This is a genomic window from Streptomyces sp. NPDC015131 (genome assembly GCF_043079975.1).
Lineage (GTDB): Bacteria > Actinomycetota > Actinomycetes > Streptomycetales > Streptomycetaceae > Streptomyces.
The window spans coordinates 453,008-510,107 of record NZ_JBIBVB010000005.1 but is presented as its reverse complement, the minus strand read 5'-3'; the positions used below and the strand labels follow the sequence as shown (position 1 = coordinate 510,107).

50 protein-coding genes and 2 tRNA genes (2 of these 52 cut by a window edge) are annotated in these 57,100 nt (G+C 70.8%); 30 read left to right on the top strand and 22 right to left on the bottom strand.

What is annotated here, in order from left to right; genetic code table 11:
- Positions 1–974, bottom strand: partial view of an MFS transporter gene (locus tag ACF08D_RS22485; RefSeq protein WP_392224519.1) — the 5' portion only. It extends 241 nt beyond the left edge of the window; 974 of the gene's 1,215 nt are visible here — the first part of the coding sequence; it begins with the start codon at positions 972–974; its stop codon lies off the left edge, out of view.
- Positions 975–1,113: 139 nt separating this feature from the next.
- Between ACF08D_RS22485 and ACF08D_RS22480 the strand changes: the two genes are divergently transcribed.
- The gene (locus ACF08D_RS22480) at positions 1,114–1,575 is read left to right on the top strand and encodes a MarR family winged helix-turn-helix transcriptional regulator (RefSeq protein ID WP_392224518.1); all 462 of its coding nucleotides are present in this window, start codon (positions 1,114–1,116) and stop codon (positions 1,573–1,575) included.
- A 43-nt stretch (positions 1,576–1,618) separates the two neighbouring features.
- Positions 1,619–2,071, top strand: a complete 453-nt coding sequence (locus ACF08D_RS22475) for a GNAT family N-acetyltransferase (protein ID WP_392224517.1) — start codon at positions 1,619–1,621, stop codon at positions 2,069–2,071.
- 67 nt (positions 2,072–2,138) lie between these two features.
- On the opposite strand, the gene ACF08D_RS22470 is transcribed toward ACF08D_RS22475, so the two are convergent.
- Positions 2,139–3,515, bottom strand: a complete 1,377-nt coding sequence (locus tag ACF08D_RS22470; protein WP_392224516.1) for a serine hydrolase domain-containing protein — start codon at positions 3,513–3,515, stop codon at positions 2,139–2,141.
- A gap of 84 nt (positions 3,516–3,599) precedes the next feature.
- Positions 3,600–5,090: a replicative DNA helicase gene (dnaB, locus tag ACF08D_RS22465; protein WP_392224515.1), complete on the bottom strand. Its 1,491-nt coding sequence runs from the start codon at positions 5,088–5,090 to the stop codon at positions 3,600–3,602.
- Between the two features lie 423 nt (positions 5,091–5,513).
- Here dnaB and ACF08D_RS22460 point away from each other — a divergent pair, with 423 nt between their 5' ends.
- Complete coding sequence (locus ACF08D_RS22460) at positions 5,514–6,863, top strand: MATE family efflux transporter (protein ID WP_392224514.1); 1,350 nt, start codon at positions 5,514–5,516, stop codon at positions 6,861–6,863.
- 144 nt (positions 6,864–7,007) lie between these two features.
- Here ACF08D_RS22460 and rplI read toward each other — a convergent pair whose 3' ends face one another.
- From rplI to rpsF, 4 genes are all read right to left on the bottom strand, one after another.
- Positions 7,008–7,454 (bottom strand): 50S ribosomal protein L9, encoded by a 447-nt coding sequence (gene rplI, locus ACF08D_RS22455; protein WP_073756469.1) that lies wholly within the window; start codon positions 7,452–7,454, stop codon positions 7,008–7,010.
- A gap of 17 nt (positions 7,455–7,471) precedes the next feature.
- On the bottom strand, positions 7,472–7,708 hold the full coding sequence (gene rpsR / locus ACF08D_RS22450) for a 30S ribosomal protein S18 (RefSeq protein WP_005315025.1): 237 nt from the start codon (positions 7,706–7,708) through the stop codon (positions 7,472–7,474).
- A 60-nt stretch (positions 7,709–7,768) separates the two neighbouring features.
- Positions 7,769–8,350, bottom strand: a complete 582-nt coding sequence (locus ACF08D_RS22445; RefSeq protein WP_392224513.1) for a single-stranded DNA-binding protein — start codon at positions 8,348–8,350, stop codon at positions 7,769–7,771.
- 75 nt (positions 8,351–8,425) lie between these two features.
- Entirely contained in the window at positions 8,426–8,716 is a 291-nt protein-coding gene (gene rpsF / locus ACF08D_RS22440; RefSeq protein ID WP_004950685.1) for a 30S ribosomal protein S6, read from the bottom strand.
- A 272-nt stretch (positions 8,717–8,988) separates the two neighbouring features.
- Between rpsF and ACF08D_RS22435 the strand changes: the two genes are divergently transcribed.
- The 3 genes from ACF08D_RS22435 to ACF08D_RS22425 all read left to right on the top strand — a co-directional run bounded on the left by ACF08D_RS22435 (position 8,989) and on the right by ACF08D_RS22425 (position 11,670).
- The gene (locus ACF08D_RS22435) at positions 8,989–9,303 is read left to right on the top strand and encodes a hypothetical protein (RefSeq protein WP_392224512.1); all 315 of its coding nucleotides are present in this window, start codon (positions 8,989–8,991) and stop codon (positions 9,301–9,303) included.
- Positions 9,304–9,411: 108 nt separating this feature from the next.
- Positions 9,412–10,530, top strand: a complete 1,119-nt coding sequence (locus tag ACF08D_RS22430) for a lipid II:glycine glycyltransferase FemX (RefSeq protein WP_392224511.1) — start codon at positions 9,412–9,414, stop codon at positions 10,528–10,530.
- Positions 10,531–10,638: 108 nt separating this feature from the next.
- Positions 10,639–11,670: an alanine racemase gene (locus ACF08D_RS22425; protein ID WP_392224510.1), complete on the top strand. Its 1,032-nt coding sequence runs from the start codon at positions 10,639–10,641 to the stop codon at positions 11,668–11,670.
- A gap of 91 nt (positions 11,671–11,761) precedes the next feature.
- Here the strand turns inward: ACF08D_RS22425 and ACF08D_RS22420 are convergent, their stop codons facing one another.
- Entirely contained in the window at positions 11,762–13,255 is a 1,494-nt protein-coding gene (locus tag ACF08D_RS22420; protein WP_392224509.1) for a glycosyltransferase family 87 protein, read from the bottom strand.
- A gap of 183 nt (positions 13,256–13,438) precedes the next feature.
- The gene (locus ACF08D_RS22415; protein WP_392224508.1) at positions 13,439–16,174 is read right to left on the bottom strand and encodes a transglycosylase domain-containing protein; all 2,736 of its coding nucleotides are present in this window, start codon (positions 16,172–16,174) and stop codon (positions 13,439–13,441) included.
- 373 nt (positions 16,175–16,547) lie between these two features.
- Between ACF08D_RS22415 and ACF08D_RS22410 the strand changes: the two genes are divergently transcribed.
- The 3 genes from ACF08D_RS22410 (at position 16,548) to ACF08D_RS22400 (ending at position 19,743) form a co-directional block, all read left to right on the top strand.
- On the top strand, positions 16,548–17,261 hold the full coding sequence (locus ACF08D_RS22410) for a helix-turn-helix transcriptional regulator (protein WP_392224507.1): 714 nt from the start codon (positions 16,548–16,550) through the stop codon (positions 17,259–17,261).
- A gap of 49 nt (positions 17,262–17,310) precedes the next feature.
- A complete protein-coding gene (locus tag ACF08D_RS22405; RefSeq protein ID WP_392224506.1) occupies positions 17,311–18,393 on the top strand; it encodes an inositol-3-phosphate synthase in 1,083 nt (360 codons plus the stop codon).
- Positions 18,394–18,474: 81 nt separating this feature from the next.
- Complete coding sequence (locus ACF08D_RS22400; RefSeq protein ID WP_392224505.1) at positions 18,475–19,743, top strand: MFS transporter; 1,269 nt, start codon at positions 18,475–18,477, stop codon at positions 19,741–19,743.
- A gap of 120 nt (positions 19,744–19,863) precedes the next feature.
- Here ACF08D_RS22400 and ACF08D_RS22395 read toward each other — a convergent pair whose 3' ends face one another.
- Positions 19,864–21,330, bottom strand: coding sequence for a CCA tRNA nucleotidyltransferase (locus ACF08D_RS22395; protein ID WP_392224504.1), 1,467 nt, complete (start codon positions 21,328–21,330; stop codon positions 19,864–19,866).
- A gap of 204 nt (positions 21,331–21,534) precedes the next feature.
- Between ACF08D_RS22395 and ACF08D_RS22390 the strand changes: the two genes are divergently transcribed.
- The 7 genes from ACF08D_RS22390 (at position 21,535) to trxA (ending at position 31,322) form a co-directional block, all read left to right on the top strand.
- On the top strand, positions 21,535–23,955 hold the full coding sequence (locus ACF08D_RS22390) for a DUF6049 family protein (protein WP_392224503.1): 2,421 nt from the start codon (positions 21,535–21,537) through the stop codon (positions 23,953–23,955).
- A gap of 46 nt (positions 23,956–24,001) precedes the next feature.
- A complete protein-coding gene (gene murJ, locus ACF08D_RS22385; protein ID WP_392224502.1) occupies positions 24,002–26,182 on the top strand; it encodes a murein biosynthesis integral membrane protein MurJ in 2,181 nt (726 codons plus the stop codon).
- 118 nt (positions 26,183–26,300) lie between these two features.
- Positions 26,301–28,031 carry a serine/threonine protein kinase gene (locus tag ACF08D_RS22380; RefSeq protein ID WP_392224501.1) on the top strand — a complete coding sequence of 577 codons (1,731 nt, stop codon included), beginning with the start codon at positions 26,301–26,303 and terminating at the stop codon, positions 28,029–28,031.
- Positions 28,032–28,106: 75 nt separating this feature from the next.
- Positions 28,107–28,811: an RNA polymerase sigma factor SigM gene (sigM, locus tag ACF08D_RS22375; protein WP_392224500.1), complete on the top strand. Its 705-nt coding sequence runs from the start codon at positions 28,107–28,109 to the stop codon at positions 28,809–28,811.
- Positions 28,808–29,791: a hypothetical protein gene (locus ACF08D_RS22370; protein WP_392224499.1), complete on the top strand. Its 984-nt coding sequence runs from the start codon at positions 28,808–28,810 to the stop codon at positions 29,789–29,791. The genes sigM and ACF08D_RS22370 overlap by 4 nt, the downstream gene beginning before the upstream one ends.
- 165 nt (positions 29,792–29,956) lie before the next feature.
- Positions 29,957–30,931 carry a thioredoxin-disulfide reductase gene (trxB, locus tag ACF08D_RS22365; RefSeq protein WP_392224498.1) on the top strand — a complete coding sequence of 325 codons (975 nt, stop codon included), beginning with the start codon at positions 29,957–29,959 and terminating at the stop codon, positions 30,929–30,931.
- A 43-nt stretch (positions 30,932–30,974) separates the two neighbouring features.
- Positions 30,975–31,322, top strand: coding sequence for a thioredoxin (gene trxA, locus ACF08D_RS22360; protein ID WP_392224497.1), 348 nt, complete (start codon positions 30,975–30,977; stop codon positions 31,320–31,322).
- Positions 31,323–31,410: 88 nt separating this feature from the next.
- On the opposite strand, the gene ACF08D_RS22355 is transcribed toward trxA, so the two are convergent.
- From ACF08D_RS22355 to rpmH, 9 genes are all read right to left on the bottom strand, one after another.
- Positions 31,411–32,028 carry a GNAT family N-acetyltransferase gene (locus ACF08D_RS22355; RefSeq protein ID WP_392224496.1) on the bottom strand — a complete coding sequence of 206 codons (618 nt, stop codon included), beginning with the start codon at positions 32,026–32,028 and terminating at the stop codon, positions 31,411–31,413.
- A gap of 310 nt (positions 32,029–32,338) precedes the next feature.
- Positions 32,339–33,469 carry a ParB/RepB/Spo0J family partition protein gene (locus tag ACF08D_RS22350; RefSeq protein ID WP_392224495.1) on the bottom strand — a complete coding sequence of 377 codons (1,131 nt, stop codon included), beginning with the start codon at positions 33,467–33,469 and terminating at the stop codon, positions 32,339–32,341.
- Entirely contained in the window at positions 33,466–34,542 is a 1,077-nt protein-coding gene (locus ACF08D_RS22345; protein WP_392224494.1) for a ParA family protein, read from the bottom strand. Before ACF08D_RS22345 ends, ACF08D_RS22350 begins: the two co-directional genes overlap by 4 nt.
- Before the next feature lie 235 nt (positions 34,543–34,777).
- Complete coding sequence (gene rsmG, locus ACF08D_RS22340) at positions 34,778–35,488, bottom strand: 16S rRNA (guanine(527)-N(7))-methyltransferase RsmG (protein ID WP_392224493.1); 711 nt, start codon at positions 35,486–35,488, stop codon at positions 34,778–34,780.
- A 123-nt stretch (positions 35,489–35,611) separates the two neighbouring features.
- Positions 35,612–36,121, bottom strand: a complete 510-nt coding sequence (locus tag ACF08D_RS22335; RefSeq protein WP_392224492.1) for a protein jag — start codon at positions 36,119–36,121, stop codon at positions 35,612–35,614.
- Positions 36,122–36,135: 14 nt separating this feature from the next.
- On the bottom strand, positions 36,136–37,371 hold the full coding sequence (yidC, locus tag ACF08D_RS22330) for a membrane protein insertase YidC (RefSeq protein ID WP_392224491.1): 1,236 nt from the start codon (positions 37,369–37,371) through the stop codon (positions 36,136–36,138).
- A gap of 3 nt (positions 37,372–37,374) precedes the next feature.
- On the bottom strand, positions 37,375–37,701 hold the full coding sequence (gene yidD / locus ACF08D_RS22325; RefSeq protein WP_392224490.1) for a membrane protein insertion efficiency factor YidD: 327 nt from the start codon (positions 37,699–37,701) through the stop codon (positions 37,375–37,377).
- Entirely contained in the window at positions 37,698–38,069 is a 372-nt protein-coding gene (gene rnpA, locus ACF08D_RS22320; protein WP_392224489.1) for a ribonuclease P protein component, read from the bottom strand. Before rnpA ends, yidD begins: the two co-directional genes overlap by 4 nt.
- A 20-nt stretch (positions 38,070–38,089) precedes the next feature.
- Positions 38,090–38,227 carry a 50S ribosomal protein L34 gene (rpmH, locus tag ACF08D_RS22315; protein WP_018846094.1) on the bottom strand — a complete coding sequence of 46 codons (138 nt, stop codon included), beginning with the start codon at positions 38,225–38,227 and terminating at the stop codon, positions 38,090–38,092.
- A gap of 358 nt (positions 38,228–38,585) precedes the next feature.
- Here rpmH and dnaA point away from each other — a divergent pair, with 358 nt between their 5' ends.
- The 9 genes from dnaA (at position 38,586) to ACF08D_RS22270 (ending at position 51,228) form a co-directional block, all read left to right on the top strand.
- Positions 38,586–40,379 carry a chromosomal replication initiator protein DnaA gene (gene dnaA / locus ACF08D_RS22310; RefSeq protein ID WP_392224488.1) on the top strand — a complete coding sequence of 598 codons (1,794 nt, stop codon included), beginning with the start codon at positions 38,586–38,588 and terminating at the stop codon, positions 40,377–40,379.
- A 933-nt stretch (positions 40,380–41,312) separates the two neighbouring features.
- Complete coding sequence (gene dnaN, locus ACF08D_RS22305; RefSeq protein WP_392224487.1) at positions 41,313–42,443, top strand: DNA polymerase III subunit beta; 1,131 nt, start codon at positions 41,313–41,315, stop codon at positions 42,441–42,443.
- Positions 42,444–42,581: 138 nt separating this feature from the next.
- Positions 42,582–43,472 carry a phosphogluconate dehydrogenase (NAD(+)-dependent, decarboxylating) gene (gene gnd, locus ACF08D_RS22300; protein WP_392224486.1) on the top strand — a complete coding sequence of 297 codons (891 nt, stop codon included), beginning with the start codon at positions 42,582–42,584 and terminating at the stop codon, positions 43,470–43,472.
- Positions 43,473–43,530: 58 nt separating this feature from the next.
- Positions 43,531–44,649, top strand: a complete 1,119-nt coding sequence (gene recF / locus ACF08D_RS22295) for a DNA replication/repair protein RecF (RefSeq protein WP_392224485.1) — start codon at positions 43,531–43,533, stop codon at positions 44,647–44,649.
- The gene (locus ACF08D_RS22290; protein WP_392224484.1) at positions 44,646–45,176 is read left to right on the top strand and encodes a DUF721 domain-containing protein; all 531 of its coding nucleotides are present in this window, start codon (positions 44,646–44,648) and stop codon (positions 45,174–45,176) included. Before recF ends, ACF08D_RS22290 begins: the two co-directional genes overlap by 4 nt.
- A gap of 439 nt (positions 45,177–45,615) precedes the next feature.
- A complete protein-coding gene (gene gyrB / locus ACF08D_RS22285; protein WP_392224483.1) occupies positions 45,616–47,688 on the top strand; it encodes a DNA topoisomerase (ATP-hydrolyzing) subunit B in 2,073 nt (690 codons plus the stop codon).
- A 41-nt stretch (positions 47,689–47,729) separates the two neighbouring features.
- The gene (gene gyrA / locus ACF08D_RS22280; protein WP_392224482.1) at positions 47,730–50,462 is read left to right on the top strand and encodes a DNA gyrase subunit A; all 2,733 of its coding nucleotides are present in this window, start codon (positions 47,730–47,732) and stop codon (positions 50,460–50,462) included.
- A 3-nt stretch (positions 50,463–50,465) separates the two neighbouring features.
- The gene (locus tag ACF08D_RS22275) at positions 50,466–51,080 is read left to right on the top strand and encodes a DUF3566 domain-containing protein (protein WP_392224481.1); all 615 of its coding nucleotides are present in this window, start codon (positions 50,466–50,468) and stop codon (positions 51,078–51,080) included.
- A gap of 71 nt (positions 51,081–51,151) precedes the next feature.
- Positions 51,152–51,228 (top strand) — tRNA-Ile (locus ACF08D_RS22270).
- Between the two features lie 43 nt (positions 51,229–51,271).
- On the opposite strand, the gene ACF08D_RS22265 is transcribed toward ACF08D_RS22270, so the two are convergent.
- A complete protein-coding gene (locus ACF08D_RS22265) occupies positions 51,272–51,661 on the bottom strand; it encodes a hypothetical protein (protein WP_392224480.1) in 390 nt (129 codons plus the stop codon).
- Between the two features lie 185 nt (positions 51,662–51,846).
- On the opposite strand from ACF08D_RS22265, the gene ACF08D_RS22260 reads away from it, so the two are divergent.
- Together ACF08D_RS22260 and ACF08D_RS22255 are read left to right on the top strand one after the other, a co-directional pair.
- Complete coding sequence (locus ACF08D_RS22260) at positions 51,847–51,981, top strand: DLW-39 family protein (RefSeq protein WP_003958712.1); 135 nt, start codon at positions 51,847–51,849, stop codon at positions 51,979–51,981.
- Between the two features lie 229 nt (positions 51,982–52,210).
- Positions 52,211–53,614 (top strand): hypothetical protein, encoded by a 1,404-nt coding sequence (locus ACF08D_RS22255; RefSeq protein WP_392224479.1) that lies wholly within the window; start codon positions 52,211–52,213, stop codon positions 53,612–53,614.
- A gap of 105 nt (positions 53,615–53,719) precedes the next feature.
- Here ACF08D_RS22255 and ACF08D_RS22250 read toward each other — a convergent pair whose 3' ends face one another.
- Both ACF08D_RS22250 and ACF08D_RS22245 read right to left on the bottom strand, forming a co-directional pair.
- Entirely contained in the window at positions 53,720–55,078 is a 1,359-nt protein-coding gene (locus tag ACF08D_RS22250) for a serine/threonine-protein kinase (RefSeq protein WP_392224478.1), read from the bottom strand.
- Between the two features lie 39 nt (positions 55,079–55,117).
- On the bottom strand, positions 55,118–55,666 hold the full coding sequence (locus ACF08D_RS22245; protein WP_392224477.1) for a helix-turn-helix domain-containing protein: 549 nt from the start codon (positions 55,664–55,666) through the stop codon (positions 55,118–55,120).
- Positions 55,667–55,816: 150 nt separating this feature from the next.
- On the opposite strand from ACF08D_RS22245, the gene ACF08D_RS22240 reads away from it, so the two are divergent.
- From ACF08D_RS22240 to ACF08D_RS22230, 3 genes are all read left to right on the top strand, one after another.
- Positions 55,817–55,889 (top strand) — tRNA-Ala (locus ACF08D_RS22240).
- Positions 55,890–56,081: 192 nt separating this feature from the next.
- The gene (locus ACF08D_RS22235) at positions 56,082–57,041 is read left to right on the top strand and encodes an ATP-binding cassette domain-containing protein (RefSeq protein ID WP_392224476.1); all 960 of its coding nucleotides are present in this window, start codon (positions 56,082–56,084) and stop codon (positions 57,039–57,041) included.
- Positions 57,038–57,100: the start of an ABC transporter permease gene (locus ACF08D_RS22230; protein WP_392224475.1), read on the top strand. It continues 732 nt past the right edge of the window; 63 of the gene's 795 nt are visible here — the first part of the coding sequence; its start codon is at positions 57,038–57,040; the stop codon falls past the right edge of the window. Before ACF08D_RS22235 ends, ACF08D_RS22230 begins: the two co-directional genes overlap by 4 nt.

Below are 57,100 nucleotides of genomic sequence, written 5' to 3'. Positions count from 1 at the left end.
GAGGCGAGCGTGGGGGCGCCGGACGCCTGGTCCAGGACGCGCTTCTGGAGCGGGGGGACGGTCGCGAAGCCCAGGGCGCCGATCAGCGTGATGGTGACCGCGGCCGCGATCTGGTGGTGGGCGGTGAGGGTGAACAGCGCCAGCACGAGGGCGAGGGCGCCCAGCGACACGTACAGCAGGGGCATCAGCCTGCGGTCGGCGAACTTGCCGCCGATCAGGTTGCCGCCCACCATGCCGAGGCCGAACAGGACCAGCAGCCAGGTGACGGAGGACTCGGCGAATCCGGCCGCCTCGGTCATCATCGGCGTGATGTACGTGATCGCCGCAAAGACACCGCCGAAGCCGAGCACGGTCATGGCCATGGCCAGCAGGACCTGCACATTGCGGAACGCGGCGAGTTCATGGCGCAGGCGCACCCCTTCGGGCTTGGGCTGCTCGGGGACGAGCTTGGCCACTCCCAGGAGGCCGAGCACACCGAGGGCGGCGACGATGACGAAGGTCGCGCGCCAGCCGGCCGTCTGGCCGATGAAGGTGCCGGCCGGGACGCCGACGACATTGGCCACGGTGAGGCCGGTGAACATCATGGCGATCGCGCCGGCCTTCTTCTCGGGTGCGACCAGGTCGGCGGCGACGACCGAGCCGATGCCGAAGAAGGCGCCGTGGGCGAGCGAGGCGACGACCCGGCCCGTGAGCATGAGGCCGAAGGTGGGCGCCACGGCGGAGAGGACGTTGCCCGCGATGAACAGGCCCATGAGCAGCATGAGCATCCGCTTGCGGGACACCTTGGTGCCCAGGACCGTCATGAGCGGGGCGCCGAGGACGACGCCGAGGGCGTAGCCCGTGACGAGGTGTCCCGCCGTGGGGATGGACACCTGGTAGTCGGCCGCGACCTGGGGGAGCAGCCCCATGATCACGAATTCCGTGGTTCCGATACCGAAGGCCCCGATAGCGAGGGCCAGGAGCGCGAGCGGCATGGATGCCACCTTCCAAAGATTGCGTCTGCGCCTTACGAGCGTCGACAATAATTGCAAGCGCGGGCTAAATGCAAGCGCGGGCTATTGCAGGCGTCGTCTATCCTGGTGACACGCCGCTCCGGACGGAGGAGACCACCCCATGACAGCCACAGACCCCGCCCTCACCGCCCTCTCGCAGGGCTGGTGCGCTCTCTCGCTGCTCCACGGGAAGATCGAGGCGCATATCGAGCGCAGGCTGGAGGCCGAGCACGGGCTCAGCGTCCGCGAGTTCTCGCTGCTCGACGTCCTCAGCAGGCAGCACAACGGGCCCGGCGGGCACCTCCAGATGAAGCAGGTCGCCGACGCCGTCGTCCTCAGCCAGAGCGCCACGACCCGTCTGGTCTCCCGCCTGGAGGACCGGGGCCTGCTGACCCGCTACCTCTGCGACACCGACCGCCGTGGCATCTACACCGATGTGACCGAGGCCGGCCTGACCCTGCTCGCCCAGGCACGGCCCACCAATGACACCGCCCTGCGCGAGGCACTCGACGAGGCGGCGAGGAACCCGGAGCTGGCCCCGCTGGTCAGGGCCGTGGAGGAGCTGAACGTCCCGGTGGGCTGAGGGGCTCCGGCCCGGTGGCCGGGCCGCGCGTTAGCCTGCCCGCATGACCGACCTGGAGATCCGCCCCGCCACCCACGCCGACATACCCGCGATCGTGCAGATGCTCGCCGACGACCCGCTGGGGGCGCAGCGCGAGTCGCTCGACGACCTCACCCCGTACACCGCGGCCTTTGAGCGGCTGGCGAGCGATCCGCACAACCACATCGTGGTCGCCGTACGGGAGGGACGGGTCGTCGGCACGCTCCAGCTCACGATCATCCCGGGCCTGTCCCGCCGGGGCGCCACCCGGTCGATCATCGAGGGCGTCCGCGTCCACGCCGACGAGCGCGGAAGCGGCCTGGGAACCCAGCTCATCGAGTGGGCCATCGAGGAATCCCGCCGTCTGCAGTGCCGGCTGGTGCAGCTGACCTCGGACGCCTCCCGGACGGACGCTCGCCGCTTCTACGAGCGGCTGGGGTTCGAGGCCTCGCATGTGGGCTTCAAGATGGCGCTCTGAGAAGAGCAGGAGAAGAGGAAACGGCGCGCGGGGCTCCGCGCGCCGTTTCACGTGAAACATCGCCGCCTCAGAGGCCGCGCCAACCCTCCGGGTCGACTCCGCCCGGCACCGCGTCCCCCGGCTCATAGGGCTCGCGCGTGAAGGCGAAGGACCCGCAGTCGAGGTGGCTCACGGAGCCGTCCGTGCGCCGCACCACTCGGAGCGTCTCGCCGGCGTAGTAGTCGTCCAGCCCGGTCCAGGTCCCGTCGCTCTCCGCTCGGAATCGCGCGGCGCGGCCCTCTCCCCGCAGGGGGCTGAGTTCGACACCGCCGTCCGCGACCACCCGCAGCCCATAGGCGTAGGTGCCCCAGTACCAGGGTCCGGTCAGCTCCAGCAGCTGTGGATCGATGGCGGGCAGGGGCCGCCAAGGTTCCGGGATGCGGGGCTCGGCCTCGGCGACGATCCGGATGAGGTCGGCGGCAACACCGCTGGGCATCGGCCCCGAGGTGGCGTTGGCCAGCACGACCGCCGCCACACCGTCCTCCACGCACACCCAGAGCCCGGCGACAAAGCCCGGCAGGGAGCCTCCGTGGCCCACCAGGACCCGTCCCCCCGCACGCACCAGCCGCAGACCGAGACCGTAGCCGCCGTCCCAGTCCCCCGCCTCCAAGGGCGCCAGGGGCGTACGCATCTCCCGCAGGGTCTCCGCGCTCAGGACCCGGTCGTCCCCCTCGGCCAGGAAACAGGCGAAGCGGCACAAGTCCTCGACGGTCGACCACAGTTGCCCGGCCGGTGCCATCACCCCGAGGTCCTCGGCCGGTTCCGGCAGCAGCACATCCGCCCAGGGGTGCACCGCCCAGCCACCGGCGTGCGGGGCAACAGGCCGGACGCTGGTCCGCTCCAACCCCAGGGGCACCAGGATCTCCGCCGTCAGCGCCTCCTCCCAGCTCACCCCGCGCACGGCCTCGACCAGCGAACCCAGCAGCGTGTAACCCGTGTTGGAGTAGTGATAGCGCCGCCCGGCCGGGTGCACCACCGGGCGCTCCCCCAGCACATCGGCGAGTTCCGGGCGGAGCGTCCCCGGCGTCCGCTCCCACCAGGGCGCGGGCGTCTCGGCGGCCAGCCCGGCACTGTGGCTGAGCAGCTGAGCGATCGTCACCTCCCCCACGCCCGTCCCGGGCAGGTGCTTCTCCAGCGGATCGGCGAGGTCGATCAGCCCCTCGTCCCGCAGCCGCATCACCAGAACCGCCGTGAACGGCTTGGTGATGGAACCGATCCGGTACTGCGTCCGGGCATCGGGCACATGACCCTCGACGCAGCTGCGCCCGCCCTCCCACACCAGCCGGCCGTCCCGCGCCACGCCCCCGACCAGCGACGGCGCCCGCCCCTCGGCCTGCGCGGTGGCCACCCGGTGCAGCAGGGCACGCTCGGTACTGGGAAGCAGGGCTTCGAATGATGACGTCATGCCCCAGGTCTATCCGCCCGGCAGCACCACCGTCGACCACATTCCCCCGCGCCCCCACGCCGCCGCCCCCGAGGGGGCACCGGATCAGGTCTGCGCCATGTCCACGAAGCGCGAGTAGTGGCCCTGGAAGGCGACCGTGATGGTGGCCGTGGGGCCGTTACGGTGCTTGGCGACGATCAGGTCCGCCTCGCCCGCGCGGGGCGACTCCTTCTCGTAGGCGTCCTCGCGGTGCAGCAGGATGACCATGTCCGCGTCCTGCTCGATGGAGCCGGATTCACGGAGGTCCGAGACCATCGGCTTCTTGTCCGTCCGCTGCTCGGGGCCACGGTTCAGCTGGGAGAGCGCGATCACGGGAAGCTCCAGCTCCTTGGCCAGAAGCTTGAGGTTTCGTGACATGTCGGAGACCTCCTGCTGCCGGCTCTCGGCCCGCTTGGAGCCGCCGGACTGCATCAGCTGGAGGTAGTCGATGACGACCAGCTTGAGGTTGTTGCGCTGCTTGAGCCGGCGGCACTTGGCGCGGATCTCCATCATCGACAGGTTGGGGGAGTCGTCGATGTAGAGGGGGGCCTGCGACACGTCCGGCATCCGGCGGGCGAGCCGCGTCCAGTCCTCGTCGGTCATCGTGCCGGAGCGCATATGGTGCAGCGCCACCCGCGCCTCGGCCGACAGCAGGCGCATGGCGATCTCGTTGCGGCCCATCTCCAGGGAAAAGATGACGCTCGGCAGGTTGTTTTTGATCGAGCACGCACGGGCGAAGTCCAGCGCGAGCGTCGACTTGCCCATGGCGGGACGGGCGGCGATGACGATCATCTGGCCGGGGTGCAGACCGTTCGTCAGGGAGTCGAAGTCGGTGAAGCCCGTCGGCACACCGGTCATCTCGCCGCTGCGCGAGCCGATCGCCTCGATCTCGTCGAGCGCGCCCTCCATGATGTCGCCGAGCGGCAGATAGTCCTCGCTCGTGCGCTGCTCGGTGACCGCGTAGATCTCCGCCTGCGCCGAGTTGACGATCTCGTCCACGTCGCCGTCGGCGGCGTATCCCATCTGCGTGATCTTCGTGCCGGCCTGGACGAGGCGGCGCAGCACCGCCCGCTCGTGCACGATCTCGGCGTAGTACGAGGCGTTCGCCGCGGTGGGGACCGACTGGACCAGGGTGTGCAGGTACGACGCCCCGCCGACCCGGTTGATCTCCCCGCGCTTGGTCAGCTCGGCGCCGACGGTGATCGGGTCGGCGGGCTCGCCCTTGGCGTAGAGGTCGAGGATCGCGGTGTAGATGGTCTCGTGGGCCGGCTTGTAGAAGTCGTGGCCCTTGATGATCTCCACGACGTCCGCGATGGCGTCCTTGGAGAGCAGCATGCCGCCGAGCACCGACTGCTCCGCGTCGAGGTCCTGCGGCGGCACCCGCTCGAAGCCGCCCGCCCCGCTGTCCCAGGGACCGGTGTCGCTGCCGCGCTCGTGCTGCTCGTCGCGGGCCATGCCCCGGCCCCGGCTGTCACTGCCGCGCTGGCGGGTGACGGGCAGACGATCACCCGGACCGGTGTCGGCCCAGGGGTCGTCCAAGGGCTCGGGAATGCTCACCGGCCCACCTCCTCCCGTCCGCTCCGCGGACCTCGCCGTGCCACTCTTTCTACGGCACGACACTGACAAAGCGAGGTGCTCCACTCCGCTTCTGGCGCGTCGAGCGCCGGACCACGGTAGGCCCGCGGGCACCGTCAGCCAATCTGGTTATCCACAGGGCCTGTGGGTGAAGACCCAGATGCTGTGGAGAACCCCGCAGAACCTGTGCACGGACCGGGGGACAGCCGTGTGGACAAACTCATAGCGACCCCAGCCCCCACCCTCTGACCTGCGGCTTTTCCATCCACGGCCTGTGGGGGAGAAAAACTTTCCCCACGGGACCAAGATCAGAACAAACGGCGCACACCCCCAGCACCCACCGGAGCGGTTGTAAGGATCCAAGGACCCTTGCATCTCTTACCTGTGGAAGATTAGATTGCCCCCATGACCCAGGCCCCCGAGCGCCCCTCCAGCGGGCGCACGAGCGAACGACGCCGGCACGACCGCGAGATCATCTCCCTCGCCGTGCCGGCCTTCGGAGCGCTCGTCGCCGAACCGCTCTTCGTGATGGTCGACAGCGCCATCATCGGGCACCTCGGCACCTCCCAGCTCGCCGGTCTGGGTATCGCCGCCGCCCTGCTGTCCACCGCCGTCAGTGTGTTCGTCTTCCTCGCCTATGCCACCACCGCGGCCGTCGCCCGCCGCGTGGGCGCCGGCGACCTGCCCTCGGCCATCCGCCAGGGCATGGACGGCATCTGGCTGGCCCTCCTGCTCGGCCTGGCCGTCATCGCCGTCACCCTGCCCGCGGCCCCTTGGCTGGTGGAGCTCTTCGGCGCCTCCGGCACCGCCGCGCCGTACGCCACCACCTATCTCCGCATCTCCAGCCTGGGCATCCCGGCGATGCTCATCGTGCTCGCCGCCACCGGCGTGCTCCGGGGTCTCCAGGACACCAGGACCCCCCTGTACGTCGCCATCGCCGGCTTCGCGGCCAATGGGCTCCTGAACGTGCTCCTCGTCTATGGCGCCGGGCTCGGCATCGCCGGCTCCGCCTGGGGCACCGTCATCGCCCAGTGCGGCATGGCGGCGGCCTACCTCGTCGTCGTCGTACGCGGCGCACGGCGGCACGGGGCGTCCCTGCGCCCGGATGCCGCCGGGATACGCGCCAGCGCCCAGGCGGGCGTACCGCTGCTGATCCGTACGCTTTCCCTGCGGGCGGTCATGCTGATCGCCACCGCGGTCGCCGCCCGGATGGGCGACGTGGACGTGGCCGCCCACCAGATCATCCTGTCCCTGTGGACCCTGATGTCCTTCGCCCTGGACGCCATCGCCATCGCCGGCCAGGCGATCATCGGCCGCTACCTGGGGGCGGGGGACGCCGAAGGGGCCCGGCGGGTCTGCCGCCGCATGGTGCAGTGGGGCATCGCCTCCGGAGTGGTGCTCGGCGCCCTCATCGTCCTGGCCCGCCCGCTCTTCATCCCGCTGTTCACCGGCGACCCCACCGTCCGGGACGTGCTGCTGCCGGCCCTCCTGGTGGTGGCCCTGGCACAGCCGATCGCCGGAGTGGTCTTCGTCCTCGACGGCGTCCTGATGGGCGCGGGCGACGGCCCCTACCTGGCCGGGGCCATGGTGGTGACCCTCGCCGTCTTCGCCCCCGTGGCCCTGCTGGTGCCCGTCCTGGGCGGGGGCCTCACCGCCCTGTGGTGGGCGATGGGACTGATGATGGCGGTCCGTATGGTCACCCTCTGGCTCCGGATGCGATCCGGCCGCTGGGTCGTCACCGGCGCCGCGCGCTGACTGAGGCCCGCCCAGCGCCTCGCACGCCATGTTTCACGTGAAACACCGCAGAAGGGCCGCACCCGGAGGTGCGGCCCTTCTGGGCATTCGACGATCAGCGATCTGCGATCAGCGATCGTCAGAGATCAACTCCGTGCCTGAACTTCAGGCAGCGACGATCTCGACGCCGAGCTTCGCGACGACCTCGGCGTGCAGACGCACGGACACCTGGTGCGAGCCCAGGGTCTTGATCGGCGAACCGAGCTCCACACGGCGCTTGTCGACCTCGGGACCACCCGCGGACTTGATCGCCGAAGCGATGTCCGCCGGGGTCACGGAGCCGAAGAGACGGCCGGCGTCGCCGGAGCGAACGGCCAGGCGCACCTTCGTGCCCTCGAGCTGGGCCTTGATCTCGTTGGCCTGCTCGATGGTCGCGATCTCGTGGATCTTGCGGGCGCGGCGGATCTGCGCCACGTCCTTCTCGCCACCCTTGGTCCAGCGGATCGCGAAACCGCGCGGGACCAGGTAGTTGCGAGCGTAACCGTCCTTGACGTCGACGACGTCACCGGCGGTGCCGAGGCCGGAGACCTCGTGCTTGAGGATGATCTTCATGATTCGGTCACCCTCCCTTATCGCGCGGTGGACGTGTAGGGCAGCAGCGCCATCTCACGGCTGTTCTTGACGGCCGTGGCGACGTCACGCTGGTGCTGCGTGCAGTTGCCGGTCACGCGGCGGGCACGGATCTTGCCGCGGTCGGAAATGAACTTCCGCAGCATGTTCGTGTCCTTGTAGTCCACGTACGCGGTCTTGTCCTTGCAGAATGCGCAGACCTTCTTCTTCGGCTTGCGCACAGGCGGCTTCGCCATGGTGTATCTCCTGTGTGATCAAGAAGTGGGGTACGAGCCCGGTCCCCGGTCCCGGAGGACCTAGAAGGGGGGCTCGTCCGAGTAGCCGCCGCCGGAGCCGCCGGAGCTTCCGCCCCAGCCGCCCCCGCCGCCCTGCTGCTGGCCACCGGCCGGCGCGCTGGTCGCCCACGGGTCGTCGGCGGGAGCGCCGCCACCCTGCTGGCCACCACCCGGGGCTCCGCCCCAGTTGCCGCCGCCCTGCTGCTGGCCACCGCCGTAGCCGCCCTGGCCGCCGCGACCGGTGGTCTTGGTGACCTTGGCCGTGGCGTTCTTGAGGCTGGGGCCGACTTCCTCGACGTCCAGCTCGAAGACCGTGCGCTTGACGCCCTCGCGGTCCTCGTAGGACCGCTGCTTCAGCCGGCCCTGCACGACGACGCGCATGCCTCGCTGAAGCGACTCGGCGACGTTCTCCGCCGCCTGTCGCCAGACCGAGCAGGTCAGGAACAGGCTCTCGCCGTCCTTCCACTCATTGGTCTGACGGTCGAAGGTGCGGGGGGTGGACGCGACACGGAACTTCGCGACCGCCGCACCGGACGGGGTGAAGCGCAGCTCGGGGTCGTCGACAAGATTGCCGACGACCGTGATGACGGTCTCGCCTGCCATGGGGAACCTCTCGGCGGGATTGCTGCTGGCTGCTTGCTGCTGCTACTCGAAACCCGATGACCTCTGAGCGGAAGCTCAGTGGGTCTCGGGACGGAGGACCTTGGTCCGGAGGACCGACTCGTTCAGGTTCATCTGGCGGTCGAGCTCCTTGACGACCGCAGGCTCGGCCTGCAGGTCGATGACCGAGTAGATGCCCTCGGGCTTCTTCTTGATCTCGTAAGCGAGACGACGACGGCCCCAGGTGTCGACCTTCTCGACCTTTCCGTTGCCCTCACGGACGACGGAGAGGAAGTTCTCGATCAGCGGGGAGACAGCGCGCTCCTCGAGATCGGGGTCGAGGATGACCATCACCTCGTAGTGACGCATGTGGAACCCACCTCCTTTGGACTCAGCGGCCACGGTCGTTCCGTGGCAGGAGGGTCGTGATGCGTACGCAACGGTATCCGCCGCCACTGACAATCGCCCTCAGCGAGTGAGGGACCCTGATCAGGGCATGGGCAGACACCGGTGCAGACCGTACAGAGTACCCGCACACCGGCTTCCGGTTGAAATCCGGTGGCCGGGGGACGCAATCTGTACACATCGGGTGCGGGCGGCGCTACGATGCGCCGCCCTCCGGCACAGCCAGGAGGTTCCTCATGGCCCAGGCATTCCACCGCCACCCCACCTCGTCCCTCTTCGCCACGGACGGCAAGCCCCACCCCCTCCAGGACACCCTGATGGCGGTGACCCTGGTGCTCGGTGTGCTGGCCTTCGTCACGGCCCAGTTCCACAGCCTCCACCTGATCAGCTCCTGGGCGGGCCTGGTGGGCGTGGTCACCGGCGGCTACGGCCAGTTCATCTCCGAGACCACCCGCGAGCGCACGGTGCTGATCATCGGCATGGGCGCCTCGGCAATCGGCCTCGGGCTCGGAATGGCCCACGGCGGCCTGTTCGGCGGGGTGCTCGGTTAGGCCCACCTGGCGTACGGCCAGTCGGGGCGCTCCCCGGTGCCAGTAGGCTTCGCGCGAGAGCCGGAGCCCCTGTACCCATGGGGACACACCTGCCGAGGAGCGCCCCGCATGAGCCTGACCCTGAGGACCATCAGCCGAGAGCAGCATCTGGCGTACATCCAGACCCTGCCGTCGGCGAGCCACTGCCAGGTCCCCGCATGGGCTGATGTGAAGACCGAGTGGCGGTCGGAGAACCTGGGCTGGTTCGACAAGAACGGCGAGCTGGTCGGCGCCGGCCTGGTGCTGTACCGCCAGCTCCCCAAGGTGAAGCGCTACCTCGCGTACCTCCCCGAGGGCCCGGTGATCAACTGGTACGCGCCCAATCTGGAGGACTGGCTCCAGCCGATGCTGGCGCACCTGAAGCGGCAGGGCGCGTTCTCGGTGAAGATGGGCCCCCCGGTCGTCATCCGCCGCTGGGACGCCGGCGCGATCAAGTCCGGCATCCAGGACCCGGACGTCAAGCGGCTGCGGGACGTCGAGGCGACGCACATCGAGCCGCGCGCCTTCGAGGTGTCCGACCGGCTGCGCAAGATGGGCTGGCAGCAGGGCGAGGACGGCGGCGCGGGCTTCGGCGACGTACAGCCGCGCTACGTCTTCCAGGTGCCGCTGGCCAACCGCTCGCTGGACGACGTCCTCAAGGGCTTCAACCAGCTGTGGCGGCGCAACATCAAGAAGGCCGAGAAGGCCGGCGTCGAGGTCGTGCAGGGCAGCTACGAGGACCTCGCCGAGTGGCAGCGGCTGTACGAGATCACCGCCGTGCGCGACCGCTTCCGGCCGCGGCCCCTGTCGTACTTCCAGCGCATGTGGACCGTCCTCAACAACGAGGACCCCAACCGCATGCGGCTGTACTTCGCGCGCCACAACGGCGTGAACCTGTCGGCCGCCACCATGCTCGTGGTCGGCGGGCACGTCTGGTACTCGTACGGCGCCTCCGACAACATCGGCCGCGAGGTCCGGCCGTCGAACGCGATGCAGTGGCGGATGCTGCGCGACGCGTACGCGATGGGCGCGACCGTCTACGACCTGCGCGGCATCTCGGACTCGCTCGACGAGACCGACCACCTCTTCGGCCTGATCCAGTTCAAGGTGGGTACGGGCGGCGAGGCCGTCGAGTACATCGGCGAGTGGGACTTCCCGCTGAACAAGCTGCTGCACAAGGCGCTCGACATCTACATGTCGCGCCGCTGACGCACCCCGAACGACCCGTGGGCCCCGCACGTCGCCCACGACCCGTACGTCTCGCGCGTTCCGTACGTCTCGCACGTCACGCACATACAGAAAGGTTCCGGGCCGGCCATGGCGCTCTCCCTCTACGTCGACACCGCTCGCTGGCGGGCGCACCAGAAGTCCGTGATCGACCAGTTCCCGGGCCTGATCCCGGTGTGCAAGGGCAATGGTTACGGCTTCGGCCACGAGCGGCTGTCGGAGGAGGCGTCCCGCTTCGGGGCCGACATGCTGGCGGTCGGCACCACGTACGAGGCGGCCCGCATCAAGGACTGGTTCAGCGGGGACCTGCTGGTCCTGACGCCGTTCCGGCGCGGTGAAGAACCGGTTCCGCTGCCGGACCGGGTGATCCGGTCGGTGTCGTCCGTGGACGGCGTCCACGCCCTCGTCGGGGCGCGCGTCGTCATCGAGTGCATGAGCTCCATGAAGCGGCACGGCATCGGCGAGCACGAGCTGGGCCTGCTGCACGCGGCGATCGAGGACGTACGCCTGGAGGGCTTCGCGCTGCACCTCCCGCTGGACCGCACCGACGGCACCGACGCCGTCGAGGAGGTCATCGGCTGGATGGACCGGCTGCGGGCGGCGCGCCTGCCGCTGCACACCATGTTCGTCAGCCACCTCAAGGCGGACGAGCAGGCCCGGCTCCAGCAGCAGTTCCCGCAGACCCGGTTCCGGGCGCGCATCGGTACGCGGCTGTGGCTCGGCGACCACGAGGCCACGGAGTACCGGGGCGCGGTGCTGGACGTCACGCGGGTCGCCAAGGGTGATCGTTTCGGCTACCGCCAGCAGAAGGCCGCCTCCGACGGCTGGCTGGTGGTCGTCGCCGGCGGGACGTCGCACGGTGTGGGCCTGGAGGCGCCGAAGGCCATGCACGGGGTGATGCCGCGCGCCAAGGGCGTGGCCCGGGCCGGGCTGGCGACGGTGAACCGCAATCTGTCGCCGTTCGTGTGGGCGGGCAAGCAGCGCTGGTTCGCCGAACCGCCGCACATGCAGGTGTCGATCCTGTTCGTCCCGTCGGACGCCCAGGAGCCGAGGGTCGGCGACGAGCTGGTCGCCCACCTGCGGCACACCACCACCCAGTTCGACCGCGTGGTCGAGCGCTAGGCCCTGTCGTCCGGCGGGGCGGCCCTGCCCGGGCCGTCCGGCCGCCCGGCCGCAGGCCCGCTCCGGGGCCGCCCTTGCCGAGGCGCCGGGATCACTCCCGTACCGCGCCCCACTCCACCCGCGGCCCCTGCACCGCGCGGGCGGCGCCGCCCGGCGGCGCGTGCCCGGCCCGGCCGCCCAGCACGAACACGTCCCCGGCCCGGTCCAGGACGCCCCCGGACGGGTCGTCCGACCCGTCGCGCCGCACCCCGTCCCGCTCGGGCAGCAGGATGTCCCGGACGATCATGGCGCACAGGAACAGCGTCCCGACCAGGTGCAGGACGATGGCGAACTGGTACCCCTCCGTGGGCAGCCCCTGCTTGTTGCCGCTCGTCGTGTAGGCCAGGTACATCCAGATGCCGCCGAAGTACAGGACCTCGCACGCCTGCCAGATCAGGAAGTCCCGCCAGCGGGGGCGGGCCAGGGCGGCCAGCGGGATCAGCCACAGCACGTACTGCGGTGAGTAGACCTTGTTGGTGAGGATGAACGCCGCGATCACCAGGAAGGCCAGCTGGGCGAAGCGCGGCCGCCGGGGCGCGGTCAGCGTCAGCAGGGCGATACCGGCGCAGGCGAGCAGCATCAACGCGGTGGCGTACGTGTTCACCGTCTCCGGCTCGATCTCGGCGCCCGTGCGCTGGGTGATGACCAGCCAGAACGAGCCGAAGTCGATACCGCGCTCCTGGCTGAAGGTGTAGAACTTCTTCCACCCCTCGGGCGCCAGCAGCATCACCGGCACGTTCACCACGAGCCAGGCGCCGGCCGTGCCCAGGGCGGCGAGTCCGAACTCCCGCCACTTCCCGGCCCGCCAGCAGAGCAGCAGCAGCGGGCCGAGCAGCAGGAACGGATAGAACTTGGCGGCCGTGGCGAGCCCGAGCAGGACACCGAAGGCGAGCGGCCTGGCCCGGGACCACAGGAGCATGGCCGCGGCGGTCAGGGCCACGGCGAGCAGGTCCCAGTTGATGGTGGCGGTGAGCGCGTAGGCGGGCGCCAGGGCGACCAGCAGGGCGTCCCAGGGCCGGTCGCGGTGGGTGCGGGCGACGCAGACGGCGAGGACGGCGACGCAGATCATCAGCATGCCCGCGTTGACCATCCAGTACATCTGCTCGCGGTACACGAGGTCGCCGTCGAACGGGAGCGTCAGCCAGGACGCGACCTGCATGAACAGCCCGGTCAGCACCGGGTATTCGAGGTACTCCATGTCGCCGCCGAGGCGGTCGAAGTACGGGACGAGCCCCTCGGCGAAGCCCCGGCCGACGAACAGGTGGGGGATGTCGGAGTAGCAGGCGTGGGTGTACTGCGAGCTGGTGCCCCGGAACCAGGCCCAGTTGTAGCAGGGCAGCTTCTGCACCATGCCGAGCGCGAACATCCCGATCGCCACGAGCGCGACCACCCGCACGGGCGAGAGGGCGCTGTCGCCGAGCCGCGCCCAGCGCCCGACCGGGCCGCCGATCAGCTCGCTGCCGGCGGCGGCGACCTCGTCCCTCCGGGTCGGGGACACGACGGGCCGGTCCGGGTGGGCACGCGTCGTCTTGTGTGGGCTCGGCATGGGGACATCCTGCCGTACGGGGCTGTCGGCCCGCGCAGCCTGTGGACAACGGCTCACACCGGGGCCGAACGCAGAGGGCCGCCGCACCCGGTACGCGCGCGTGGCGCGTGCTCCGGGTGCGGCGGCCCTCGTCGTACGACCGTCGCGGGACGCGGGGGAAGCCGTGCGGAAGACGGGCGGGCGCTAGCCCTCCGTCCCGCCGAACCAGCCTCCGTTCCCACCGCCGTTTCCGTTGCCGTTGGTGTTGCCGCCGGTGGGCGTCGGTGGGCTGGGACTGGTGCCGCCGGTCGCGCCACCGTCGTCCGTGCCTCCGGTGTCCGTGCCGCCCGAGTCGGTGGCCCCGCCGTCCTGGCCGCCGTCCTGGCCGCCGTTCTGGCCTCCGGAGTCCTCCTCGCAGTCCCAGTCGAACGGACCGCAGGAGGGTTCGGCGGGCTCGCTGCTCTGCGACTGCGACGGGGTCGGCGACGGGCTCTGGCTCTCCGACTCCGACGGGGACGGCGACGGGGAGGGGTCCGACGGCGTCGGCTCGGGGCTCGCGGCGCCGCCGCCGTACACGGTGTCGGCCTCCAGCTCCTCGGGCTCGGGGAACGGGATCACCTCCGCGCCCTTGAGCGCGGTCGACATGTACTTCTGCCAGATCTCCGACGGGAACGACGATCCGTGGATCTTCTTCTGGCCGCCCGTCCCGAACATCTCCAGGAACTTGCGGTTCTTGTTCGCCGCGTTGTCGTCCATCCGGTACATGTCGATGGCGGTGGCCAGCTGCGGTGTGTAGCCGACGAACCAGGCCGACTTGTTGCCGTCGGTGGTGCCCGTCTTGCCGGCGACCTGGCGGCCGGGGATGGCCGCGTTGTTGCCGGTGCCCTCGGGGTCCTCCACGACGTCCCGCAGGACGTCGGTGACATTGCTGGCGATGGCGGTCGAGAAGGCCTGCTCGGTCTTCGAGTCGTGCTCGTAGATCGTCTCGCCCTGCCTCTTGACCAGCTTCACCGAGTACGGCTCGTGCTGCTTGCCGTTGGCGGCGAAGGTCGCGTAGGCACCGGCCATGCGGATGGCGCTGGGGTCGGAGATGCCGATGGAGAACGACGGGACGTTGGCGCCGACCAGGCTCTCCTTGCGCAGACCCGCCTGGATGGCGGTCTGGCGGACCTCCTCGATGCCCACGTCCATGCCGAGCTGGACGAAGGGGGAGTTGGCCGAGTGGATCATGGCCTCGCGGAGGTTGATGTCTCCGTAGTCCTGGTCACCGTCGTTGACCTGCTGCCACTCCTCGCCGTCCTCGTTGTGCCAGACGCTGCCGTTGTAGTTCTTGATGGTCAGCTTGTTCTTGCCGTTGTAGTACGTCTTGTCCGGGTCGACGGTCCGGCGCTGGTCGGGGCCCTGCACGGCCTCGCCGCCGGGGTCGCGGACGCCGTACTCCATGGCCGCGGCCAGGACGAAGGGCTTGAACGTCGAGCCGACCTGCGCACCGGTCTGGTCGGCGTTGTTGGTGAAGTGCTTGGTCGCGTCGGAACCGCCGTAGATGGCGACGATCGCGCCGTCCTTCGGATTGACGGAGGCGCCGCCGAACTGGACGTGGGTGTCCGTGTCCGGGCGCTTCTCCGGGTCGATGTTCTCCTTCTCGACCTTCTGCACGGCGTTCTTCAGCGCCTCGACCTTCTTGCGGTCGAAGGTCGTGTGGATCTCGTAGCCGCCCAGGGCGAGGTCCTTGGAGGTGACGCCCAAGTCGTTGTTGTTGATGAAGTACGCCTTGGCCAGGTCGACCATGTACCCCACCTGGCCCCCGAGCCGCGCCTCCTTCTTCGGCGGGTCGGGCATGGGGAACTCGGTGAACTTGGCGCGCTCGGCGGCATCGAGGTGGCCGTCCTTGACCATCTCGTCGAGGATCCACTTCCACCGCTTGGTGGCCGCCTCGGTGTTGGCCGCCGCCGTGGCCCGGGGGTCGATCTCCGGCGAGCCCGCCGGGTCGTAGTAGGTGGCGCCCTTGAGCAGGGTGGCGAGGAACGCGCACTCGCTGGCGCTCAGCTTGCTCGCGTCCTTGTTGTAGTACGTGCGGGCCGCCGCCTGGATGCCGTACGCGCCGCGGCCGTAGTAGGAGGTGTTGAGGTAGCCGGCCATGACCTTCTCCTTGGGCTCCTCCACACCCGCCTTCAGGGAGATGAACAGCTCCTTGGCCTTGCGGCTGAGGGTCTGGCTCTGGTCGTTGAGCATGGCGTTCTTCACGTACTGCTGGGTGATCGTGGAGCCGCCCTGGGTCTGCCCACCGGTCGCCATGTTGTAGACGGCACGGCCGATGCCCTTGGGGTCGACGCCCTTGTCCTTCCAGAACGTCTTGTTCTCCGCGGAGATCACCGCGTACTGCATGGCCTCGGGGATCTTCTCGTAGTCGAGGATCTGCCGGTTGACCTCACCACCCGTGGCGGCCATCTGCGTGCCGTCCGAGTAGAAGTACACGTTGTTCTGCGCCGTAGCGATCTTGACCGGGTCGGGGACCTCGACCATCGAGTAGATGACCGCAGAGGCCCCGAGGAGCGTCGCGGCGAAACCGAGGAACGTCCCGGTGACGAGCTTCCACGAGGGCACCCAGCGGCGCCAGCCGTCCTTGTGGTGGCGGGGGTAGTCGATCAGCCGCTTCTTGTCCGGCGGGCCGCCCCGGCCTCCCCGGGCGGCCCGGCCGGCCGCCACCGCTCCGGCGGCCTCGGCTCCCCGGCGGCGCCCGCCGCGCTGCGCGGCCCGGCGGGCCTCGGCACGGCCGCCGTGGGACCGCTCCTCGCCACCGCCGTACGGGTCGGCAGGGGCTCCCGCACTGGTTCCTCGCGCCTGAGCCGCCCTGCGGCCCGGGGGCTGCTGGGCGGCTCGCCTGGCCGCGGCACGTCCGCCACCCTGCGGCTGCGGCGGTTTGCGACGGTGCTCGCTCATCGAACGACTACTCCTCGGGCAGGCGAGTACGCCTGGAAGCGGCAGCTTGGTTCCGGTCCCCCCGAAATGGATACGGACGGGCCCTGGCCGGGGCTCATCCGCGATGCACTCAGGACGAGGACGCCCGAAGACGCCGCATGGTTCCCACTGGTGTGCATGCCGCACAGACTACGCACGGTCAAAAACCGCCGAGGCCCGAACTTCACCCCAAATCAGGCAAGTCGTTTACTGCGAATTGACTATGTGACGCCGCTCACCCTAACCGCCCTTGTCGGGACTGCCGGGCCGATCTATCGTCGGGATGTATCGACTCGATACATCGGTACGGCATGAGCAGCACGGGTCACGGCACCAGGCACCGAGGAGGCAGCGGATGAGCAGGCGCTCCGGCATCCTCGAATTCGCCGTCCTCGGCCTGCTCCGCGAGGCCCCCATGCACGGGTACGAGCTGCGCAAGCGGCTCAACACCTCGCTGGGGATCTTCCGCGCCTTCAGCTACGGGACGCTCTACCCCTGCCTCAAGACGCTGGTCGCAAACGGCTGGTTGATCGAGGAGCCGGGCAGCGCCCCCGAGGACGCCCTCGCCGCCTCGCTCGCGGGCCGCCGGGCCAAGATCGTCTACCGGCTGACGGCCGAGGGCAAGGAGCACTTCGAGGAGCTGCTCTCCCACACCGGCCCGGACACCTGGGAGGACGAGCACTTCGCGGCCCGCTTCGCCTTCTTCGGGCAGACGGAGCGCGAGGTGCGGATGCGGGTGCTGGAGGGCCGGCGGAGCCGCCTGGAGGAGCGCCTGGAGAAGATGCGCGCCTCCCTGGTCCGTACGCGCGAGCGCCTGGACGACTACACGCTTGAGCTGCAGCGGCACGGCATGGAGTCCGTGGAGCGCGAAGTGCGCTGGCTGAACGAGCTCATCGAGAGCGAGCGGGCGGGGCGGGACCGGCGACGGCCCGGCTCCGGTGCCCCGGAGACCGACCGGGCTCCCGGGGGCTCCGCCGCTCAGCAGGACGACACATCTGGAGAGACGGGCGGCCTGCCCCGGCACGGGGGCAGTACCCGGCCGGATCCGTCCGACGACACCGCCAAGTGAGGCTCTGCGACCCGCAGAGCTTCGAAGATCAACACAGGGAGCAACCGGAATGGGTTCGGTTCGCGTAGCCATCGTCGGCGTGGGCAACTGCGCCGCCTCGCTGGTGCAGGGCGTCGAGTACTACAAGGACGCCGACCCGGCGGGCAAGGTGCCGGGTCTGATGCACGTGCAGTTCGGCGACTACCACGTGCGTGACGTCGAGTTCGTGGCCGCCTTCGACGTGGACGCGAAGAAGGTCGGCCTCGACCTCGCGGACGCCATCGGCGCCAGCGAGAACAACACCATCAAGATCTGCGACGTCCCGTCGACGGGTGTGACGGTCCAGCGCGGCCACACCCTGGACGGTCTGGGCAAGTACTACCGCCAGACCATCGAGGAGTCCGCCGAGGCCCCGGTCGACGTCGTCCAGGTCCTCAAGGACAAGCAGGTCGACGTCCTCGTCTGCTACCTGCCGGTCGGCTCCGAGGACGCGGCGAAGTTCTACGCCCAGTGCGCCATCGACGCCAAGGTCGCCTTCGTCAACGCCCTCCCGGTCTTCATCGCCGGCACCAAGGAGTGGGCGGACAAGTTCACCGAGGCCGGTGTCCCGATCGTCGGCGACGACATCAAGTCGCAGGTCGGCGCCACCATCACGCACCGCGTGATGGCGAAGCTCTTCGAGGACCGGGGCGTCGTCCTGGACCGCACGATGCAGCTGAACGTCGGCGGCAACATGGACTTCAAGAACATGCTCGAGCGTGAGCGCCTGGAGTCCAAGAAGATCTCCAAGACGCAGGCCGTCACCTCGCAGATCCCCGACCGCGACCTGGGCGAGAACAACGTCCACATCGGCCCGTCGGACTACGTGGCCTGGCTGGACGACCGCAAGTGGGCGTACGTCCGCCTGGAGGGCCGTGCCTTCGGTGACGTTCCGCTGAACCTGGAGTACAAGCTCGAGGTGTGGGACTCCCCCAACTCGGCCGGTGTCATCATCGACGCCCTCCGCGCCGCGAAGATCGCCAAGGACCGGGGCATCGGCGGCCCGATCCTCTCCGCGTCCTCGTACTTCATGAAGTCCCCGCCGGTCCAGTACTTCGACGACGAGGCCCGTCAGAACGTCGAGAAGTTCATCAAGGGCGAGGTCGAGCGCTGAGGCTCCGCCTCCCGTCCGCTCACCCCGAAGGTCCCCGTGGCATCTGCCCGGGGGCCTTCGCCGTGTGTGACCCTTGCTGGCATGCCTGCCGTACGTGATCTGCGCGTACTCGTGCGCCTCACCGACTTCCGCCGCCTGCTGGCCGTGCGGCTGCTGTCGCAGTGCGCCGACGGGGTCTATCAGGTGGCCCTCGCCACCTATGTCGTGTTCTCCCCCGAGAAGCAGACCTCCCCCGCCGCGATCGCCTCCGCGATGGCGGTCCTGCTGCTCCCCTACTCCTTCGTCGGCCCCTTCGCGGGTGTGCTGCTGGACCGCTGGCGGCGACGGCAGGTCTTCCTCTACGGCAATGTGCTGCGCGCCCTGCTCGCCACCGGCACGGCCTTCCTGATCCTCTCCTCCGTGCCGGACTGGCTCTTCTACGCGTCGGCCCTGTCCGTGACGGCCGTGAACCGGTTCGTCCTCGCCGGGCTCTCGGCCTCGCTGCCCCGGGTCGTGGACGCCGACCGGCTGGTGATGGCCAACTCCGTCTCGCCCACCGCCGGTACGCTCGCCGCCACCGCGGGCGGCGGGCTGGCCTTCGTGGTGCGCCTGGCGGGCGCCGACTCCGACGCGGCGGTGGTGCTGCTGGGCGCCGGCCTCTATCTCTGCTCGGCCCTCGCCTCGCTGCGCCTGGGCCGCGACCTGCTCGGCCCGGACCCGGACGCGGTGCAGCCCCGGCTGGGCGCGGCACTGGCCTCCACGGCCCGGGGGCTGGTGAGCGGGGTGCGGCACCTCCGGCAGCGCCGGGCCGCGGGCCGGGCGCTCGCCGCGATGACGGTCATACGCTTCTGCTACGGCGCTCTGACCGTGATGGTGCTGATGCTCTGCCGGTACGCCTGGACGTCGACCGAGGCGGATGGGCTGGCCCTGCTGGGTCTGGCCGTGGGCATCTCGGGCGCCGGGTTCTTCGCGGCGGCGGTGCTGTCGCCCTGGGTGGTCGACCGGGTGGGGCCGGGTGGCTGGATGATCGTCTGTGTCGCGTCCGCCGCGGTGCTCGCTCCGGCCCTGGGGCTGGCGTTCCGGCCCGCGCCCATACTGGTCGCCGCCTTCGTCCTGGGGGTGGTCAGCCAGGGCGTCAAGATCGCCACGGACACCGTGGTGCAGCTGGCGGTCGACGACTCCTACCGGGGCCGGGTCTTCTCGCTCTACGACGTCTTCTACAACGTGGCGTTCGTCGGCGCGGCGGGAATCGCCGCGCTCATGCTGCCCCCCGACGGCCGTTCGGTGGCGCTGGTCGCCCTGGTGGCCGCCCTGTACGCGGGCACCGCCGTCACGCTGTTCCGCTGGAAACGCGGGGGAGCCCTGCGGTAGCGATCGCGCGGGCCCTACGCACGCAGAGAGGGGCGATGTTTCACGTGAAACATCGCCCCTCCCGGAGTGGCCGACCGGCCGGCGGGGGTCATGTTTCACGTGAAACATGACCCCCCCTGCTCAGCCCTGGGCGGCCCACCACTCCTTGAGCGCCGCGACGGCGTCGTCGTACTCCATCGGCCCGTTCTCCAGGCGCAGCTCCAGCAGGAACGTGTACGCCTTGCCGACCTCGGGGCCGGGGCGGATCCCCAGCACCTCCTGGATCTGGTTGCCGTCCAGGTCGGGCCGGATGGCGTCCAGCTCCTCCTTCTCCTGCAACGCCGCAATGCGCTCCTCCAGCCCGTCATAGGCGCGGGAGAGGGCGGCGGCCTTGCGCTTGTTCCGGGTGGTGCAGTCCGAGCGGGTCAGCTTGTGGAGGCGGCTGAGCAGCGGGCCCGCGTCACGCACATAGCGGCGTACGGCGGAGTCGGTCCACTCGCCGGTGCCATAGCCGTGGAAGCGCAGGTGCAGCTCCACCAGCCGCGAGACGTCCTTGACCATGTCGTTGGAGTACTTGAGCGCGGTCAGCCGCTTCTTCGTCATCTTGGCGCCGACCACCTCGTGGTGGTGGAAGGAGACCCGTCCGTCCGGCTCGAACCGGCGCGTGCGCGGCTTGCCGATGTCGTGGAGCAGCGCCGCCAGCCGCAGGACGAGGTCGGGGCCGTCCTCCTCCAGGTCGATGGCCTGCTCCAGCACGATCAGCGAGTGGTCGTAGACGTCCTTGTGCCGGTGGTGCTCGTCGCTCTCCAGGCGCAGCGCGGGCAGCTCGGGCAGGACGCGCTGGGCGAGGCCGGTGTCGACCAGCAGGCCCAGCCCCTTGCGCGGGTGCGCGGAGAGGATCAGCTTGTTGAACTCGTCCCGCACCCGCTCGGCGGAGACGATCTCGATCCGCTCGGACATCCGCTTCATCGCGTCCACGACATCGGGGGCGACCTCGAAGTCGAGCTGGGCGGCGAACCGGGCGGCGCGCATCATCCGCAGCGGGTCGTCCGAGAAGGACTCCTCCGGGGTCCCGGGGGTCCTCAGCACGCGCCGGGCCAGGTCCTCCAGTCCGCCGTGCGGGTCGATGAACTCCTTCTCCGGCAGCGCGACGGCCATCGCGTTGACGGTGAAGTCCCGGCGCACCAGGTCTTCCTCGATGGAGTCGCCGTAGGACACCTCCGGCTTGCGGGAGGTCCGGTCGTACGCCTCGGAGCGGTACGTGGTGATCTCGATCTGGAAGACCTGGTCGGCGCCCCCGACCCGGGACGCCTTCTGCGCACCCACCGTGCCGAAGGCGATCCCGACCTCCCACACCGCGTCGGCCCACGGCCGGACGATCTTCAGCACGTCCTCGGGCCGGGCATCGGTGGTGAAGTCCAGGTCATTGCCGAGCCGGCCGAGCAGTGCGTCCCGTACCGAGCCCCCGACCAGGGCGAGACAGAAACCGGCCTCCTGGAAACGGCGGGCGAGATCGTCGGCGACCGGGGACACGCGCAGTAGTTCACTGACCGCACGGCGTTGCACCTGGCTCAGGGCAGTCGGGTTGTCTTCGTTGGCGTTCGGCACAACAGAAAAGGGTACGTGCCCCGGCCCCGGGCGGCGCCCCGGTTTCCCGGGGCCCGGCGCTTCCTCCCCGCGGCCGGCCCGCGCACCCCGGGCGATCACCTGGAGCAGTCCGCGGCACTTAGCCACGGCGCTCCTCGTTACCATGCGTGGACGCAGGAACCGACGAACCACCACCGGCAACAGACGACGAGGACGGGCGAGCGCGTGGCCGAGGCGGCAGACTTCCAGAGCACCGGTCGCTCTCCTGCCCAGCGGTGGCTACGGCGCGTGGCCGTGGCGATCGCCGGAGTGCCGGTGCTGGCCGGGCTGCTGTACGTCCCCGCGGCGCCGCCCGCCGCCGCAGCGACTCCTGCGGCCGCGCCCGCGGCGGCTCCGGCGGCCGAGAAGGCGTCGCCGTCCCGGACCGTCGATGTGTCCCTGGACACGTTCACGCCCACCGCTCCGGTCGAGGGGGACACCCTGACGATCAGCGGCACGGTGACCAATGACGGCAGGGAGACGGTCAGCGGGGGCCAGGTCGACCTGCGGGTCGGATCGCGCATGACCGGCCGGGGAGCCATCGACACGGCGGCCAGGCGCAGCGGGTTCACCCCCGGCGACGACGGCGCGCCGCTCGGCGGCCCGTACAGCGTCAGGATCCCCACGCTCGCGCCGGGGATCAGCAAGGACTTCACCCTTTCCGTGCCGGTCGAGAAGCTCGGCCTGGACGAGGACGGTGTCTACCCGCTCGGTGTCTCCCTCTCGGGCCGGACCGCACGCGCGAACTACGACCAGGTGCTCGGGATCGAGCGGACCTTCCTCCCCTGGCAGCCGGCGGCCACCGAGAAGAAGACGCAGGTCAGCTACCTCTGGCCGCTGATCTCCTCGACGCATCTGTCCGCCGAGACCGGCTCCGACGACCAGCAGACACCCGTCTTCGAAAACGACGCCCTGGCCGCGGAGCTGGCCCCGGGCGGACGGCTGGAACGGCTCGTCTCGCTCGGCGCCGAGCTGCCCGTCACCTGGGTCGTCGACCCGGACCTGCTGGCCACGGTCGACGCGATGACCCGGAACTACCAGGTGAAGGACGGCACGGAACGCGTGCCGGGCAAGAACCAGGCCGTCGCCAAGCAGTGGCTGAACAGCCTCGACAAGGCCGTCCAGGACGACAAGGTGGTCGCCCTGCCCTACGGCGACCCGGACCTGGCCTCGCTCGCCCACCGGGGCAAGGACGTCTCCGGATCGCTCAGCCACCTCCGGCCGGCCACCGAGGTCGCCGAGAGCACCGTCGAGACGATCCTCCATGTGAAGCCGTCCGTGGACTTCGCCTGGCCGGTCGACGGCGCGGTCGACCCGTCGATCGTGGACACCGCGACCTCCGCCGGCGCCGACAAGGTGATCGCGCGCAGCGACAGCGTCCGCGACGAGCTGCCGTACTCACCGAACGCCGCCCGGCCCATCGGCGGCGGCACCACGGCCGTGGTCGCCGACGCGTCGCTGTCCACGGCCTTCCACGGCGACATGACCGACGCGGGCACCTCGACACGGGCCGTCCAGCGCTTCCTCGCCCAGACGCTCGCCCTCACCCACCAGCAGCCCGGCAAGCAGCGCAGCATCGTGGTCGCCCCGCAGCGCATGCCGACCGCCGCCCAGGCCCAGTCCATGGCAACCGCGCTGCGCGCCCTGTCCGCCCAGCGCTGGACGCAGCCCAGCGACCTGATCGCCGCCGCCGACGCCACCCCGGACGCCCGCGCCACGACAAAGGTGCCGAGCGCCCGGAAGTACCCGGCGAGCCTGCGCAAGCGGGAGCTGCCCGTCCAGGCGTTCCAGGACATGCAGGCCACCCAGGGGACGCTGGACAACTTCAAGGTCATCCTCACGGCCGCGTCCCGCGTGGTCACGCCGTTCGGGAACGCGATCAGCCGCGAGATGTCGACCTCCTGGCGGGGGCACGCCGGGGAGGCCCGGGCGTACCGGACGAGCGTCCAGGAGCACCTGCGGGACCTCACCACCGAGGTACAGCTGATCGACAAGTCGGACCTGACGCTCTCGGGCCGCAGCGCGACCATCCCGGTCACCGTGCAGAACCAGCTGCTCCAGGGGGTCGAGCACCTGGTGCTGAGGCTGACGTCGACCAAGCCCACCCGCCTGAAGCTCAACGGCGGCAACACCGTCGCCGAGCTGCCGGTACGGATCGACGGCGGGCACAGCCAGTCGGTGAAGTTCACCGCGTCCGCCAACGCCAACGGCCCGGTGCCGATGACGGCGCAGCTGTACACGGAGGACGGCAAGCCGTACGGCAAGCCGATGACCTTCACCGTCAAGGTCTCTGAGATCACCCCGACGGTGATGCTGGTGATCGCCGGCGGTTTCCTGCTCCTCGCCCTCGCCGGCATCCGGATGTACACCCACCGCAAGCGCGCCGCCGCGCGCGACGCCGAGGCCGCCACCGGCCCGGCGGGTGACACCGCGCCCGAGGCGGAGGAGACGGACGCGGACGGATCTGAGTCCGGGAGCGGCACCGGTACGGACCCGTCCGGGGCGACCGCGCGGAGCGGCGATCCCGAGCAGCCGAGTGACCCTGCGCCGGACACCGGAGCGCAAAGCACCGACCCGTCGGGCCAGGGTGAGAAGGTGGACCGTTGAGCGATGTCGTGGCCGGCCGGCCGGGGACGATGAGGTGGGGTACAGCATGAACGCGCCGTACGACGGTGAGCGCGGTCAGGGCGCGGGCGGCGGCAGCGCGCCTTCCGGGGAGATGCCCCCCGGCGCGGGCCACGTCCCGCCCCCGACCCCGCCGCCCGTCCCGGACCCGTACGTCCAGCACGCCTACGAGCAGGACCCGTACGGCAGCCAGGACCTCGCCGCCCAGGACCCGGTGGGCGAGGCGCTCTACGACCGGGCGGCGCACCCCCCGCCACCGCCCGGCACCTACGAGGAGCCGCCGCCGCTCTACCAGCAGCCCGCCGCGCCGCAGTACGCGCCCGACCCGCGCATCTGGGCCCAGACCCCGCCGCCCGAGCCCGACGGACCGTCCCGCCACCTTCCGTACGGCGACGACGCCCGGACCGTTCAGTTCACCGGCGTCGACGACCTCGTCACCCGCGCCGGGGAGGACCGGCCCGAGCCGGACGCCTTCGCGCACCTCTACCGCGACCAGCAGGGCAGCGGGCACCAGCCGCCCGCGCCGCCGGAGGCCGCCGCGGCCCCCGAACCGGCTCCGGCGCCCGCGCCGAAGAAGGGCGGCCGCGCCTCCGGTCTGCTGAAGTCGAGCGCCGTGATGGCGGCCGGCACGCTGGTGTCCCGGCTCACCGGCTTCGTCCGCAGCCTGGTGATCACCGGCGCCCTGGGCGCCGCGCTGCTCGGTGACGCCTACACCGTCGCCGCCACGCTCCCGACGATGATCTACATCCTGACCGTCGGCGGCGGCCTCAACTCCGTCTTCGTCCCCCAGCTCGTCCGGTCGATGAAGGACGACGCGGACGGCGGCGAGGCGTACGCCAACCGGCTGCTCACCCTCGTCATGGTCGCCCTGGGCGTGATCGTGACGCTCGCCGTGTTCGGCGCCCCCCTGCTGATCCGCGCGATGTCGGACACCATCGCGAGCGACGCCGCCGCCAACAGTGTGGCCGTCACCTTCGCCCGCTTCTGCCTGCCCACCATCTTCTTCATGGGTGTGCACGTGGTGATGGGTCAGATCCTCAACGCCCGGGGCAAGTTCGGCGCGATGATGTGGACCCCGGTCCTCAACAACATCGTGGTGATCTTCACCTTCTCCATGTTCATCTGGGTGTACGGCTCGTCCGCCGAGTCCCGGATGGGCGTCACGACCATCCCCGACGAGGGCATCCGCCTGCTGGGCATCGGTACGCTGCTCGGCCTGGTCGTCCAGGCCCTGGCGATGGTGCCCTACCTGCGCGAGGCCGGTTTCCGCTTCCGCCCCCGCTTCGACTGGAAGGGCCACGGCCTCGGCAAGACGGTCAGGCTCGCCAAGTGGACCGTGCTGTTCGTCCTCGCCAACCAGGCGGGCGTCGTGGTCGTCACCCAGCTCGCCACGGCCGCCGGAAAGGCGTCCGGCCAGGACGGCGCCGGTTTCCTCGCGTACTCCAACGCCCAGCTCATCTGGGGCATGCCGCAGGCCATCATCACCGTCTCGGTGATGGCGGCGCTGCTGCCCCGGATCTCCCGCGCGGCCCACGACAACGACCCGGGTGCCGTCCGCGACGACATCTCCCAGGGACTGCGCAACTCCGCCGTCGCGATCGTGCCCGTCGCATTCACCTTCCTCGCCCTCGGCGTCCCGATGTGCACGCTGCTGTACGCCTCCAGCGGCAGCGAGGCCGCCCGCAGCATGGGCTTCATCCTGATGGCCTTCGGCCTCGGCCTGATCCCGTACTCGGTGCAGTACGTCGTCCTGCGCGGCTTCTACGCCTACGAGGACACCCGGACGCCCTTCTACAACACCGTGATCGTCGCGGCCGTCAACGCCGCCGCCAGCGCGGCCTGCTACGCCCTGCTGCCCCCGCGGTGGGCCGTCGTCGGCATGGCCGCCTCCTACGGACTCGCGTACGCGGTCGGCGTCGGCGTCGCCTGGCGGCGGCTGCGCAACCGGCTGGGTGGCGACCTCGACGGCGCCCACGTCGTCCGCACCTACGCCCGGCTGTGCATGGCCTCCGTACCGGCCGCGCTCCTCGGCGGCGCGGCCGGCTTCGCCCTGCTGCACACCCTCGGTGACGGCGCCCTGGGCTCGCTCGCCGCGCTCGTCGCCGGCGGGATCGTCCTGATGGGCGTCTTCTTCGTCGCGGCACGGAAGATGCGGATCGAGGAGCTCAACGCCATGGTCGGCATGGTCCGCGGACGCCTCGGACGATAGGGACGCGGTACGGGCACAACCATCCACGGCCACCGCGTGTCGTGCATAGCGCCGGACTGTGGGCACAATTGGCGTGGCTGTTGGATGTGGCGCAACGGATGGGGAGGCAGGAACGACGGTGGCGGAACGTAGCACGGCTGCCGTCGACGTGGCCGACAACAGCGGTGACGACCCGCTGGCCGCCAAGGCGGACAAGGCCGCGAGCGACGGGGTGGAAGCGCAGGGCGCGGCGGAGCGGTCCGCCGCACCTGCCGAGGACGGCGGTCGGCGGGACGGTGAACAGTCCGTCACCACGGCGCCGGAGCTCCACAGTGGCCACAAACTGGCCAGACGCTACCGCCTCGAGGAGTGCGTCACCCGTCTGGACGGCTTCAGCAGCTGGCGCGCCGTCGACGAGAAGCTGCGCCGGGCCGTGGGGGTGCACATCCTCCCCGCCGACCACCCCAGGGCCCGTTCGGTGCTGGCGGCGGCCCGGTCCTCCGCGCTCCTCGGCGACCCCCGTTTCGTCCAGGTCCTCGACGCGGTCGAGGAGAACGACCTCGTCTACGTCGTCCACGAGTGGCTGCCGGACGCCACCGAGCTGACCGCGCTGCTCGCGGCCGGCCCGCTGGAGGCGCACGACGCCTACCAGCTCGTCAGCCAGGTCTCCCAGGCCATGGCCGCCGCCCACCGCGAGGGCCTCGCCCATCTGCGGCTCACCCCGAGCGCAGTGCTGCGCAGCTCCACCGGGCAGTACCGGATCCGCGGCCTCGCCGTGAACGCCGCGCTGCGGGGCATCACCGCCGACCGCCCCCAGCGCACCGACACGGAGGCCATCGGCGCCCTGCTGTACGCCGCGCTCACCAAGCGCTGGCCGTACGAGGACGACGCCTACGGCCTGTCGGGGCTGCCCAAGGGCGTCGGGCTGCTCCCGCCCGACCAGGTGCGTGCGGGAGTGCACCGCGGCCTGTCCGAGATCGCCATGCGGGCCCTGGTCAACGACGGGGCGACCGCGTCCCGCCAGGAGCCGCCCTGCACCACCCCGGACGAGCTGGCCAAGGCCGTCGCGGCGATGCCGCGCATCCGCCCGCCGGAGCCCACCTTCCCGACGCCCCTCGAGTACCAGCGGACGACGTACCAGCAGGGCAACTACGGCCGCCCCCAGGCGCGTCCCGGTGCGCCCGCCCCGGTGGCGCCGCCCCTCCCGCCGCCCCCGCTGCAGAGCCGTACGGGCAAGGCCCTCAAGTGGGCCGTGTCGGCGCTCCTCATCGCCGCGCTGGGCCTGGGCAGCTGGCAGGTCGCCGACCGGCTGCTGGACCGGAGCGGCACCGGGGAGACCGGCGACACCGGCACCCAGACCACCCCGGGCGGCGAGAACCAGAAGAAGCCGGAGGCGCCGAAGGCGCCCCAGCCCCTGCGGATCAGTGACACCCGGGAGTTCATGCCCGGGGGCTCCGGCATACAGCAGGACCAGGTCCCCAACGCCACCGACGGCGACAGCGACACCGCCTGGGTCACACCCCGCTACGAGAACTTCCCCAACTTCGGCAATCTGGACAACCGCAAGGGGGGCAGTGGCCTCATCGTGGACCTCGGCAGTGTGCAGAACGTCCGCGTGGTCGAGGCCGCCATGTACCGCGCGGGCCAGACCGCCCAGGTGTTCGCGGCCGGCGAGGACGCGACCGACCCCAGCAGCGCGGACGACTTCCCCCACGCGCTGAGCGAGTCCCAAGAGGTCGGGGAAACGCTCAAGGCCACCCCGGACAAGCCCGTGCGGACACGGTACGTGCTCATTCACATCACGAAGCTCCCGTCCGACGGGCCCGGCGGCTACCGTGGCGGAATCTCCGAGATCAAGGTGCTCGGCTGACGGCTGGCGGCCCGGTCATGGAGCCGGCCGGCGGCGCGAACCGGGGAGACCGGGACGAGGGGAGGGAGGCGGCGGATGACGAACGGACCGTCCGAGGCACCGAGCGACCAGGAACTCCTGGCGCGCCATGTCGCCGGCGATCCTGACGCCTTCGGTGAGATCGTGCGCCGCCACCGCGACCGCCTGTGGGCCGTCGCCCTGCGGACGCTGGGCGACCGCGAGGAAGCCGCCGACGCCGTCCAGGACGCCCTGGTGTCCGCCTTCCGGGCGGCCCACACCTTCCGGGGCCAGTCCGCCGTCACCACCTGGCTGCACCGCATCACCGTGAACGCCTGCCTCGACCGGGCCCGCAAGGCCGCCTCCCGCAAGACGTCCCCCGTGGACGACACGGAGCGGCTGGAGCAGCTCCTGGAGCCGCACGAGTCCGCCGAGGCCCCGGCGGAACGCCAGGACCTGCACCGTGAGCTGTTCGCGGCCCTGGGGAAGCTCCCGCCGGATCAGCGTGCCGCGCTGGTGCTGGTCGACATGCAGGGCTACCCGGTAGCCGAGGCCGCCCGCGTCCTGGACGTGCCGGTCGGGACCGTGAAGAGCCGCTGTGCACGGGGGAGGGCCAGACTTCTGCCCCTGCTCACTCATCTGCGCGGCGACACCGGGGATAACGGGGGTCGGGACAGGGGAAGGAACCGGACGCCAGGGACATCCGTCCCACCGGTGTCGGGACCAAGGGATGCAGGACCGAGTGATCCTGCTGCTGTGAAGGGCGGAGGTGGGCGCGCGTGACATCCACGACCGACATGGCTCAGCACCCGGACGTCTCGGAGATCTCCGACCTCACCGAAGGGCTGCTCCCGCCGTCCCGGACGGTCGATGTACGGGCCCACCTGGACGACTGCGCCCTCTGTGCCGACGTGCGGTCCTCGCTGGAGGAGATCCGCGGGCTCCTGGGCACCCTGCCGGGCCCCGCTCGTATGCCGGCCGACATCGCCGAGCGCATCGACGCCGCACTGGCCGCCGAGGCCCTGCTGGACGCCACCGCGCCCTCGGAGCCCGTGGCCGATGTTTCACGTGAAACATCGCCCGCGTCCTCCTCTCCCGAGCCGGTCTCCGGGGACCGCCCCGACCAGCAGCCGGACGGCCGGGAGAGCCAGTCCGAGGACCGGCCCCGCCGGCAGGCACCGCACGGGGAGCGGCACGGCACCGAGCCCGCCGACCGGCCCGCGGGCCGCCCCCGGGCCGCTTCCGGGCCCGGCCACACCCGCCCGCCGCGCCGCCGGCGCCGTGTGCTCGGCGCCGTCCTCGGCGTCGCCGCCCTGAGCATGGGCGCCCTGCTCTTCCAGGCCGTCCAGCCCGGTGACGACCCGGCCGGTTCCCGGAGCTCCGACACGGCTGTCAGCGCGCCCAGCCCCACCACGTTCTCCGGCGCCGCTGTGGAGGACCAGGTGGACGCCCTGCTGGCCCAGGAGAAGGGGCCCGCCTCCCCGCGTGCGGAGAAGCAGCCCCCGTCCGCCGACAACCCGGCGACGAAGTTCACGCACGAGGCGGTGACCGTGCCGTCGTGTGTGCTGGCGGGCACCGGCCGGAGTGATCAGCCGCTGGCCGCTGAGCCGGGCACCTATGCGGGCAAGGACGCGTATCTGGTGGTCCTGCCACACGCCTCGCAGTCCTCCCAGGTCCAGGCGTATGTGCTGGACGCCTCCTGCGTCGCGCAGAAGACCGCCAAGGCGGACGTGCTGCTGTCCCGGGCCTACCCTCGTCCCTGAGCCCCGGCTGCCTGAGCGCCTGGGACCTGAGTCCCTGACGCACACCGCGTCGTGCCGGACGGACGGCTCGGGAATGCGCGCCCCTTAGGATCCGTTGGGTGGGGTGAGAGTCCTTGACCCGGCCCCGTAGGCAGTAGGCAGTCCCCAGAGACGAGGAAGAAACCCGTGAGCGACGTCCGTAACGTGATCATCATCGGCTCCGGGCCCGCCGGCTACACGGCTGCGCTCTACACGGCGCGAGCCTCGCTGAAGCCGCTGGTCTTCGAAGGTGCCGTCACCGCCGGTGGTGCGCTCATGAACACGACCGACGTGGAGAACTTCCCGGGCTTCCGCGACGGGATCATGGGCCCGGACCTGATGGACAACATGCGGGCCCAGGCCGAGCGCTTCGGCGCCGAGCTCGTTCCGGACGACGTCGTCTCCGTGGACCTGAGCGGTGACATCAAGACGGTGACCGACACAGCCGGCACCGTGCACCGCGCCAAGGCCGTGATCGTCACGACCGGCTCCCAGCACCGCAAGCTGGGGCTGCCCAACGAGGACGCGCTCTCCGGCCGCGGCGTCTCGTGGTGCGCCACCTGCGACGGGTTCTTCTTCAAGGACCAGGACATCGCCGTGGTCGGCGGCGGTGACACGGCCATGGAGGAGGCGACCTTCCTCTCCCGGTTCGCCAAGTCCGTCACCATCGTCCACCGCCGCGACACCCTGCGTGCCTCCAAGGCCATGCAGGAGCGCGCCTTCGCCGACCCGAAGATCAAGTTCGCCTGGGACAGCGAGGTCGCCACCATCCACGGCGAGCAGAAGCTCACGGGCCTGACCCTGCGCAACACCAAGTCGGGCGAGACCTCGGAGCTGCCGGTCACCGGTCTGTTCATCGCCGTGGGCCACGACCCGCGCACCGAGCTGTTCAAGGGCCAGCTGGAGCTCGACGACGAGGGCTACCTCAAGGTCGACGCTCCCTCCACGCGCACCAACCTGACCGGTGTCTTCGGCGCCGGTGACGTCGTGGACCACACCTACCGGCAGGCGATCACGGCCGCCGGTACGGGCTGCTCCGCCGCGCTCGACGCCGAGCGTTTCCTGGCGGCTCTCGGTGACAGCGAGAAGGCTGCCGAGCCCGAGAAGACCGCGACGGTCTGATCACCTTTCCCCACCCACACCCCGCGAAGTGAAGGAGGCCGCCGTGGCCGGCGACCTGAAGAACGTGACCGACGACTCCTTCGAGGAGGACGTCCTCAAGAGCGACAAGCCCGTACTGGTGGACTTCTGGGCCGCCTGGTGCGGACCGTGCCGCCAGATCGCCCCGTCGCTGGAGGCCATCGCCGCCGAGCACGGTGACCAGATCACGGTCGTCAAGCTCAACATCGACGAGAACCCCGCCACCGCTGCCAAGTACGGCGTGATGTCGATCCCGACGCTCAACGTGTACCAGGGTGGCGAGGTCGCCAAGACCATCGTCGGCGCCAAGCCGAAGGCCGCCATCGTGCGCGACCTGGAGCCCTTCCTCGGTGACGCGGTCTCCCAGGCCTGACCGCCGCTGTTTCACGTGAAACACGAACGGCCCACCCCCTCTTGGGGTGGGCCGTTCGCTGTCTCCGAGGCGGTCGCCGCAGGAGCCCCTACAGCGGCCGCAGGGCCGGTTCCTTCTGGACGGCGCCCAGCAGGCGGTCGAGCGCCAGCTCGACGTCCTCCTTCCAGGACAGCGTCGTCCTCAGCTCCAGCCGGAGCCGGGGGAACGCGGGGTGCGGCCGGACGGTCTTGAATCCGACCGCCAGCAGATGGTCGGCCGGCAGCACACAGGCCGGCTCCTTCCAGCGGGCGTCCCCGAAAGCCTCGATCGCCTTGAAGCCCCGGCGCAGCAGATCCTTCGCCACCGTCTGCACCATGACGCGCCCCAGGCCCTGCCCCTGGTATCCGGGCGCGATCCAGGCCGTCATCAGCTGCACCGCGTCGGGGGCCACCGGGCTGGTCGGGAAAGCGGTCGACCGCGGCACATAGGCCGGTGGGGCGTAGAGCACGAATCCCACCGGTACCTCGTCCACATAGACCACCCGCCCACAGGACCCCCAGTCCAGCAGCACGGCGGAGATCCAGGCCTCCTTCTCCAGCTCCGGAGTGCCCGCCTTTACCGCGGCTTCTCCGCTGACCGGATCAAGCTCCCAGAAGACGCACGCGCGGCACCGTTGGGGGAGGTCCGGAAGGTTGTCCAACGTGAGCGGTACGAGCCGACGCCCCATGAAGGCTGTTCCTCACTTCCTTCGCCTGCCGCTCCCAGAGCGGCGGACAGCGCGCTCCGTTCACGGAGCAGGCTGCCGATGAACCCGCCGACCGCACCGAGTCCCAGTCCTGCTGTCACCAGTTGGCTGCGGCTCACCTCTCGCATGCCTGGCTCTCCCTCCACGGTGGATCAGGCGGATGCGCATACCAGAACGCATCGTATCGATCGGGTGATGACGCGCATACGGGAAGAGGCCAAAGGGCGGGCCGTGTTCCGGTGAACTCCGGTACACGGCCCGCCCTGGCGACAGCGGCTCGGTGCCCTGTGTGTCAGTCCTCGTCGCTGCCGGCCGGGGACTGCTCCTCGGCCAGGCCCTTCTCCAGGACTCTTCCCTCGCCCGGGGCGAGGGTCCCGAGGATGCGCTCCAGATCCTCCATCGAGGCGAACTCGACGACGATCTTGCCCTTCTTCTGCCCCAGGTCCACCTTTACCCGTGTCTCAAAGCGGTCGGACAGCCGCGTGGCGAGGTGGGAGAGGGCGGGTGAGACCCGGGCGCCGGCGCGCGGCCCCTTGGCCTTCGGGGGGCTGCTGGGCTCGGAGCCCATCAGCGTCACGATCTCCTCGACCGCGCGGACCGACAGGCCCTCGGCCACGATCCGGTAGGCCAGCTTCTCCTGGGCCTCCGGGTCCTCGACGGAGAGCAGGGCCCTGGCGTGGCCCGCCGACAGGACACCGGCGGCGACCCGTCGCTGCACCGTCGGCGACAGCCGGAGCAGGCGCAGGGTGTTGGAGACCTGCGGGCGGGAGCGGCCGATGCGGTCGGCCAGCTGCTCATGGGTGCAGTTGAAGTCCTTGAGCAGCTGGTCGTACGCCATGGCCTCCTCCACCGGGTTCAGCTGCGCCCGGTGCAGGTTCTCCAGGAGTGCGTCCAGCAGGAGCTTCTCGTCCTCCGTGGCGCGGACGATCGCCGGGATCCGCTCCAGACCCGCCTCGCGGCAGGCCCGCCAGCGGCGCTCGCCCATGATGAGCTCATAGCGCTCGGGGGCCAGCCGACGCACCACGACGGGCTGGAGCAGGCCCACCTCCTTGATGGAGGTCACCAGCTCGGCCAGGGCGTCCTCGTCGAACACCTCACGCGGCTGACGCGGGTTGGGCGTAATGGCGTCCAGCGGAAGCTCGGCGAAGTAGGCGACGTCCGGCGACGTCCCTTCGGCAGCGGGCGGGGCCGAGGTGTCCGGGGCCGCCGCGGGCTCCGGCACCAGGGGCTCGTCGTCCACCGGCGCCGGGCTCTTGGGGAGCGTGGCGACCTTGGCCGCCGCCACCCCTCGCTCCGCGGTGAGCGACGGAATCGCTCCCGGCGAGGTGGGCGCCGCCCCGGACGGCGGCATCTTCCGTTCCTGCGGTGCCGGAGGGATCAGCGCACTGAGCCCACGTCCCAGCCCCCTACGTCGCTCGCTCACTGGATCCCCTCCGACATGCTGTGCTGGTTGTTCTGGCTGCCCTGATGGGCGTGCTGGGCGTCATAGCGGATGCCGACCCCCCGCAGGGCGATCTCCCGGGCCGCTTCCAAGTACGACAGTGAACCGGAGGAGCCCGGGTCATAGGTCAGCACCGTCTGGCCATAGCTCGGCGCCTCGGAGATACGGACCGAGCGCGGGATGCTGGTCCGCAGGACCTCCTCGCCGAAGTGGCTGCGCACCTCCTCGGCCACCTGGGACGCCAGCCGGGTCCGGCCGTCGTACATGGTGAGCAGGATCGTCGACACATGCAGGGCCGGGTTGAGGTGGCCGCGCACCAGGTCGACGTTCTTGAGCAGCTGCCCCAGCCCCTCCAGCGCGTAGTACTCGCACTGGATCGGGATCAGCACCTCGGCGCCGGCCACCAGGGCATTGACGGTGAGGAGGCCCAGCGACGGCGGGCAGTCGATGAGGATGTAGTCCAGCGGCTGCTCATACGCCTGGATCGCTCGCTGAAGCCGGCTCTCCCGGGCCACCAGCGACACCAGCTCGATCTCCGCACCCGCGAGATCGATGGTGGCGGGGGCACAGAAGAGTCCCTCGACATCCGGGACGGGCTGGACCACGTCCGAGAGGGGCTTGCTCTCGACCAGCACGTCATAGATGGACGGGACCTCGGCGTGGTGATCGATGCCGAGTGCCGTGGAGGCGTTCCCCTGGGGGTCGAGGTCGATGACCAGGACCCGGGCGCCGTGCAGAGCCAGCGAGGCGGCGAGGTTGACCGTCGTCGTGGTCTTGCCCACCCCGCCCTTCTGGTTGGCGACGACCATGATGCGGGTCTGCTCCGGCCGGGGGAGCCCTTCACCCGCACGGCCCAGAGCCTCTACCGCCAGCGCGGCGGCCCGCCCCACGGGGGTGTCGTCCATCGGGGGCGGTGTTTCACGTGAAACATCCTCCCCCGCCGATTCGGTACGGGGACCGGGGACCGGATCGGTCATCGGTCCCGCGATGTTGGCGTCGGACCGCAAGGATTCACTCTCCTCGGCTTCAGGCTCGCGATGAACAGAGCGTGCCATGCTTTCGGGGTCGTGAACCAGCGAGGCCCGTCGTTCTGTGGAGAACTCCACCTCTGTGGACAACTCCGTAGCCCTCATGGGTGGCTTACGGTCGCGCGGCGTGGCAGCCGCACGACCGCGGCTGATGATTCCCTGCAACAGTGAACGACGTTTCACGTGAAACATTGATGCACTGGGCGCCGGGGCGGGGCGTCACGACACTCCGAAATGCGTACGTATGAGGATCAACCAGCCGTCAACGGCGACGGCGGGACGTCCGGGCGGCCTTGGCGCGCTTGGCGGCGAAGCGCACGCCGCCGGGGCTCTCGCCGACCTCCACCCGCACCACCGTGGAGAGGGGCTCCACAATGCCCTCGCCCACCTGCAGCACCGAGGTGCCCACCACGCCCAGCTTGCTCAGCGCGGCGCGGGCACCCTGGATCTCCTCCTCGGCGGTGTCGCCCTTGAGGGCCAGCATCTCGCCGTAGGGCCGCAGCAGGGGAACGCCCCAGCCGGCCAGCCGGTCCAGCGGGGCCACGGCGCGGGCCGTGACGACATGCACGGGGGGCAGCTTGCCGAGCACTTCCTCGGCCCGGCCGCGTACCACCGTCACATGGTCCAGGCCGAGCAGCTCCACGACCTCCTGGAGGAAGTTCGTCCGGCGCAGCAGCGGCTCCAGAAGGGTGATCTTCAGGTCCGGGCGGACCAGGGCCAGCGGAATGCCCGGCAGCCCCGCCCCGGAACCGACGTCGCACACCGTGACGCCCTCGGGCACGACCTCGGAGAGCACGGCGCAGTTCAGCAGATGGCGCTCCCACAGCCTGGGGACCTCACGGGGCCCGATCAGGCCGCGCTTGACGCCCGCGTCCGCGAGAAGCTCCGCGTACCGGACGGCCTCGGGGAAGAACTCACCGAAAACCGTCCGCGCTTCTTGAGGCGCATGGGGAAGCTCTTCTGCCTCCGTCACGGGAACACGTCCTTCCGTACCGCATAACCGCACTGGGAGAGCTGCCCCCAGTGATCAGTGAGTATCAGGCTGACAAAGATCGGCCCCGCCTGCGAACAGACGGGGCCGACATACGAAGGAGGGTCAGGCAGGGAGGACGACGACGAAGCGCTGCGGCTCCTCGCCCTCGGACTCGCTGCGCAGACCGGCGGCGGCCACCGCGTCGTGCACGACCTTGCGCTCGAACGGGGTCATCGGCTCCAGCTTCACCGGCTCACCGCTGCTCTTGACCTCGGCCGCGGCCTTGGCGCCCAGCTCGGCCAGCTCGGTGCGCTTCTTGGCGCGGAAGCCCCCGATGTCCAGCATCAGACGGCTGCGGTCGCCGGTCTCGCGGTGGACGGCGAGACGCGTCAGCTCCTGAAGGGCCTCCAGCACCTCTCCGTCGCGGCCCACCAGCTTCTGGAGGTCGCGGCTGCTCGAGTCGCTGATGATCGAGACCGCGGCGCGGTCCGCCTCGACGTCCATGTCGATGTCACCGTCGAGGTCGGCGATGTCGAGCAGACCCTCGAGGTAGTCGGCCGCGATCTCGCCCTCCTGCTCGAGGCGGGTCAGGGTGTCGCCACCCTGGGCGGCGGAGGTGGTGCCTTCCGTCACGGATGGACTCCTTCTTACTTCTTGGACGACGGGTGCTTGGGCCGCTGCTGGCCCTTGCGCTGTCCGGACTTGGCCTGGCGGGCGGCCCCGCCGGCGGGCTTGGCGGGCTGCTGCTTGGCGCCCTCGGGCTCGTCGGTCTTCTCCAGCGACGTCTTCGCGGGCGGCTGGTGGGCCGCCGCGGCCTGGCGCTTCGCCTTGGGCTGGCGCTTGGGCTGCTGGCGGCGGGTCGCGGCCGCGTTCTCCGCCTCGGCGGTGGCGGGGTCGACCTTCTGGACCGAGCCGTCGGCCTGCGGGGTGAACCCGGCCTTGGCGAGGGTGGTGACGAACTTGCGCTCGTTGTCGTTGCGGTCCGGGCCCTTGGCCACGATGCCCTGGACCACGGCACGACGGCGGCGGCCACGGACGTCACCGTGCGAGGTGACGCTCTTCACCAGGCGCTGGAGGTACGCGTCCTGCGCCTTGCTGCCCGGGGTCGGGTTCTGGTTGATCACGTACATCTGCTGGCCCATGGTCCACACGTTGGTGGTCAGCCAGTAGACGAGGACACCGACGGGGAAGTTGATGCCCATCACGGCGAAGATGACCGGGAAGATGTACATCAGCATCTTCTGCTGCTGCATGTACGGGGTCTTGACCGTGAGGTCGACGTTCTTCTGCATCAGCTGGCGCTGGGTGAAGAACTGCGACAGCGACATCAGGACGATCATGACCGCGGTGACGATGCGGACATCGGTGAGGGAGGCGTTGAGCGCCTCGACCTTGGCCGGGTCGTCCATGAACTTCGCGGCGATCGGCGCCCCGAAGATATGGGCCTCACGGGCGCTGTTCACCAGGTCCTGGTTGAGGACGCCGATGGTGTCGCCCGAGGCGATCTTCGACAGCACGTGGTACAGGGCGAAGAAGAACGGCGACTGCGCCAGGATGGGAAGGCACGAGGAGAGCGGGTTGGTGCCCGTCTCCTTGTACAGCTTCATCATCTCTTCGGACTGACGCTGCTTGTCGTTCTTGTAGCGCTCCTGGATCGCCTTCATCTTCGGCTGGAGCGCCTGCATGTTCCGGGTCGACTTGATCTGCTTCACGAAGAGCGGGATCAGGCAGATCCGGATGAGCACCACCAGGGACACGATGGACAGCCCCCAGGCCCAGCCCGTGTCGGGGCCGAAGACCGCCCCGTACAGGCTGTGGAACTGGACGATGATCCACGAAACGGGTGTGGTGATGAAGCTGAACAGACTGGCAATCGTGTCCACTAATCAGGCTCCTTGAGCATGGGGCGGGGTCTCTGCGGCCGGGCTCGTCTCGGCGGACGTCCCGCCCTTGCCGCCGCGCAGCGCGTCGCGCAGCATCTCGTGCCAGCGCGGGCGCTTACGAGGGGGTACATGGTCCACACCGCCCGGCGACCACGGATTGCACCGCAGGATGCGCCAGGCGGTCAGGGCTGTGCCCTTGACCGCGCCGTGCCGGTCGATGGCCGTGAATCCGTAGTGGGAACACGACGGGTAGTACCGGCAGACGGGGCCGAGCAGCGGGCTGATCGTCCACTGGTACAGCTTGATCAGCGCCAGCAGCGGGTACTTCATCGCGCGCCCCCTCCCAGCAACCGCTGAAGGGCGGCATCCAGGTCTCGGGCCAGCTGTGCATGGTCGGCGTCGCCCGCTCCGGGCAGCGCCCGTACTACCACCAGGCTACCGGGGGGCAGTGAGGGCAGCCGGTCCCGCATCAGGTGGCGAAGCCGGCGCTTCACCCGGTTCCGGACGACGGCGCCGCCCACGGCCTTGCTCACGACGAAACCCGCACGTCTCGGGGGAGCACCCTCCCCCGGCACGTGCGGGTCCGTAGCACCGCTTCTCAGGTGGACGACGAGGCTCGGGCGGCCTGCCCGGCGTCCTCGGCGTACCGCGATCGCGAAGTCCTCGCGCCGCCTCAGCCGATTCTCGGTAGGCAGCACGTCATGACCTGTTGAAGCGATCAGGCGGACAGGTTGGCGCGACCCTTGCTGCGGCGGTTCGCCAGGATGGCGCGGCCGGCGCGGGTACGCATGCGCAGACGGAAACCGTGGGTCTTGGCACGACGACGGTTGTTCGGCTGGAAGGTGCGCTTGCTCACTCGGGGGCTCCAGAAAGAATCGGGTGGTGGCGGGACATCGCCTGGCTGTCACCGTGCGCCCACGAGTAGCTCGCAATACGCCCGAGTGCACCGCTTCACGATCACTGACCGTGATCTTTGCCCATCGGAGGCAGGCGGCAGCAGCCATCGACAACTCGACCTGGTTACGGTACGCGCGGCTACGCCATCCGGTCAAACCGGCGCCGAGCCGGGGTCCACTATGCACAGGCTGTGGACAACAACTTGAACCACGTGAGCTGCCGCGACTACCGTGGCTGAACTCGGATTCCTTTCCTGCCTGTCCTTCCATCCCGTCCCGAGAACCACACATTCGTGGGACCTGTGAGAGAGCGTGCCTGTGGCTGACGTACCTGCTGATCTTGCCGCAGTGTGGCCACGAGTGCTGGAGCAGCTCCTCGGTGAGGGCCAGCAGGGCATCGAGCCGAAGGACAAGCAGTGGATCGAGCGCTGCCAGCCGCTGGCGCTGGTGGCGGACACCGCCCTGCTCGCCGTCCCCAACGAATGGGGCAAGCGCGTCCTGGAGGGCCGGCTCGCCCCGCTCATCAGTGACACCCTCAGCCGCGAGTGCGGCCGGCCGATCCGGATCGCGATCACGGTCGACGACTCCGCCGGCGACCCGCCCCCCGCGCCCGCGCCCGGCCGGCAGCAGCACCCGCAGCCGACCCAGCGGTACGACGAGCGGCCGCAGAGCGAGGCGTACGACAAGCCGTACGACAAGTACGACGGCTACGGCCACCGCCCGATGCCGGACGACGGGCTGCCGACCGCCCGCCCGGCCTACCCCGACTACCAGCAGCAGCGCCCCGAGCCGGGCGCCTGGCCGCGCACCCAGGAGGACCTGTCCTGGCAGCAGCCGCGCCTCGGCGGCTTCCAGGACCGCGACCCCTACGCGACGGCCCGCCCCCAGCAGCCGCACCGCGACTACCGCGGGCCGCAGACGCCCGACGGCTCCCCCTCCCCGTACGACCAGCAGCCCAGCGACCGGCGCGAGCCGTCCGACCCGCCCGGCCTCCACGGCCAGCAGCGCCCCGGCGGGCCCGGCGGCCAGGGAGCGGGCACCGGGGGAGCGGGCGCGGCGGGCGGCCGCCCCGGCGAGCCGCACGCGCGCCTGAACCCGAAGTACCTGTTCGACACCTTCGTCATCGGGTCGTCCAACCGGTTCGCGCACGCCGCCGCCGTCGCGGTCGCGGAGGCGCCGGCCAAGGCGTACAACCCGCTCTTCATCTACGGCGAGTCCGGGCTCGGCAAGACCCACCTGCTGCACGCGATCGGCCACTACGCGCGCAGCCTCTACCCCGGCACGCGGGTGCGGTACGTCAGCTCGGAGGAGTTCACCAACGAGTTCATCAACTCCATCCGCGACGGCAAGGGCGACACCTTTCGCAAGCGGTACCGCGACGTCGACATCCTGCTCGTGGACGACATCCAGTTCCTGGCGAGCAAGGAGTCGACGCAGGAGGAGTTCTTCCACACCTTCAACACCCTCCACAACGCCAACAAGCAGATCGTGCTGTCCTCGGACCGGCCGCCCAAGCAGCTGATGACCCTGGAGGACCGGCTCCGCAACCGCTTCGAGTGGGGCCTGACCACCGACGTCCAGCCGCCGGAGCTGGAGACCCGGATCGCGATCCTCCGCAAGAAGGCCGTGCAGGAGCAGCTCAACGCCCCGCCGGAGGTTCTGGAGTTCATCGCCTCCCGCATCTCGCGCAACATCCGCGAGCTGGAGGGCGCGCTGATCCGGGTGACCGCCTTCGCCAGCCTCAACCGGCAGCCGGTCGACCTGGTGCTCACCGAGGGCGTGCTGAAGGACCTGATCCCGGGCGGCGAGGACGCGGCCCCCGAGATCACGGCCGGCGCCATCATGGCGGCCACCGCCGACTACTTCGGGCTGACGGTCGAGGACCTGTGCGGATCGTCGCGCAGCCGGGTGCTGGTGACGGCGCGCCAGATCGCGATGTACCTGTGCCGTGAGCTGACGGACCTGTCGCTGCCGAAGATCGGCGCGCAGTTCGGCGGCCGCGACCATACGACGGTGATGCACGCGGACCGGAAGATCCGGGCGCTGATGGCGGAGCGCCGCTCGATCTACAACCAGGTCACGGAGCTGACCAACCGCATCAAGAACGGCTGAGGCGCAGAGGGGAAGGGCGTCCCGGACGGGGTCCGGGGCGCCCTTCCCGCACGTCCGGGCCCGGGTGCCGCCGGTGAGCTGCGGGTGGGCCTGGGGGCCCGGACTGTGCCCGTACGCCGGCGACACCAGGCACGCCGGCAGCGCCCGTACAGCCGTTGCGCCCCCGCTCCCGAAGGCGCCCGTCGGGTGTCCCCGGCGGTCCCAGCCGACGGCGTCGTTCGAATAGTTCGGTGCGTCACCGGGTTCTCCACAGCTCGGCGGGAGAATCGCGGTCCACAGGCTGGGGACCGCGAAGTTGTCCAGATCGCGTCCACAGGGTGTGCTGGGGAGATCACATACTCGCAGGTCACTCCCTTGTGGAATTGTGGCCGAGCGCCCTCCACAGGCTGTGGACACAGAGATCGTCCACAGGGCGGTCCGGCGGTTGTCCACCGGCGGCCCACAGGCAGCGGCCGGTGATCCACAGCTTCTCCACACCGCTGTCCACTGTTCGGCAACGAAACGCCGGGCCTCACCGCGCCGAGTGAAAGCGGTCACACCAAGGTGGTCGGTTGGCCTGTGGGGAAGCGGGGTAAAACTGGGGACGGCGCTGGGGAGAAGTCGGCCCCCGCTGTGCATCGGGTGTGCAGAACTTTCCCGCGTCCACAGAAACGGGTGGTTGTCCACCGGTCCCGCCCACAGGCGCGGTGGACAAAAAAGGTGCTGTGACCTGCGTGGACGGGGTTATCCACGGTTTCCACAGGCCCTACTACTACTCCCACTCAGAGTTACCGGGGAATTCGCTTCGAAGCGGGGCCTGTGCACAACTCGGCGCCGGAGCGGCCGGTGCCGCTCGACGCGACTTGACCCCGACCCGCACCGGCTGTCGGTGGCGTGCGTCAGACTGGTCCCCGCAGTCGACGAAAGAGCCAGCAACAGCAGGAGGCGGTTCCGGTGAAGATCCGGGTGGAGCGCGATGTACTCGCGGAGGCGGTGGCCTGGGTGGCCCGGAGCCTCCCGGCCCGTCCGCCGGCGCCCGTGCTCGCGGGCCTTCTGCTGAAGGCCGAGGACGGCGCGCTCAGCTTCTCCAGCTTCGACTACGAGGTCTCCGCGCGGGTCTCGGTCGAGGCCGAGGTGGAGGAGGACGGCACGGTCCTCGTCTCCGGCCGCCTGCTCGCCGACATCTGCCGCGCCCTCCCCAACCGGCCGGTGGAGATCTCCACAGACGGTGTACGGGCGACGGTGGTCTGCGGCTCGTCCCGCTTCACCCTCCACACCATGCCGGTGGAGGAGTACCCGTCGCTGCCGGAGATGCCCACCGCCACCGGCACCGTCCCCGGTGAGGTCTTCGCCTCCGCCGCCGCCCAGGTCGCCATCGCGGCCGGCCGGGACGACACGCTGCCCGTCCTCACCGGCGTACGCATCGAGATCGAGGGCGACACGGTCACGCTGGCGTCGACCGACCGCTACCGCTTCGCGGTCCGCGAGTTCCTGTGGAAGCCGGAGTCCCCGGACGCCTCCGCCGTCGCCCTGGTGCCCGCCAAGACGCTGCTGGACACCGCCAAGGCGCTGACCAGCGGGGACACCGTGACGCTGGCGCTGTCGGGCTCGGGCAAGGGCGAGGGCCTGATCGGCTTCGAGGGCGCGGGGCGGCGCACCACCACCCGGCTGCTGGAGGGCGACCTCCCGAAGTACCGCACGCTGTTCCCCACCGAGTTCAACTCCGTCGCCGTGATCGAGACGGCTCCGTTCGTCGAGGCCGTCAAGCGTGTGGCGCTGGTGGCCGAGCGGAACACGCCGGTGCGGCTGAGCTTCGAGCAGGGCGTGCTGATCCTGGAGGCCGGTTCCAGCGACGACGCACAGGCTGTGGAGCGGGTGGACGCCCAGCTGGAGGGCGACGACATCTCGATCGCCTTCAACCCGACCTTCCTGCTGGACGGCCTGAGCGCCATCGACTCCCCGGTGGCCCAGCTGTCCTTCACCACCTCCACCAAGCCCGCGCTGCTCAGCGGCAAGCCGGCGCTCGACGCGGAGGCGGACGAGGCCTACAAGTACCTGATCATGCCGGTGCGGCTCAGCGGCTGACCCCCTTCCGGGGCGGTGCGCCTGAGTGGCTGATCGTGCGCCCGATGAGCGCCCGACCCCACAGGTGTGCGCCCGTGTCCGGGCGTAGGCTCGGACGCGGGTACGAACTCTCCGCACACAACGATTGAGGAATCTCTGATGGAGCTCGGTCTCGTCGGTCTCGGCAAGATGGGCGGCAACATGCGCGAGCGCATCCGCCGCGCGGGTCACACCGTCATCGGGTACGACCGCAACCCTGACCTCGCCGATGTCCACAGCCTCGAGGAGCTTGTGGGCAAGCTCAAGGGCCCGCGCGTCGTGTGGGTCATGGTCCCGGCGGGCGCCGCGACCCAGTCCACGATCGACGAGCTGGCCGAGCTGCTCTCCCCCGGCGACATCGTGGTGGACGGCGGCAACAGCCGCTGGACGGACGACGAGAAGCACGCCGCCGAGCTGCGCGAGAAGGGCATCGGCTTCGTCGACTGCGGTGTCTCCGGCGGCGTCTGGGGCCTGGAGAACGGCTACGCGCTGATGTACGGCGGCGACGCCGAGCACGTGGCGAAGGTCCAGCCGGTCTTCGACGCGCTGAAGCCGGAGGGCGAGTTCGGCTCGGTCCACGCGGGCAAGGTCGGCGCGGGCCACTTCGCCAAGATGGTCCACAACGGCATCGAGTACGCCATGATGCAGGCGTACGCCGAGGGCTGGGAGCTGCTGGAGAAGGTCGACTCCGTCACGGACGTGCGCGAGGTCTTCCGCTCCTGGCAGCAGGGCACGGTCATCCGCTCCTGGCTGCTGGACCTGGCGGTCAACGCGCTGGACGAGGACGAGCACCTGGACCGGCTGCGCGGTTTCGCCCAGGACTCCGGCGAGGGCCGGTGGACCGTGGAGGCCGCGATCGACAACGCGGTCCCGCTGCCGGCGATCACCGCGTCGCTGTTCGCGCGGTTCGCCTCCCGCCAGGACGACTCGCCGCAGATGAAGATGATCGCCGCGCTGCGCAACCAGTTCGGCGGCCACGCGGTGACCTCCGCGGGCGAGTCCAGCAAGTAGATCCACAGGCTGTGCACCCGGCGGTGCACGGCATGCCGGGGGAAGGTCGGCGCACACCATGCACGTCACGCATCTGTCGCTGGCCGACTTCCGCTCGTACGCCCGGGTCGAGGTCCCTCTCGGTCCGGGCGTCGGTGTCTTCGTCGGCGCCAACGGGCAGGGCAAGACCAATCTGGTCGAGGCCGTCGGGTATCTGGCGAACCTCGGCAGCCACCGGGTGTCGTCCGACGCGCCGCTGGTGCGGATGGGCGCCGAGCGGGCGATCGTCCGGGCGGCGGTACGGCAGGGCGAGCGGTCGCAGCTCGTCGAGCTGGAGCTGAACCCGGGGCGGGCCAACCGGGCCCGGATCAACCGGTCGTCGCAGGTCAGGCCGCGTGACGTGCTGGGCATCGTCCGCACGGTGCTGTTCGCGCCCGAGGACCTGGCGCTGGTCAAGGGCGACCCCGGGGAGCGGCGGCGCTTCCTGGACGAGCTGGTCACGGCGCGCTCGCCGCGGATGGCCGGGGTCCGGTCGGACTACGAGCGGGTGCTGCGCCAGCGGAACACCCTGCTGAAGTCCGCGGCGATGGCCCGGCGGCACGGCGGGCGCTCCATGGACCTGTCCACGCTGGACGTGTGGGACCAGCACCTGGCGCGGGCCGCCGCCGAGCTGCTGGCGCAGCGCCTCGACCTGGTCGCCACGCTCCAGCCGCTGGCGGACAAGGCGTACGAGCAGCTGGCGCCGGGCGGCGGCCCGGTGGCGCTGGACTACCGGGGGACGGTCCCGGGCGCGCACGGGCGGGAGGCGCTGTACGAGGGGATGCTCGCCGCGCTGGCCGAGGTGCGCAAGCAGGAGATCGAGCGGGGCGTCACACTGGTCGGCCCGCACCGCGACGACCTGGTCCTCAAGCTGGGGGAGATGCCCGCGAAGGGGTACGCCAGCCACGGCGAGTCCTGGTCGTACGCGCTGGCGCTGCGGCTGGCCTCGTACGACCTGCTGCGCGGCGAGGGCAACGAGCCGGTGCTCGTGCTGGACGACGTGTTCGCCGAGCTGGACGCGCGGCGCCGGGAGCGGCTGGCGGAGCTGGTGGCGCCCGGCGAGCAGGTGCTGGTGACGGCCGCGGTGGACGACGACGTGCCGGCGGTGCTGGCCGGGACGCGGTACGCGGTGTCGGAGGGAATGGTGGAGCGGCTGTGACGGACGCGCACGTACCGGAGCCCTCCGGGGTGGACCTGGCGCGGGTGGCGCTGCGCGCGGCCAAGGAGCAGGCCAGGGCGCGGGGCGCGGCGGCGCAGCAGAAGAAGCAGGCCCGGCGGGGCGGCGGGCTGCGGTCCGGTGCCCGCGCGGACGGCCGGGACCCGCTGCCGCTGGGTGCCGCGATCAACCGGCTGATCACCGAGCGCGGGTGGGAGACCCCGGCGGCGGTCGGCGGGGTGATGGGCCGGTGGCCGCAGATCGTGGGCGACGACCTGGCGAAGCACTGCGTGCCGCTGCGGTACGACGAGGACCCGGAGGAGCGGGTGCTCACCGTCCAGTGCGACTCCACCGCGTGGGCGACGCAGCTGCGGCTGCTGGCGCCGCGGCTGGTGGCCCGGCTGAACGAGGACCTGGGCCATGGGACGGTACGGATGATCAAGGTGCTGGGGCCGGGTGCGCCCCGGCGCGGGTACGGCGGCCCGCTGCGGGCGCCGGGCAGCACGGGGCCGGGCGACACCTGGGGCTGAGCCGGCCCGGTCGCCCCGTGGGCGCCCGGCGTGGTCGCCCCTGTCGGGCCCGGCGGCCGGCCGCCCGTACGTAACCACCCCCCACCAACTCCCGCGGCTGTCCCCAGCCTGTGGACGACGGCGCCGCGGCCGTAACCCGCGCCCCTCTTGTCGGCCCTCGCGGGGTGCCCGGTGAGCGTGGGGAGCGGGGTGGGGATGAGGTGGCCGTCACCGTCGCTGGAGGTTGACAGGCCGAAGCGCTGAGTGGCGGCGTGAGGCTCTTGGAGCCCCTTCCCGGATATGGGGAGTCGGTCGGCGCCGGTTGAGGGCGGCACATGCGGACTCAGGCACCGGCAAGCCCCCATTAATGTCAGTGCTACCGGTAGACTGGTGGGTAATCCCGCCCACTGCGGAACATGTCGAACGACGCAGCCGCTCCCGCATGCCCGGAGAGAGGCCTGTGCTGTGCCAGAAAGGGCGCTTCGTGGCCGATTCCGGCAACCCCAACGAGAACATTCCGTCCACTGCCGCCGGCGAGAACGGCGAGGGTCCCTCCTCGTACGACGCCAGCGCGATCACCGTCCTCGAGGGTCTGGACGCGGTCCGCAAGCGTCCCGGCATGTACATCGGCTCGACCGGTGAGCGTGGACTCCACCACCTCGTACAAGAGGTCGTCGACAACTCCGTCGACGAGGCCCTGGCAGGGCATGCGGACACCATCGACGTCACGATCCTCCCGGACGGCGGCGTCAGGGTCGTGGACAACGGCCGCGGCATCCCCGTCGACATCCACCCCGTGGAGAAGAAGCCGGCCGTCGAGGTCGTGCTGACCGTCCTGCACGCGGGCGGCAAGTTCGGCGGCGGCGGCTACGCCGTCTCCGGCGGTCTGCACGGCGTGGGCGTGTCCGTGGTCAACGCGCTGTCGACCCGGGTGTCGGTGGAGATCAAGCGTGACGGCTTCCGCTGGACCCAGGACTACAAGCTGGGCGTGCCCACGGCCCCGCTCGCCCAGCACGAGGCGGTCGAGGACTCCGGCACGACCGTGACCTTCTGGGCCGACCCGGACATCTTCGAGACGACCGAGTACTCCTTCGAGACGCTCTCGCGCCGCTTCCAGGAGATGGCCTTCCTCAACAAGGGCCTGCGGATCACGCTGACCGACGAGCGCGACTCGGCCAAGGCGACGATGAACGCCGACGACCCCGACGCCGCCGAGACGGTGGAGGAGGCGCCCGCGCGGACGGTCTCGTACCACTACGAGGGCGGCATCGTCGACTTCGTGAAGTACCTGAACTCGCGCAAGGGCGAGCTGATCCACCCCACGGTCATCTCGGTCGAGGCGGAGGACAAGGAGCGCCTGCTCTCGGTCGAGATCGCGATGCAGTGGAACTCGCAGTACACCGAGGGCGTGTACTCCTTCGCGAACACGATCCACACCCACGAGGGCGGTACGCACGAGGAGGGCTTCAGGGCCGCGCTGACGGGCCTGGTCAACCGGTACGCGCGCGACCGCAAGCTGCTGCGCGAGAAGGACGACAACCTCACGGGCGAGGACATCCGCGAGGGCCTCACGGCGATCATCTCCGTGAAGCTGGGCGAGCCGCAGTTCGAGGGCCAGACCAAGACCAAGCTGGGCAACACCGAGGCGAAGACCTTCGTCCAGAAGGTGCTGCACGAGCACCTGTCCGACTGGTTCGACCGCAATCCGAACGAGGCGGCGGACATCGTCCGCAAGGCGATCCAGGCCGCGACGGCCCGTGTCGCCGCCCGCAAGGCGCGCGACCTGACCCGCCGCAAGGGCCTGCTGGAGTCGGCGTCCCTGCCGGGCAAGCTCTCCGACTGCCAGTCGAACGACCCCACCAAGTGCGAGATCTTCATCGTCGAGGGTGACTCCGCCGGCGGCTCGGCCAAGTCCGGCCGCAACCCGATGTACCAGGCCATCCTGCCGATCCGCGGCAAGATCCTGAACGTCGAGAAGGCGCGGATCGACAAGATCCTCCAGAACACCGAGGTCCAGGCGCTGATCTCCGCCTTCGGCACCGGCGTCCACGAGGACTTCGACATCGAGAAGCTCCGGTACCACAAGATCATTCTGATGGCGGACGCCGACGTCGACGGCCAGCACATCAACACCCTGCTGCTGACCTTCCTCTTCCGCTTCATGCGGCCGCTGGTCGAGGCCGGGCACGTGTACCTCTCCCGCCCGCCGCTCTACAAGATCAAGTGGGGCCGGGACGACTTCGAGTACGCCTACTCGGACCGCGAGCGCGACGCGCTCGTCGAGCTGGGCAAGCAGAACGGCAAGCGCATCCGCGAGGACTCGATCCAGCGCTTCAAGGGTCTCGGCGAGATGAACGCCGAGGAGCTGCGCATCACCACCATGGACCAGGACCACCGGGTGCTCGGCCAGGTCACGCTGGACGACGCGGCCCAGGCCGACGACCTGTTCTCGGTGCTGATGGGCGAGGACGTGGAGGCGCGGCGCTCGTTCATCCAGCGCAATGCCAAGGACGTCCGCTTCCTCGACATCTGAGTCGGTCTCAGCTGACCGTACGAAAGGACTGAAGACCAGCAATGGCCGACGAGAACACCCCTGACACTCCTGACACCCCCGGTGGCCCCGACGAGGCCGCCGTCGTCGTGACGCCCGAGGCGGAGCCCGTCATTCCCGGTGTGGGCATGCGGGTCGAGCCCGTGGGGCTCGAGACCGAGATGCAGCGCTCGTACCTCGACTACGCGATGTCCGTCATCGTGTCGCGTGCGCTGCCCGACGTCCGGGACGGCCTCAAGCCGGTGCACCGCCGGGTGCTGTACGCGATGTACGACGGCGGCTACCGGCCCGAGAAGGGCTTCTACAAGTGCGCCCGCGTCGTCGGCGACGTCATGGGTACGTACCACCCGCACGGCGACACCTCCATCTACGACGCCCTGGTCCGGCTGGCCCAGCCGTGGTCGATGCGCATGCCGCTGGTGGACTCCAACGGAAACTTCGGCTCCCCGGGCAACGACCCGGCCGCCGCCATGCGCTACACCGAGTGCAAGATGGCGCCGCTGTCCATGGAGATGCTCCGGGACATCGACGAGGAGACCGTCGACTTCCAGGACAACTACGACGGCCGCAACCAGGAGCCGACGGTCCTGCCGTCCCGCTTCCCGAACCTGCTGGTCAACGGCAGCGCCGGTATCGCGGTCGGCATGGCGACCAACATCCCGCCGCACAACCTGCGCGAGGTCGCGGCCGGCGCCCAGTGGGCGCTGGAGCACCCCGACGCCACCCACGAGGAGCTGCTCGACGCGCTGATCGAGCGCATCAAGGGCCCCGACTTCCCCACCGGCGCCCTGGTCGTCGGCCGCAAGGGCATCGAGGAGGCGTACCGCACCGGGCGCGGCTCCATCACGATGCGCGCGGTCGTCGAGGTCGAGGAGATCCAGAACCGCCAGTGCCTGGTGGTCACGGAGCTTCCGTACCAGGTCAACCCGGACAACCTGGCGCAGAAGATCGCCGACCTCGTCAAGGACGGCAAGATCGGCGGCATCGCCGACGTCCGGGACGAGACCTCGTCGCGGACGGGCCAGCGGCTCGTCATCGTCCTCAAGCGGGACGCGGTCGCCAAGGTCGTCCTCAACAACCTCTACAAGCACACCGACCTCCAGACCAACTTCGGCGCCAACATGCTGGCGCTGGTCGACGGGGTGCCGCGCACGCTGTCGCTGGACGCGTTCATCCGCCACTGGGTGACGCACCAGATCGAGGTCATCGTCCGGCGTACGAAGTTCCGCCTGCGCAAGGCGGAGGAGCGGGCGCACATCCTGCGCGGCCTGCTCAAGGCGCTGGACGCGATCGACGAGGTCATCGCGCTGATCCGGCGCAGCGACACCGTCGAGGTCGCGCGCGCGGGCCTGATGGATCTGCTGGAGATCGACGAGATCCAGGCGAACGCCATCCTGGAGATGCAGCTGCGCCGGCTGGCCGCCCTGGAGCGCCAGAAGATCGTCCAGGAGCACGACGAGCTCCAGGCCAAGATCAACGAGTACAACGCGATCCTGGCGTCGGAGTCCCGCCAGCGGCAGATCGTCAGCGAGGAGCTGGCCGCGCTCGTCGAGAAGTTCGGCGACGACCGCCGCTCCAAGCTGGTGCCCTTCGACGGCGACATGTCCATGGAGGACCTGATCGCCGAGGAGGACATCGTCGTCACCATCACACGTGGCGGCTATGTGAAGCGGACCAAGACCGACGACTACCGCTCGCAGAAGCGCGGCGGCAAGGGCGTGCGCGGGACGAAGCTGAAGGAGGACGACATCGTCGACCACTTCTTCGTCTCCACCACGCACCACTGGCTGCTGTTCTTCACCAACAAGGGCCGGGTCTACCGGGCCAAGGCGTACGAGCTGCCGGACGCCGGCCGGGACGCGCGCGGCCAGCACGTCGCCAACCTGCTGGCCTTCCAGCCGGACGAGCAGATCGCCGAGATCCTCGCGATCCGCGACTACGACGCGGCGCCCTACCTGGTCCTGGCCACCAAGGCCGGCCTGGTGAAGAAGACGTCCCTGAAGGACTACGACTCGCCCCGCTCCGGCGGCGTCATCGCCATCAACCTCCGTGAGAAGGAGGACGGCGGCGATGACGAGCTGATCGGCGCCGAGCTGGTGTCGGCCGACGACGACCTGCTGCTCATCAGCAAGAAGGCGCAGTCGATCCGGTTCACCGCGACCGACGAGGCGCTGCGCCCGATGGGCCGTGCCACGTCCGGTGTGAAGGGCATGAGTTTCCGCGACGGCGACGAGCTGCTCTCGATGAATGTGGTCCGGCCGGGTACGTTCGTCTTCACCGCGACGGACGGCGGGTACGCGAAGCGGACCGCCGTCGACGAGTACCGCGTCCAGGGTCGTGGCGGCCTCGGCATCAAGGCTGCGAAGATCGTGGAGGACCGCGGCTCGCTCGTCGGCGCGCTGGTGGTGGAGGAGACGGACGAGATCCTCGCCATCACGCTGTCCGGTGGTGTGATTCGTACGCGAGTCAACGAAGTCAGGGAGACCGGCCGTGACACCATGGGCGTCCAACTGATCAACCTGGGCAAGCGCGATGCCGTCGTCGGCATCGCCCGCAACGCCGAGGCCGGTCGTGAGGCCGAGGAGGTCGAGGCCGCGGACGGGCTCGACGGAACCGACGGGCTCGACGGGATCGCCGGTGACGAGGGAACCGCGGGGACCGACACGGTCGTCGCAGACGCCGGGGCCGCAGCGGACGGCGTCGCGGCCGACGCAGCCGGGGGCACGGAGCCCTCGGCCGGGGAGCACGAGGAGTAGAGCGTGAGTAAGGCCACGGGCGCCACATCGGCCGCTTCCGGAACGAGCGGTGCCCGTGGCCCTGCCACGGACTCCCAGGGGGACAGGGTGACCACCTACAACGACGGCCCGCTGCCCGCCGAGCGCCCCGCGGAGGGCAAGCAGGGGGCGCAGCCGTACCACCCGCCGCAGGCGTACGCCACGCAGGGCGGCGGCGGCAAGGGCGGCGCCGTGCGCCGGCCGCGTACGGGCGCGAAGACCACGCCCCGTACCCGCAAGGCACGGCTGCGGGTGGCCAAGGCCGACCCGTGGTCGGTGATGAAGGTGAGCTTCCTGCTCTCCATCGCGCTGGGCATCTGCACGGTGGTCGCGGCGGCGGTGCTGTGGATGGTCATGGACGCCATGGGCGTCTTCTCGACCGTCGGCGGCACGATCAGCGAGGCCACCGGCTCCAACGAGAGCAACGGCTTCGACCTGCAGTCGTTCCTGTCGCTGCCGCGCGTGCTGATCTTCACCTCGGTGATCGCCGTGATCGACGTGGTGCTGGCCACGGCCCTGGCGACGCTGGGCGCCTTCATCTACAACCTGTCGGCCGGCTTCGTGGGCGGTGTCGAGCTCACGCTGGCGGAGGACGAGTAGCGGATTTGGGGACTCGCCGCTCCGTGCGCTAATCTTCAGAGGTCAGCGCGGGGCGGCGAGTCCAGCGCGGCGGGGCTATAGCTCAGTTGGTTAGAGCGCATCCCTGATAAGGATGAGGCCACAGGTTCAAATCCTGTTAGCCCCACCAGTGCGAAGAACCCCAGTCGATATCGGCTGGGGTTCTTCGGCATTCATGGCTCTCGTGTGGCGGCCGGGATCACGGCGGAGGCGGCGGCGGTCACCAGGAGACTGCCCACCAGGAGCGTCCCCACCCCGACCACGAACAGGCCGCTGCCGTCGTCCGACCAGTCGTGGAAGGCGGCGGCGGTCAGACCGGCGGGGGCGCCGAGCACGGCGCCCGCCAGGTACCGCCGGGACGCCGCCCAGTACACCGGCAGTACCAGGGTCAGGACCAGGCCGGTCACCTGCCACGCCTCGTAGGGGCCGGTTTGGGAACCGTCGGGCAGCACGTCATGATGCTGGTCCCAGCCGAGCCAGGCGGCCCACGCCGCTGCCGCCGCCAGGGCCAGCACGGTGATCACGAGCAGCTCGCGGGCCGGTTTCTGCAGTGGTGGTCGCATGGCCCCAGCGTTTCGGACCGTCGCGGGGGCGACCAGAGCGCAGGTACTCAGCCGTCCTGAGTGCTTTCGGGATGGCGCGGGGGCGGTAGCGGGGGCGGGGGCGTAGGTCACCGAACGGTATCGGTCGGTGTGTATAGTCGGGCGCCATAAGGGTCTTCTACGTCAAGGAAAGACGAGGTCGCGCGGTGAAGAAGCTTCTCCTGGTCGCACTGGCCGCCATCGGCGGACTCCTCGTGTACCGCCAGATCCAGGCGGACCGCGCCGAGCAGGACCTGTGGACGGAGGCGACCGACTCCGTGCCCGCTGGTTCCGGTGTGTGAGACGCACGCACGCAGTCTGCGAACGGGCCCCGGCCGCCGAGAGGCGGCCGGGGCCCGTTGCCGTAGGCCCCTTTGCTGCCGGGAAGGTTGTTGTTGCGTTTGTGAATGCCGGGGTGCCGTCCGGCTCCGTGTGTGCGCCGGGTGACGATTCGGCCGCCCGCGCAGACAGCGGTGGGGCGCGCGGGGCAGGATGGCCCGGGAAAGTGGAGGGACGAGGGGCAGGCGCGTGATGAGGCGGAGGGGCGGCCGGGTGCGCCCGGCGGTGCCGGTCGCGGCCGCGATGGCGGCGGCGGTGGTCCTGACGGCGGGCCTGCCGGGCGGGGCGTGGGCGGCGGAGCCAGGGGCGGCCGGGGGGTACGCCTTCGCGGAGGGCATCCGGCCGGTGAGCGGCGCGGCGACCACCAGTGAGGCGCCCGTCCTGGACGCCTCGGGCGCGTACAAGGACTCCGTCACCACCGGCGCCAAGCGCGTCTACCGCCTGGACCTGGACGCCCGGACGAACGCGTACGTCTCGGCGGTCGCCGTGCCGCGCCCCGGCAGCGAGGTCGGCACCTTCGACAGCCTCAAGGTGTCCCTCCAGGACCGCAACGGCTACGACTGCAGCTCCAACGACGCGCGCTTCGGCGCGGCCGAGTTCCCCCGGCCGGTGGCCGCCTACGCGCACCGGACGCTGGACCGGGACAGCACCTCCTGCCAGGACGCCGGCACGTACTACGTCGTCGTCGAGCGCGCCGGCAAGGACGGGGCCCCCGCCGGTGAGCCCTGGGACCTGGAGATCCGGCACCGGCTCGAACCCCGCCCGAAGTCCGAGGGCCCGACCGCCGCCCCGGAGAACTGGCCGAGCGCCTCGCCCCCCGCGCCGGCCGGCGCACCCCGCGAGCGGGCCGGCGGCGCGGGCTTCCACGACGCGACCGGCCTCACCGAGGGCGAGTGGACCGACCGGATCGAACCCGGCCGGTCGCGCTTCTACCGGGTGCCCGTCGACTGGGGCCAGCAGCTGTACGCCAGCGCGGACCTGGGGAGTTCGGCGGGCGGCGGCTTCGTCGGCAGCGCCCTCGCCGTGACGCTGTTCAACCCGATGCAGGGCGCGGTGAGCAGCTCCGAGTCGGTCAGCTACGACGGCAAGCAGAAGTCGGCCGGACTGGACCCGATGCCGCCGGTGAAGTACGAGAACCGGTTCGACTCCGCCGCGAAGTTCGAGGACACCCGGTTCGCCGGCTGGTACTACCTGCGCGTCAGCCTGAGCCCCGAGGTGGGCGAGGAGTTCGGCGAGAAGCCGTACGGGCTGACGCTGTGGATCAGCGTGGAGGGCGAGCCGCAGGCCGGGCCGGCGTACGACGGGCCGCCCGGGATCTTCGACGTGACGGAGGCGGACCAGGACGCGGCGGCCGGCGGGCTGAGCGTCCCGGAGGCGGAGCGCAGCGGCACGATGCGGCTGGTCGCCGTGGCCGGACTGGGCACCGGCACCGCGCTGGTGCTCGGGCTGGGCGCCTGGACCCTGCTGGCCCGGCGGAGGGTGGCGGCGGCCGGTGCGGGACCGGGGCCGGGACCGGGTGGCTCGCCGGGTGCGGGGCCCGGGGCCGGGCCGGGGATGTCGCCCCCGCCGCCGGGGTTCGGGCCGCCCGCCTGGTGACGGGTGCCCGCCTGGTGACGGTGGGGCGCCTGGTGGCGGCGGGGCGCGTGGTGGCGGCGGGGCGCCTGGTGATGGTGGGGCGCGAGTGGTGCGGGTGGTGCGGGCTCAGACCTGGGTGAGCGCCCAGATGCCGACCGCGAAGCACACCGCGGCCACCAGCAGGACCGGTATCGCCACCTTGGCGGGCGGCCCCGGTCGCCGGGCCGGTCCGGTGGGCCCGCCCGACATGGCCGGTCCGCTCGGTCCGCTCGGTCCGGTCGGTCCGGGCGGTACGGGAGCGGGGCCGGTGTACGGGTGCGTGGGCGTCGCCGTCGGGGCGTACGGCACGGGCGGTACGAGCCGGGTGGTGGGCGCGCTCGCGGCGGGCGCCGGTGCCGGAACGGGGGCCTGGTGCGGTGCTGCGGCCGGTGCCGGTGCCGGTGCCGGTGCCGGTGCCGGGGCCTGGGCGTGGGCCGGTGCCGGTGCGGGGGCCTGGGCCGGTGCCGAGGTCGGTGTCTGGGGCGTGGGGGCGGCCGGGGCGTGGCCGGGGCGGGGCGGGGCCAGCGGGAAGCTGCCGGTGTCCGTCGGCTCCGGGCGCTCCACCGGGACGGGGCCGCCGGGGCCGTACCCGGCGGGGAGCGGGCCGATCTGGTCGAAGACCTCGACCGGTTCCTCGCCCGCCTCGGCGGCGGGCAGCAGCTCGGCCGCCGTCGTCAGCGCCTTGCGCGCGCCCGTGGCCGTACGGAACCGGGCCGCCGGATCGGGCTGGAGCAGCCCCGCGAGGACCTGCCACAGCGGCTCCGGCACGCCCTGCGGGGCGCCTGGGGTGCCGTGTGCGGCGAAGTGCTCGATCAGGGCACGGGAGTCGGGCTTGCGGCCCTGGAGGAGGTACAGGCCCACCAGGCCGACCGCGAAGAGATCGGCGGGGAAGTCCGGCTCGGCGCCCAGCATTTGCTCGGGCGCGAAGTAACCGGGCGTCCCCACCACGTAGTTGGTCTCGGTGAGCCGGGGCTCGCCCTTCCGCATGGAGATCCCGAAGTCGGACAGCCGCAGGTGCGGCCGTCCGGTCCCGGTGGCCTCCAGCAGGATGTTGGCCGGTTTGATGTCACGGTGCACGACCCCCTCCGCGTGCACCGCGGACAGTCCGGACAGCAGCTGGTCGAGCAGGGTGCAGACGAACCGGGGCGGCAGCGGGCCGTAGTCGCCGATGACGTGCGCCAGGGAGCCGCCGGTCACCAGGTCCATGGTGAACAGCACCTTGTCGTCGTCGGCGGCCCAGCTCGCCGGGGCGAGGACGTGCGGATGGTCGATCCTCAGCGCCTGCTCGCGCACGAAGCGCAACAGGGTGTGCGCGTCGCTCTGCTGGAGCACCTTCGCCGCCACGTACCGCCGCCGGCGGTGGTCCCAGGCCCGCCAGACGGCACCGACTCCCCCGCGGCCGACCGGGTCGACCAGTTCGTACCGTCCTGCGAAGACCTCACCCATGGCGCCGCGCCCGCTCCCAGTCTCTCCGTACCCGCTCGATCAGCTCTGGTGCGACTCGTAGTGGGCGACCGCGTCCGCGGTGCGCCCGGCGCCGTACACCCGGAGGAACTCTGCCAGTTCGGGATGGGTGGGGGCGAGGGAGTCGGCCGCGTCGATGATGTCCCCGGCGGCGGCCACCGAGCGCAGCAGCGACTGGATCTCGCGCACCACGCGGCGGACGGTCGGCGCCCCGGAACCGGGCGTCGTCTGGCCGCTGGCGGTGAGCACCGATCCGCCCTGGGACTTCTTGATCTCGTCCATCCGGTCGGTGGCCTCGACCGCGCTCACGCTGCCGTCCGCGACCTGCCCCGCCAGCTCCTGGAGGGCCTGCACCCGCTGGACCACGGCCGGGTTGCCGATCTTGGCGCGCTGGCCGCTCATCAGCTGGGAGAGCATCGGAGCAGAAAGCCCGAGCACCGCGGCGAGGCGGGCCTGGTTGAGGCCCAGGTCGTCGATGAGCCTGCGGAAGAGCGCCCCCAACGGCTCCCCGTACCAACTGCGCTGAAGCTCTCTGGCTCTCGCGGTCGCTTCCTGCTGTGCTGTGTCCATTGCGTCTCCCCATCGCTGCGGTTCGCTGCTGCGAACCTCGTCCAGCATCCTACGGAGAGTGGTCGTCGACCGGGAGTCCCAAACCTTTTGCGAGGAACCCCCCGGCACCCGGTACTCTGGTCCCGGCACGTGCCGCGCGGCGGCCGTCCCGGGGCCTTAGCTCAGTTGGTAGAGCGCTGTCTTTGCATGGCAGATGTCAGGGGTTCGACTCCCCTAGGCTCCACTCCTCAGGAACCCCCTGGTTCGCGGTGACGCGACCGGGGGGTTCTCGCGTTTGGCGGGGCGAGGCGGGGCGGGCCGGAGCGGGCCGGGCGGGCGGATAGCCGCCGGATAGCCGGGCGGGCAGGGGCGGATAGCGGGGGCGGGGAGAGTGGTTCTCCGCCAGGCCAACCCCGTCGAATGGTGAGGACTCCACATGATCACAGCCCGACCGCGCCCGGTGTCCGAGGAGGTGACGTCCCCGGATGCCGTCCGGCTCCGTTCGGTCGTGAAGCGGTTCACCGATGCCAAGGGGAAGCGCTTCAGCGCCGTCGACGGCATCGACCTGCGCGTCCGGCGGGGCGAGGTCGTGGCGTTCCTCGGACCGAACGGCGCCGGCAAGACCACCACCATCGACATGCTGCTCGGGCTGACCCGGCCCGACGAGGGCACCGTCGAGCTGTTCGGGGGCGAGCCGCGGCAGGCGGTGCGCTCCGGGCGGGTGGCCGCGGTGCTGCAGAGCGGCGGGCTGCTGCCCGACCTGAGCGTCGAGGCCACCGTACGGATGCTGGCCTCGCTGCACCCGGGCTCCGACCCGGACGCGGCGCTGGGGCGGGCCGGGCTGGACGGGCTGCGGGGCCGCCGGGTCGCGGAGTGCTCGGGCGGCGAGCAGCAGCGGCTGCGGTTCGCCCTCGCGCTGCTCCCGGGGCCCGAGCTGCTGGTGCTGGACGAGCCGACCGCCGGGATGGACGTCGTCGCCCGCCGGGACTTCTGGGCCGCGGTGCGCGAGGACGCGGAGCGCGGGATGACGGTCATGTTCGCCACGCACTACATGGAGGAGGCGGACCGGTTCGCCGACCGGGTGGTGATGATCGACCGCGGCCGGGTCGTCGCCGACGGGTCGGTCTCCGAGGTGCGGTCCGCGCTCAGCGGCCGGACCGTGTCGGCCGTGCTCGACGAGCGGGCCGCCGCCGCGCTCGCCGGGTCGCCGCTGGTGCGGTCCTGCGTCCTGCGCGGCGGCCGGTACCACTTCGACGCCACCGACTCGGACGCCCTGCTGCGCCTGCTGGTCGGGCAGACCTCCGCCTCCGAGATCGAGGTCACCCCCCGCAGCCTGGAGGAAGCCTTCATAACCGTCACCCACCAGGGCCGCACCCCCGAGGAGGGCACCCGATGAGCCCCGCCGCCCCCACCGCCCCCGGCGGACGGACCTCGCCGTTCAGCGGCGTCAACCCG

Excerpts from the sequence above, each read along its gene's own strand:
- ACF08D_RS22250 (WP_392224478.1), bottom strand. The coding sequence starts at position 55,078 with ATGGGTGAGGTCTTCGCAGGACGGTACGAACTGGTCGACCCGGTCGGC.
- ACF08D_RS22400 (WP_392224505.1), top strand. The coding sequence starts at position 18,475 with ATGCCTGCCGTACGTGATCTGCGCGTACTCGTGCGCCTCACCGACTTC.
- ACF08D_RS22480 (WP_392224518.1), top strand. The coding sequence starts at position 1,114 with ATGACAGCCACAGACCCCGCCCTCACCGCCCTCTCGCAGGGCTGGTGC.
- ACF08D_RS22265 (WP_392224480.1), bottom strand. The coding sequence starts at position 51,661 with ATGCGACCACCACTGCAGAAACCGGCCCGCGAGCTGCTCGTGATCACC.
- ACF08D_RS22460 (WP_392224514.1), top strand. The coding sequence starts at position 5,514 with ATGACCCAGGCCCCCGAGCGCCCCTCCAGCGGGCGCACGAGCGAACGA.
- rpsF (WP_004950685.1), bottom strand. The coding sequence starts at position 8,716 with ATGCGTCACTACGAGGTGATGGTCATCCTCGACCCCGATCTCGAGGAG.
- ACF08D_RS22445 (WP_392224513.1), bottom strand. The coding sequence starts at position 8,350 with ATGGCAGGCGAGACCGTCATCACGGTCGTCGGCAATCTTGTCGACGAC.
- ACF08D_RS22420 (WP_392224509.1), bottom strand. The coding sequence starts at position 13,255 with ATGCCGAGCCCACACAAGACGACGCGTGCCCACCCGGACCGGCCCGTC.
- recF (WP_392224485.1), top strand. The coding sequence starts at position 43,531 with ATGCACGTCACGCATCTGTCGCTGGCCGACTTCCGCTCGTACGCCCGG.
- ACF08D_RS22235 (WP_392224476.1), top strand. The coding sequence starts at position 56,082 with ATGATCACAGCCCGACCGCGCCCGGTGTCCGAGGAGGTGACGTCCCCG.
- ACF08D_RS22470 (WP_392224516.1), bottom strand. The coding sequence starts at position 3,515 with ATGACGTCATCATTCGAAGCCCTGCTTCCCAGTACCGAGCGTGCCCTG.
- ACF08D_RS22475 (WP_392224517.1), top strand. The coding sequence starts at position 1,619 with ATGACCGACCTGGAGATCCGCCCCGCCACCCACGCCGACATACCCGCG.
- ACF08D_RS22425 (WP_392224510.1), top strand. The coding sequence starts at position 10,639 with ATGGCGCTCTCCCTCTACGTCGACACCGCTCGCTGGCGGGCGCACCAG.
- murJ (WP_392224502.1), top strand. The coding sequence starts at position 24,002 with ATGAACGCGCCGTACGACGGTGAGCGCGGTCAGGGCGCGGGCGGCGGC.
- gnd (WP_392224486.1), top strand. The coding sequence starts at position 42,582 with ATGGAGCTCGGTCTCGTCGGTCTCGGCAAGATGGGCGGCAACATGCGC.
- ACF08D_RS22345 (WP_392224494.1), bottom strand. The coding sequence starts at position 34,542 with ATGGCACGCTCTGTTCATCGCGAGCCTGAAGCCGAGGAGAGTGAATCC.
- rpsR (WP_005315025.1), bottom strand. The coding sequence starts at position 7,708 with ATGGCGAAGCCGCCTGTGCGCAAGCCGAAGAAGAAGGTCTGCGCATTC.
- sigM (WP_392224500.1), top strand. The coding sequence starts at position 28,107 with ATGACGAACGGACCGTCCGAGGCACCGAGCGACCAGGAACTCCTGGCG.
- ACF08D_RS22245 (WP_392224477.1), bottom strand. The coding sequence starts at position 55,666 with ATGGACACAGCACAGCAGGAAGCGACCGCGAGAGCCAGAGAGCTTCAG.
- ACF08D_RS22405 (WP_392224506.1), top strand. The coding sequence starts at position 17,311 with ATGGGTTCGGTTCGCGTAGCCATCGTCGGCGTGGGCAACTGCGCCGCC.
- ACF08D_RS22355 (WP_392224496.1), bottom strand. The coding sequence starts at position 32,028 with ATGGGGCGTCGGCTCGTACCGCTCACGTTGGACAACCTTCCGGACCTC.
- rplI (WP_073756469.1), bottom strand. The coding sequence starts at position 7,454 with ATGAAGATCATCCTCAAGCACGAGGTCTCCGGCCTCGGCACCGCCGGT.
- ACF08D_RS22415 (WP_392224508.1), bottom strand. The coding sequence starts at position 16,174 with ATGAGCGAGCACCGTCGCAAACCGCCGCAGCCGCAGGGTGGCGGACGT.
- ACF08D_RS22435 (WP_392224512.1), top strand. The coding sequence starts at position 8,989 with ATGGCCCAGGCATTCCACCGCCACCCCACCTCGTCCCTCTTCGCCACG.
- gyrA (WP_392224482.1), top strand. The coding sequence starts at position 47,730 with ATGGCCGACGAGAACACCCCTGACACTCCTGACACCCCCGGTGGCCCC.
- yidD (WP_392224490.1), bottom strand. The coding sequence starts at position 37,701 with ATGAAGTACCCGCTGCTGGCGCTGATCAAGCTGTACCAGTGGACGATC.
- ACF08D_RS22255 (WP_392224479.1), top strand. The coding sequence starts at position 52,211 with ATGAGGCGGAGGGGCGGCCGGGTGCGCCCGGCGGTGCCGGTCGCGGCC.
- ACF08D_RS22430 (WP_392224511.1), top strand. The coding sequence starts at position 9,412 with ATGAGCCTGACCCTGAGGACCATCAGCCGAGAGCAGCATCTGGCGTAC.
- ACF08D_RS22410 (WP_392224507.1), top strand. The coding sequence starts at position 16,548 with ATGAGCAGGCGCTCCGGCATCCTCGAATTCGCCGTCCTCGGCCTGCTC.